At 35.9% G+C, this 50826-nt stretch carries 37 protein-coding genes and 1 pseudogene; 23 read left to right on the top strand and 15 right to left on the bottom strand.

From position 1 onward, the window contains the following. Positions 1-224, bottom strand: a pseudogene (locus H4J39_RS00690) (hypothetical protein); the annotation flags it as partial. A 436-nt stretch (positions 225-660) separates the two neighbouring features. Between H4J39_RS00690 and H4J39_RS00685 the strand changes: the two are divergent. From H4J39_RS00685 to H4J39_RS00675, 3 genes are all read left to right on the top strand, one after another. After that, entirely contained in the window at positions 661-2241 is a 1581-nt protein-coding gene (locus tag H4J39_RS00685; protein ID WP_182225539.1) for a diguanylate cyclase, read from the top strand. A 703-nt stretch (positions 2242-2944) separates the two neighbouring features. Continuing rightward, entirely contained in the window at positions 2945-3316 is a 372-nt protein-coding gene (locus H4J39_RS00680; protein WP_182225538.1) for a PA2779 family protein, read from the top strand. Positions 3317-3356: 40 nt separating this feature from the next. Then, the gene (locus tag H4J39_RS00675; protein ID WP_182225537.1) at positions 3357-4316 is read left to right on the top strand and encodes a PA2778 family cysteine peptidase; all 960 of its coding nucleotides are present in this window, start codon (positions 3357-3359) and stop codon (positions 4314-4316) included. Between the two features lie 272 nt (positions 4317-4588). Here H4J39_RS00675 and H4J39_RS00670 read toward each other — a convergent pair whose 3' ends face one another. From H4J39_RS00670 to H4J39_RS00660, 3 genes are all read right to left on the bottom strand, one after another. After that, complete coding sequence (locus H4J39_RS00670; protein ID WP_182225536.1) at positions 4589-7237, bottom strand: PAS domain-containing hybrid sensor histidine kinase/response regulator; 2649 nt, start codon at positions 7235-7237, stop codon at positions 4589-4591. A 534-nt stretch (positions 7238-7771) separates the two neighbouring features. Next, entirely contained in the window at positions 7772-8386 is a 615-nt protein-coding gene (locus H4J39_RS00665) for a DsbA family protein (protein WP_182225535.1), read from the bottom strand. A gap of 356 nt (positions 8387-8742) precedes the next feature. Next, positions 8743-9825: a S41 family peptidase gene (locus H4J39_RS00660; protein ID WP_182225534.1), complete on the bottom strand. Its 1083-nt coding sequence runs from the start codon at positions 9823-9825 to the stop codon at positions 8743-8745. A 191-nt stretch (positions 9826-10016) separates the two neighbouring features. On the opposite strand from H4J39_RS00660, the gene H4J39_RS00655 reads away from it, so the two are divergent. Continuing rightward, positions 10017-11771, top strand: a complete 1755-nt coding sequence (locus H4J39_RS00655) for an ATP-binding protein (protein ID WP_182225533.1) — start codon at positions 10017-10019, stop codon at positions 11769-11771. A 17-nt stretch (positions 11772-11788) separates the two neighbouring features. Here the strand turns inward: H4J39_RS00655 and H4J39_RS00650 are convergent, their stop codons facing one another. After that, positions 11789-12481 carry a response regulator transcription factor gene (locus H4J39_RS00650; protein WP_182225532.1) on the bottom strand — a complete coding sequence of 231 codons (693 nt, stop codon included), beginning with the start codon at positions 12479-12481 and terminating at the stop codon, positions 11789-11791. Positions 12482-12965: 484 nt separating this feature from the next. Between H4J39_RS00650 and H4J39_RS19245 the strand changes: the two genes are divergently transcribed. Then, entirely contained in the window at positions 12966-13907 is a 942-nt protein-coding gene (locus H4J39_RS19245; protein ID WP_182225531.1) for a kelch repeat-containing protein, read from the top strand. A 574-nt stretch (positions 13908-14481) separates the two neighbouring features. Here the strand turns inward: H4J39_RS19245 and pulA are convergent. Next, positions 14482-17346 (bottom strand): pullulanase-type alpha-1,6-glucosidase, encoded by a 2865-nt coding sequence (gene pulA / locus H4J39_RS00640; RefSeq protein ID WP_182225530.1) that lies wholly within the window; start codon positions 17344-17346, stop codon positions 14482-14484. A gap of 516 nt (positions 17347-17862) precedes the next feature. Between pulA and H4J39_RS00635 the strand changes: the two genes are divergently transcribed. The 8 genes from H4J39_RS00635 to H4J39_RS00600 all read left to right on the top strand — a co-directional run bounded on the left by H4J39_RS00635 (position 17863) and on the right by H4J39_RS00600 (position 32172). Continuing rightward, entirely contained in the window at positions 17863-20637 is a 2775-nt protein-coding gene (locus H4J39_RS00635) for a TonB-dependent receptor (RefSeq protein ID WP_182225529.1), read from the top strand. A 96-nt stretch (positions 20638-20733) separates the two neighbouring features. Continuing rightward, positions 20734-22224 (top strand): tryptophan halogenase family protein, encoded by a 1491-nt coding sequence (locus H4J39_RS00630; protein ID WP_182225528.1) that lies wholly within the window; start codon positions 20734-20736, stop codon positions 22222-22224. Between the two features lie 152 nt (positions 22225-22376). Continuing rightward, the gene (locus tag H4J39_RS00625; RefSeq protein WP_182225527.1) at positions 22377-23789 is read left to right on the top strand and encodes an MFS transporter; all 1413 of its coding nucleotides are present in this window, start codon (positions 22377-22379) and stop codon (positions 23787-23789) included. 1142 nt (positions 23790-24931) lie between these two features. Then, the gene (locus H4J39_RS00620; protein WP_182225526.1) at positions 24932-25903 is read left to right on the top strand and encodes a DUF4382 domain-containing protein; all 972 of its coding nucleotides are present in this window, start codon (positions 24932-24934) and stop codon (positions 25901-25903) included. 468 nt (positions 25904-26371) lie between these two features. Further along, positions 26372-27907: an amidase gene (locus tag H4J39_RS00615; RefSeq protein ID WP_259368706.1), complete on the top strand. Its 1536-nt coding sequence runs from the start codon at positions 26372-26374 to the stop codon at positions 27905-27907. A 105-nt stretch (positions 27908-28012) separates the two neighbouring features. Then, positions 28013-28600: a peroxiredoxin family protein gene (locus H4J39_RS00610; protein ID WP_259368705.1), complete on the top strand. Its 588-nt coding sequence runs from the start codon at positions 28013-28015 to the stop codon at positions 28598-28600. Between the two features lie 1014 nt (positions 28601-29614). Beyond that, the gene (locus H4J39_RS00605; protein WP_182225524.1) at positions 29615-30247 is read left to right on the top strand and encodes a fumarylacetoacetate hydrolase family protein; all 633 of its coding nucleotides are present in this window, start codon (positions 29615-29617) and stop codon (positions 30245-30247) included. A 149-nt stretch (positions 30248-30396) separates the two neighbouring features. After that, positions 30397-32172, top strand: a complete 1776-nt coding sequence (locus tag H4J39_RS00600) for a lysophospholipid acyltransferase family protein (RefSeq protein ID WP_220462084.1) — start codon at positions 30397-30399, stop codon at positions 32170-32172. A 42-nt stretch (positions 32173-32214) separates the two neighbouring features. Here H4J39_RS00600 and H4J39_RS00595 read toward each other — a convergent pair whose 3' ends face one another. Genes H4J39_RS00595 through H4J39_RS00580 form a run of 4 tightly spaced genes read right to left on the bottom strand, consistent with a single transcriptional unit; the run spans position 32215 to position 34528 of the window. Beyond that, positions 32215-32964 (bottom strand): NRDE family protein, encoded by a 750-nt coding sequence (locus H4J39_RS00595; RefSeq protein WP_182225523.1) that lies wholly within the window; start codon positions 32962-32964, stop codon positions 32215-32217. After that, positions 32965-33549, bottom strand: coding sequence for a hypothetical protein (locus tag H4J39_RS00590; protein WP_182225522.1), 585 nt, complete (start codon positions 33547-33549; stop codon positions 32965-32967). It lies immediately after the preceding gene. A gap of 27 nt (positions 33550-33576) precedes the next feature. Beyond that, positions 33577-33858: a zf-HC2 domain-containing protein gene (locus H4J39_RS00585; RefSeq protein ID WP_182225521.1), complete on the bottom strand. Its 282-nt coding sequence runs from the start codon at positions 33856-33858 to the stop codon at positions 33577-33579. 1 nt (position 33859) lies between these two features. After that, positions 33860-34528 carry a sigma-70 family RNA polymerase sigma factor gene (locus tag H4J39_RS00580; RefSeq protein ID WP_182225520.1) on the bottom strand — a complete coding sequence of 223 codons (669 nt, stop codon included), beginning with the start codon at positions 34526-34528 and terminating at the stop codon, positions 33860-33862. A gap of 116 nt (positions 34529-34644) precedes the next feature. On the opposite strand from H4J39_RS00580, the gene H4J39_RS00575 reads away from it, so the two are divergent. After that, entirely contained in the window at positions 34645-35277 is a 633-nt protein-coding gene (locus H4J39_RS00575) for a DoxX family protein (protein ID WP_182225519.1), read from the top strand. 124 nt (positions 35278-35401) lie between these two features. Here the strand turns inward: H4J39_RS00575 and H4J39_RS00570 are convergent, their stop codons facing one another. After that, positions 35402-36154: an ABC transporter substrate-binding protein gene (locus tag H4J39_RS00570; protein WP_182225518.1), complete on the bottom strand. Its 753-nt coding sequence runs from the start codon at positions 36152-36154 to the stop codon at positions 35402-35404. Between the two features lie 343 nt (positions 36155-36497). Between H4J39_RS00570 and hflX the strand changes: the two genes are divergently transcribed. Beyond that, positions 36498-37850, top strand: a complete 1353-nt coding sequence (gene hflX / locus H4J39_RS00565) for a GTPase HflX (protein ID WP_182225517.1) — start codon at positions 36498-36500, stop codon at positions 37848-37850. A 107-nt stretch (positions 37851-37957) separates the two neighbouring features. Here hflX and H4J39_RS00560 read toward each other — a convergent pair whose 3' ends face one another. Beyond that, on the bottom strand, positions 37958-39631 hold the full coding sequence (locus tag H4J39_RS00560) for a DUF342 domain-containing protein (protein ID WP_182225516.1): 1674 nt from the start codon (positions 39629-39631) through the stop codon (positions 37958-37960). A gap of 273 nt (positions 39632-39904) precedes the next feature. Here H4J39_RS00560 and H4J39_RS00555 point away from each other — a divergent pair, with 273 nt between their 5' ends. Continuing rightward, entirely contained in the window at positions 39905-41128 is a 1224-nt protein-coding gene (locus H4J39_RS00555) for an EAL and HDOD domain-containing protein (protein WP_182225515.1), read from the top strand. A 93-nt stretch (positions 41129-41221) separates the two neighbouring features. On the opposite strand, the gene H4J39_RS00550 is transcribed toward H4J39_RS00555, so the two are convergent. Further along, on the bottom strand, positions 41222-42478 hold the full coding sequence (locus H4J39_RS00550) for a Y-family DNA polymerase (RefSeq protein WP_182225514.1): 1257 nt from the start codon (positions 42476-42478) through the stop codon (positions 41222-41224). Beyond that, entirely contained in the window at positions 42466-42879 is a 414-nt protein-coding gene (locus tag H4J39_RS00545) for a LexA family transcriptional regulator (protein ID WP_182225541.1), read from the bottom strand. The genes H4J39_RS00550 and H4J39_RS00545 overlap by 13 nt, the downstream gene beginning before the upstream one ends. A gap of 149 nt (positions 42880-43028) precedes the next feature. Between H4J39_RS00545 and H4J39_RS00540 the strand changes: the two genes are divergently transcribed. Next, positions 43029-43643, top strand: a complete 615-nt coding sequence (locus tag H4J39_RS00540; RefSeq protein WP_182225513.1) for a PolC-type DNA polymerase III — start codon at positions 43029-43031, stop codon at positions 43641-43643. Positions 43644-43758: 115 nt separating this feature from the next. Then, a complete protein-coding gene (locus H4J39_RS00535; RefSeq protein WP_259368704.1) occupies positions 43759-44811 on the top strand; it encodes an endonuclease/exonuclease/phosphatase family protein in 1053 nt (350 codons plus the stop codon). Positions 44812-45059: 248 nt separating this feature from the next. Here the strand turns inward: H4J39_RS00535 and H4J39_RS00530 are convergent, their stop codons facing one another. Beyond that, the gene (locus H4J39_RS00530) at positions 45060-45812 is read right to left on the bottom strand and encodes an ABC transporter substrate-binding protein (protein WP_182225512.1); all 753 of its coding nucleotides are present in this window, start codon (positions 45810-45812) and stop codon (positions 45060-45062) included. A gap of 350 nt (positions 45813-46162) precedes the next feature. Between H4J39_RS00530 and H4J39_RS00525 the strand changes: the two genes are divergently transcribed. From H4J39_RS00525 to H4J39_RS00505, 5 genes are all read left to right on the top strand, one after another. Further along, positions 46163-46345: a diguanylate cyclase gene (locus H4J39_RS00525; RefSeq protein ID WP_182225511.1), complete on the top strand. Its 183-nt coding sequence runs from the start codon at positions 46163-46165 to the stop codon at positions 46343-46345. A 227-nt stretch (positions 46346-46572) separates the two neighbouring features. After that, positions 46573-47349 (top strand): ABC transporter substrate-binding protein, encoded by a 777-nt coding sequence (locus H4J39_RS00520; protein WP_182225510.1) that lies wholly within the window; start codon positions 46573-46575, stop codon positions 47347-47349. Positions 47350-47830: 481 nt separating this feature from the next. Beyond that, positions 47831-48289 (top strand): DUF2846 domain-containing protein, encoded by a 459-nt coding sequence (locus H4J39_RS00515; RefSeq protein ID WP_182225509.1) that lies wholly within the window; start codon positions 47831-47833, stop codon positions 48287-48289. Between the two features lie 104 nt (positions 48290-48393). Further along, positions 48394-49056, top strand: coding sequence for a YoaK family protein (locus H4J39_RS00510; protein ID WP_182225508.1), 663 nt, complete (start codon positions 48394-48396; stop codon positions 49054-49056). Between the two features lie 503 nt (positions 49057-49559). Then, a complete protein-coding gene (locus H4J39_RS00505; protein ID WP_182225507.1) occupies positions 49560-49760 on the top strand; it encodes a hypothetical protein in 201 nt (66 codons plus the stop codon). The last annotated feature ends 1066 nt before the right edge of the window (positions 49761-50826 follow it).

Below are 50826 nucleotides of genomic sequence, written 5' to 3'. Positions count from 1 at the left end.
CCAATCGCAGCGCCGCCGGTTGCAGCTTTCAAAATTCTACGATTCCTTTTACTTATATCATCCTCATTTTTATTGGCTAAATAAGCCGCCACAGCAGCAACACCTGCTCCGATACCCGCGCCTTTAGCGGTATTGGTGACTTTTTGCTCACCCGTATATGGGTCAAAAGTAGCACAAGCGCTTAAGGCTAGACAAGTGATTAGAGGGATAGTAATTTTTTTCATTTTTTTCCTTAGGGAAGTGATTTATTAGTTTGTGTATTAAGTGTATTAAACTAAAAAGGTTACTCTTCGTAACAATGCGGTGATTATAAGTGCCGAGGCTTGTATATGTCTAGGCGTATTCATCTGTGATTTATGAAGGATTAAAATTACTGAGCATATCTTAGCCCAACAAAGTGGCATAAGTGACGATTGAACCAAATTCCCTAATCGGTTATGTTTTTGGCACTAACTTTTATTCTTGCTCATGCTCTCTTGATACGCAAAGAAGAAGCTATAACATTGATAAACCTAAGGCCGCTCTAAGCTCAATGCTGCCTTTGACCTTTGGTATATATTAGTTGTATTACCATTTATATAGTTTGTTAAGTGTATTTCTATTTTTGTCTTAAATCATCTATTCTTTATATTATTCTTATTTTCTAAATTACTTAGAAGCATGAAGTCATTAACTTTTAATCAACTACAACTGCGTGTACTCGTATTATTATTTTTATTGTTTACAAGTGCTTTAGTCGGCTATCGATATTTTATAGAGTTGCCAAAACTCGAAGTTAGTACATCACTTCTTGCAAACAGAGAACTTGACGCCTTAACATTCAGTATCGAAAACATGTTGAAAAATATATCAAAAACAAGTTTTGATTATGCCGTTTGGACATCAACTTATGATTTTATGGTTGATCAAAATCAAGACTATATTGACGAAAATATTATTGACAATACTTTTAAAAGCCTAGAAATAAATGGTATTTTTTATATCAATAAAGATCTTGAACTTATTCTTGGTAAGGGACTTAATTACAAAACAGGAAAATCCTTGAATTTTTCTTTCTATGATTTCAAAAAACACCCCCACTATTTGACTATGTTACCTACACCGAAAAATGATTTTAGCTCCCCTAATACCAAAGGGTTTATGACTACACAGCATGGTCCTGCTATTTACAGTGTCAATCAAGTCAGAAAATCTGATCTCGGCGGTGAGCATCGAGGATTTCTTATTTTAATCAAACTGATTGAAAATGATTTTACAGAAGACTTGGGGAGGTACACGGTAACCAAAATCTCATTTAGCCCTATTCCTCAAGATAAAAACTTAAAGCGCTTTCATCTTTGGAATGAAAAATCGACTATGAGTACCGTAGAGCCTTTTACTCAAGTATTAATAGAAGATATGAACACTCGTCCTGTTGCTATTCTTAAAATGGTACATAGCTTAGGTAATATGCCTAATCTAGTAAATGAACAAAGCCTGATATTTATTACCTTACTTAGTTTTGTGTTTTATATGGTTCATCGACTCATTTCAATTACCATTATTATGCCAGTGAAAAAACTAGCCAATGACATTAAAATCAAGGATACAAAAGAAAAATATACCAAATTAAATGAAAACTATACCGTAAAAGAGCTTTCTACCGTATCAAGAAATGTCAACAAACTTATGTTTACTATTAAAAAACAAAACGAATTATTGACTAAGCAAGTTAATACAGACCAACTAACTCAAGTTATGAATCGCTATGGTTTAAAAACGGGTTTAGATAAGCATAAAGATCAATGTATCCGGCACAATGTTAGTTTTATTGTTGTAATTTGCGATATTGATCATTTCAAAAGTTATAACGATTCTTTTGGCCATATGAAAGGAGATGAAACACTATATGAAGTTGCACAATCATTAGAAAAACATTGTAAACGTTCTACCGATATTTGTGCGCGCTTTGGTGGAGAAGAGTTTGTTTTATTGTTTAGTGAAATGTCTGAAGACAATTTACAGAGAAAAATGCAAGATATTATAGACACAATAGGGAGCCTTAATATTCCCCATTCGAAATCACCAACAGCTCCATTCCTTACAGTAAGTTTAGGTGCTACGATTGTACAACCATCTGACGTTGTTGATTTTTCTTTACCGTTAGATGAAATTGTTAAAACTGCTGATAAAGCACTTTATCAAGCTAAAGCTAACGGCCGTAATCGTTTTGTTATTAATTATTTTTCATCGAATAATTAAAATAATAAAGAGCTGTGTTAATTGAATCAATAGCGACTAGGAGCAAAAAAGAAAGAAATAGTTATTCTAGAGTGGCTCTTTCCAAATTATTTACGATTTGTAATAGCGTTAGTAAATGTAGTTAACTGTTTAAACTGTAATTCATAAGAACAACGCTTTATAGGCAATTGGAAAAACTAACTAGTTGGCTCATTTTAATGATGAGTGACCGCTGTGATGGCTTTGTTGCCGTCGGTAGATGTACTAGGTTTATAAGTGAGTTCAGTCTCTCTTGCAAACTCTTAGCGGATAGTGGAGCTTTATTAGTCAATACAACGCTATACTTTTGCAAGAAAGTCGGCTTAATTTAGGCGTTAATTTATCACAATAAATAGTCCGATTAGCCTAATCTAGTTTCATATAAATTTAAAATGAAATCGACACATTTTTTGACTATACAGAACAATCGATGGAAAAGAAGATTGGATTAAAGCTATGAATTCGATTCATGTATGTTAATTAGCAACTAAAACGGATCCAGTATGTATGCTGCTCTAAATAATATTTGATACTTTGATTACAATTGAGTTACAGGAAAACACCTAGGGTCAATATTGCTTAATTTGGATATTATGTTAGTGTTAAAGCACTTCTTTATCATATAGCATATTGAATTTTATCTCTTAAAGTATATAAAGTTCACATTAAATAGGATTGTTAATTTATGAATAAATATATAAAAACTGCGTTAGGCTGTCTATTACTTATTTTAGGGTTGGGTCAAGCTTCAGCCGAAGTTTATGGTTCAGAACAAGTACTGGCGACTCAACAACATAGCTACAATAAACAACATATTTTGGCTTTTGTAGATTCAGATGCCGTGCAACAACAGTTAACAGTTTTAGGGGTAAATCAAGCTGATGCAAAAATGCGCATCGCTAACATGACACAAGACGAATTGGCATCTTTAAATACACAGATGAACGAAATGCCAGCAGGCGGAGTAGTAGGCACTATTGTGACTGTTTTAGTAGTAATTGCTGTACTAGATGTATTGGGAATTACAGACGTCTATCCTTTTATCAGACCAATTTAATCCCTAATATTTGAAAAGGAGTATAATCATCAAGGCTAGTATGCTTGTTAGTGTTTTTTTATTACTCACGGCCTGTCAAACTCCATTGCAAACCAGAGTGTTATTAGCAGATAATCACTTTGGTTTTAGCAAACACACCATTTCAAATGTACCATTTTATCCTCAGCAAGCATTTTTTTGTGGGCCAACGACTCTTTCCGAAGTCATTAACTTTTATGGGGGGACAGCTGCACCTGAGGATATAGCACCAGCAACTTTCATCCCAGAGCTAGAAGGCACATTACAAGTCGAAATGACTGCTAGTGCCCGCCAAAATAAGCTACTTGCCTACGCAGAGCGAGGTTCTTTAACCCAGCTACTGGGCTTGGTTAGAGATAATATCCCCGTTATTGTACTTCAGAACAATTCTATATCGATGTTTCCAATGTGGCACTATGCGGTTGTTATAGGGTATGACCTTGCAGAAGAAAATATTATTTTGCACACGGGTGAAACCAAAGCACACAAGCTAAACTTAGGCACATTTGAACGCACGTGGCAGCGTGGTAATTATTGGTTGCTAGCCGCTGTGCCGGGTAGCGTTAGCAGTCAGCACTTTAACAAGTTTATCTATACTAAAGCAGCTCAAGATCTGCTGAGTACGGGGCAAACTGACGCAGGTTTGATTGCTATGCAGCGTGCCAGTCATGAATGGGTAGGCTACTGGCTACCTTATTTTTTACTTGCCAATCATTATTTGCCTACTAGCCCCAGAGTCGCCGCCCAGTGGTACCAGAAAGGCTTCCAGCTGGCGCATGGCGAAGTCCAGACTCAAGTACCGTACCTAAATAATTATGCCTATGTGCTGGCTAAACTTGGTTGTAAAGACAAGGCAAATACCCTGATTGAGCAAGCCTTAGCTCTGTCACCAGAGGCAGAAAGTTTACTTGATACAAAGGAACAAATTAAACTGTCTGCCTCTTTAGATACAGTATACTGTCAAGCAACAAATATAAATTAGTTGATTGTGGAAAAGCGATTATCATTATTTCGCTCGTTGTCATCCGCTTATGGTGCTTACGTTTTTATTAGCTGTTAACTGACTCATGATGAACGACCGCAATGGTGGCTCAGTCGTCTGTCAGGATAAATACAAGTCTATGCCTCCTGAAAGCTCAATGCAGCCGTTGAATTTCCATCACTTGATGTTAATATAAGTACAAAACTTCTCCAATCTATTAGCAGATACAAGCTTATCTACTCAATAAACATTGGTTTCTATACTTTAGAATTTCACTGCGGTAGCCAGCGTTTTAATGCTTCTTGCACCTTATTAGGGTTTACTGGTTTAGAGATAAAATCATTCATTCCTACCGCGAGACACTTCTCTCGATCGCCTTCCATTGAATTTGCTGTCATGGCGATTATCGGTATATCTCGATTAAGTACCTTCGATTCTAAATGTCGAATTTGTTGAGTAGCTTCATAACCATCCATTACTGGCATTTGACAATCTATAAGAACTAAATCAAAAGGCAGATTCTCTAAAGAATTTAACGCTTCTTCTCCATTGGCAGCTAATTCAACTTGCACACCAAACTTTTTCAATAAGCCTTGGGCAACTTTCTGATTAACTGCATTGTCCTCTACTACCAGAACTCTTGCAGCAAACTGAGGAAGTTCACGAGAACTATAGGCCGTGACCAAAGGTTGTTCTGGTGAATTAACTCCTGCTACTGTCATTAAAGTATTGTAGAGAATAGTTTGATCGATAGGTTTATTAAGATATCCATTAAACCCAGCGGCCTTTAATTTTTCCACGCCTCCTCGTTGCCCTTGTGATGTTAGCATCACTAAACGAGTATTTTTAAAAAGGTGATTATCATTTTTGATCTTAGTACCAAGCTGAAAACCATCCATTTGAGGCATTTGCATATCTAGAATAGCGATATGGTAAGGTGTCCCTTTTGAACTTTCTTCAGTTAATTTTTCTAACGCTTTCTTACCGCTATCTACCAACGTATGTTCAACGTGCCATTTAGTAAGCAGTTGTCCTAACAAAACCCTATTTGTTAAATTATCATCAACGATAAGTATTTTTTGCTCCTGTAAGTTATCAAAAACCTTCTTTGGTCTAACAGTGTTTGTATTAGCAATGTTGAGTGTAAACCAAAACGTTGAACCTTTACCTTCAACACTTTTGATGCCTATCTCACCGTCCATCATCTCAACTAACTGCTTACTTATAGATAACCCTAGCCCTGTGCCTCTGTATTTACGAGTAGTAGAGCCATCGGCTTGACTGAAACGCTCAAAAAGCTTACTTTGTTGTTCATCACTAAGACCAATACCAGTATCAGTAATTTCAAAGAGGATTTTTGTACGCTGATCAGTCTGCTCTTGCACTTTACAATATACTGATATCTCTCCTACATCTGTGAATTTAATCGCATTACCAACCAAGTTATTGAGTATTTGTCGAATCCGGCCAGGATCAGCAATGAACGACTGATTCGGCATAATGTTAGCGGGACAAATCAGTTCTAGATCCTTTTTATGAGCTTGAAAAGCAATGCTGCTGCCAACGTCATGCAACAACAATTCTAAATCAAATTCAATTGCTTCAAGCTCTAACATGCCAGCTTCAACTTTGGAAAAATCAAGGATATCATTAATGACAGTCAACAGAGATTCGGCACTATATTTTACCGTTTTGGCAAAATTGTACTGCTCTTTATTTAACGATGTATCAAGTAAAAGGTTCGTCATACCTATCACGCCATTCATTGGAGTCCGAATTTCATGGCTCATAGTCGCTAAAAATTGCGTTTTTGCCTCTGTTGCTGTTTCAGCTTGTTCCTTGGCTATGGCAAGATGTTCTAAAATTTCTTTTTGTGCCGTAATATCTGTGCGTATGGAAGTAAAACCTTTGACTTCTTTGTTGCTATCGAAATTGGGTACTATCGTGGTATCAACCCAATAGAAGTCGCCGTTCTTTGCTCTATTACGGACTTCGTCGTGCCATACTTCCCCCCCTAAGACCATTTGATGCATGTTCTGCCAATAGGACTTAGGCTGATTATTCGAATTAAGTAGGTTGTGCTTTTTACCAATAAGTTCGCTTTCTTGATAACCACTGATTTCTACAAATTTATCGTTTACATAGAGGATGTTACCGTCGATATCTGCAATTGATACAAGTGAATGTTGGTCTAAGGCAAATTTGGCAGATTCAGCTTGTTCTTTGGCTTTGGATAGTTCTAATGTTCTTTCTTTAACACGGCTTTCCAATTGATTTTTTTCAGTGATTAGTAAATTCTCTAATTTTGACTGTAACTTCCTCGATTGTTCAAGTCTATACACGAAGAGTGAGATAATTAATAACCAAATTATTGATATCACGTAATATTGAAAATTTTGTTTCTCAATATCAATATTTAGGCTTTCATTTAGCTCATCGTTTATATTTCTTGCTGATGAAATTACGTTCACATAAATACCATCAAATTGTTGATCAAGTTGACTACCAACCCCGCCTGAAGCTTTATTATCCAATCTTTGTTGTGCAACTTCTTTAAACAAAATTAGACTTAAAAGTGCATTTTTGATTTCATCTATTGTTGAGTTTTTTAAAACGGCTACTATTGATGTCCCTTGGCCATTAGTACCTCCTTCTGATAATTGTTTGAGTAAAACTTCTGCTGCTGTTAACTTGTCCCAAAAATCAGTGTTGAGATCAATAGAGGTATCGCCGCTTATACTTTCTTCAAACCATAAATGGGCATTAGTAACATTGATTTGAACCCGTGAAATATTATCAATATGTAACTTATTATTATTGGTGAATCCTACCCATGAGTTATGGGTATAAAATAAAATAAGTAGTGAAAAAACCCCCAATCCTAAAAAAATGTAACTCTTTGAAAAATCGATCTTATTCATTTATATAGCCTAGGGATTCTTTATGTGAGTAATACTTTTAATGGTTGCTCAATATTTACGGGATAAAAGAGCCTTTAATATTTTGATATTAGACCAATAATATTAATATGCATATAAAACATATTATATAATGTGCACCGTAAGACCGACAAATGGTATATATATCTAAAGTAAGCCTAATTCATTGAAAGCTGTAAGGATCAATGCAGAATTTACCTAAGTAAAAAATTAGTACCAAGTGACCTTTATTCAAATGTTGATAACGTTCGCTTTAGCTTGTGAATGTTTTAACATCCCATCAAAAAAACACCTACTTTTAGCCAAATACTGTCGATGTAATTTAAGTTTCTGTGACTGCTTTGGTGGCAAATCGGACTATTTATAGTGATAAATAGGCGTCTAAATTAGGTCGGCTTTGTGGCAAACAGACCATTACCCCCTAGACTCATACACCAGTAGATTATGGGCGACGAATATATAGATACATAAAAGTCTATATGACAGAGTGTTTATCCGAGGATGCTTAACACAATGTTAGCTAATGATTTCGGTTATTACCTTTATAGCACCACGATAATCTTTATAATCAAGCGGTATAACATGTACTTGGCCCTGATGTTGTAACACCATTGACGGAAAACCGTTTATAGGTAAAGTACGAGCAAACTGTAACTCTTGCTTAAAAACTTTTGCTAATTTTTCTGAACTGAAATCAGCAGAAAATTTTTCAGCATCAAGCCCCAACTCAGTCGCTAACAGAAGATGTGTTTCAGTATCTGAAGGGTTTTTGGCTTTTAAATAATAAGCCTCTTGTATAGCCGCTATCATTTTATCTTCTGCATTCTGCCATCGCGCAGCAATGACAGATCGACAAGCGGGATAAGTTGATCTACGCGGTGTGTTTTGCTGCCAAAAGTCGTGATTAAATTGAGTGCCAAGCATTCCTTCAATTTTTTTCCAGTAACCACCTATCGCTTGCTGTTGATCTAGTGGCATAGCTTTGTCACTGTCTGGTGCAAGACCGCCTACCACATTCTTTACCGCCACTGATTCTGGTAAAGCTGCTTGTAAGTGCTCCCATTGAGGGCGATGTCCCCAGCACCAACTGCACATTGGGTCATGTACATAAAATAAAGTTGAATCAGACATTAGTTACTCCTAGGCAATAACAATACAAATGATCTAAATTAAGAACGCTAACTTTTATTCGTGCTAATACTCCCTTGGTGCGTAAAGCTAAATAAGCCCCATAAAATATCAAACGACAACTTTGTGATTATATAGCGGACATCAATTTATTAGTTATAATGGCGCCCATATACGCCATAGAAACCTCTAATCAATTTATCCCACTACAGACCTAAAACTACCCGAAAAGGGTTAATAAGGATATTAAGGTATGGATGTTATTATCCTTAAAAGTTAATCAATTTAAAAGTATCATTTATTCGTTAGCTATTAACCGGTATCACTTGCCAAATTTGCTTAGGTATTTTGCTAACCGTTTAAAGCTCAGCAATCCGAGCTTTCATTCGTTCAATTCGTCGTGGGTCTTGTTCACTCGCTATCAATTTAGTTAATATCACTACCTGCGCCTTTTTAAGCGCATCTTCACCTAGTACTTTAATATCAGGGGTTACGCCGGTACCTTCCCAGTTTGTTTGAGTTATTGGGCTGATGCCTCGAGCGGTAGGTAAAAATAGATTGAAATGCTCATTTAGTCTCACCGTGTCGCCAGAGTTTGCTGCTCCTGCGCTAATTTCACCGATCAAAGTGGCACGGTTGAGGTTTTTCATCGTGTAGCTGAAGTCCTCAGCAGCTGAAAAACTGTTTTTATCGATTAGAATATATACATCTTTTTCTTCGCCAAAACGTTGTCCTTCAACATAATCACTGCTCCAATGTTGATCTATGCGATTGCCTTCGCGTTTAACCATATCGAGTAAATGAGTACGTTGGTTTAATAGGTAACTGGCAAGCAATTGCACCGTTTGTTCGTTACCGCCGAAATTACCTCTAAGATCAATTATCAAGCTATCGGTGTTATTAAGTAGATTCATCGCAGAGGCAAGCAATGGCCCAACTTCTTTCACAGGGCCAAATGCAGTTAATTTCAAATAACCCATATTGAATTTTATTCGTTCAATTTTTTCGATGCCAAAGTTATGTGCACGCCACATTTCCATTTCAAATGCTGCTCTAGCCTCTTGTGCTTTTGGGTCACTGCTAACTGGAATTATTTCGTCACTGAACTCTACCTGCAGATGTTTATCACCGGCTGCCAGTTGTAAATGTTCAGTGAGTGTTTTAGCAAACTCATTAGCATCGTCAATGTCTTGATATTCATTTTTTTGTTGGCGGCTGCGCAATTTCTCCGCTACTTTTACTGCCTTTATTGGGAAAACATAGCCCTGTTCCAGTTCATTAATAATCGAGGTTATAACTTGCATCCTTGAGTTCTTATCTAAGGTATATGTCGGCTCGTTGGCCATTGTCGTAAACGCCAATAAAAGTGAACCACAAGCTATGGCTATTATTGAGCTAATACTTTTTGTCTGGCGAGTTTTGTTAATCATTGAGTTTTTCACAGTAGATCCTATTTGCGAGTAAAATTAAATCAAAGCTGGTCATGATTGATTCGTGAATACAAAGTTCATGGCAGTTAGAAGATGAAGAAAAGTATATAAATCCGAGTTCACCCTAATATTTTTTTATTGTCATTTTTTCTTCACTTAAAATTAGCGTATGCTTGCCTGCAATAAATTTTCTGGGCGATTGAATGAAATTAATAAAACTTCCGGACTTTAAAATACGTTATGTGCTCACTAGCATTTTTTACCTTGTTGCTATGGTCACTTTAGTTCAGTCGGTCAATTTTTTGGGTGTAATGTATTGGGGGTTAGACTTTCTTAGTTGGTGGCCACTAGGGCAGGCTAAGCTATTTGGTCTGGGTGGGGTACCTGATTCTATACTTACAGCTATAGTGTCTGGACTTGCAATTGAAATAATGATCCCCGGTTTAGACAGCTATAATGAAACCCATTGGTTAACACATTCAGGTATATCATTAATCACCTCTATGTTATTTCTCACCATTTTGGGCACTCTCCGGCGCATGCTTGTTACAGTAGACGTACAAAAACCCTTTGATTCCGCCAATATTCGCCGGGTTCAATTTATTGTTGTTCTGCTGTTGATTGACGTTTTTGCCCTTGATTATTGGCGTACAGAAAGTATGAAGCCACTTAAAGAATTAGTAAATCAAGTGAGCGGGCCTTTGGTGGGAACAGATAGTAGTTATCAAAACGCAGATGCCTATGCCTATATATTACTTTTGTTGTTATTAACGTTATTAACCATTTTTCGTCGTGGTGTTGTTTTACTCCAACAACAAAGTGATCTGGAAAAACAGTTGTATCAAAAACAAAAACTTGAAGCGGTAGGTACTTTAGCCAGCGGAATTGGTCATGACTTTAACAATATACTTACTTCAATTATCGGCTACGCTGAACTAGCAAAAACAGAACCCAAAAAAGAAGATATTCAATTTGCACTTGATCGAGTGTTAGACGCTTCATATCGGGCAAAACGATTAACACAGCAAATAAGGGCTATAGGCGGGCAACAGAAATTTTCTGATCAAGAAGAATTAATCGATCTAAAAGACGAAGTAAATGAATTGTTGTTATCTATCGCACCGACAATTAGAGATAATATTACGGTATTAAAACAATTCGATAATCTTAACCGTTATGGAATTGTTGCTGATCCAACGAAAATATATCAAGTATTATTGAATCTCTGTACTAATGCCCTACAAGCAATGGCTACAGAGCCTGGTCAACTGGTCATAGATATCTGCGAGCAGAGCTATCTTGAGAAAGCTGGCTATTGTCTGACAATAAAAGACAGCGGTTGTGGCATGAGTCAACAACAACAGCAACAAATTTTTGAACCCTATTTTACCACCAGAAAACAGCTTGGCGGTACTGGGCTGGGGTTATCTTTATGTTATAGCATTGTTGAAGGTTATTCTGGACATATTGATGTTACCAGTGAGTTGAATCAAGGTAGCTGTTTTAGTGTCTGGTGGCCTAAGGCTGATACTATTGAGCAACAAGCTAGAGAAGGTGCTAAAGCTACTCAACTAACGCAAAATAAGCGCATACTGCTACTTGATGATGATAAGTCGGTGTTGACTTTAGTCAAAAGGAGGTTAACGGGACTAGGTTATCAAGTTATAGCCTTTAGTGATTGTAATAAAGCATTAGAGATGTATCGCGGTGAGCCTGAAAAATTTGATTTGGTGGTATCTGATTTAAATATGCCACAAATGACAGGCATACAATTTGCCAACAAGGTACAAGCCATATCTACCGAACAACCCGTAATTATTATCACAGCAACACCTGAGCTAGTTAAGAGTGAACAAGGGCTAGCGATAATTAACGATGTCGTATCCAAACCCATTGCATTTAGCGAATTACATACCGCTATTCAAACGGTATTTGTTGGGAAAAGTTTGGTTAAGTAAGCGAAGAACTTACCTTACTAAGTAACCGAAGCAGAGAAGCGGTAACCGATCCCTGATACTGTCTCTAGGTGTTTCCCGGCCTCGCCGAGCTTTTTTCGCAACTTATAGATTTGGTTATCGATGGCGCGATCCGCTATGTAGTAATTTTCTCCTTTGCTGTGATAAATAATACTATCTCGCGAAAATACACGATTGGGAGATGACATTAATAAATACAGAATATCAAATTCCATTTTCTGAAGGGGAATATGTTCACTATGTAAAGTAACGTGCCGAGTGGGTACATCAATAGTAACGCCAAAGGATGAAAGCCGTTCAGTGGTTACCGGTTCAGGCAGTCCAGACAGACGCCTCAAATTCGCTTTTATCCTAGCGACAAGAAGGCGAGGATTAAAGGGTTTAGCAATATAGTCATCAGCAAAACTTGCCAGACCTTTTTCTATATCGCTGACATCTATTTGATCGGTTAACATAATAATCAATGGCATTTTATTAGCGTGATTTCGTTGTAAACATTCACAAAATTGATAGCCATTGATCCCAGGGAGTTCAATATCAAGGAGGATTAAATCAGGTTTTTCTTGCATACAATGAGATAATGCAGCTTCTGCACTCGCAACACCTATTACAGAATATTCCTCTTTTTCTAGGATATAAAGTAGCATTTCTCGGATATGTTCGTCATCTTCAACAATTAATATATTACTCATTAGTCCCATTCTGATTTAGTTCGCAGCTCTTGCATTGGTCACATATAGATATTCAACAAGGCGTATTAGCTCAATGTATCCATTAAATAGTGAAAGGAGCTAACATTTGACGTTAATTATTTTTATTTCGCGTATTGAAGTTTACAAAATTCGGTAGTAGAAAACCAAAAGTATTTTAATTAAGTTTGGGTTTTATACTATCCAGATAATATTGAAGTATCTCACATAAAATAAACTCAATTCCCTAATCAGCTATGTTTTTGGCACTAACTTTTATTCGTACTAACATTTCCGTGGTGCGTAGTGGTGACGTTAGCTATTAGCTGCTCCTTAGGTCAAATGAACGCTATAAGTGAGTATTTCTGGCTGGTTTACAAAGAGAACACTTTGCGAAATGGAAGGTTATCTTTAATTATTTGATTTTGTTGTATTTGTGTCGTAAATTGAATAATCTGCAGGCTTCATAATTTAACGGATTAAACTCGTGATAAATTCAAAAAATATTGCTCTATCTATTACAACTCTTTTATTAATTATTCTAGCGGGCTGTAGTTCAAAGCCTGATTTGAATTCAGAATCTTTATCTTTGTCTACTGCTCGATATGGTCATGCTGCTGTAAATGATGGTAGTAAGATATATGTGCTGGCGGGTGCGAACAAATCAGGTTTTCTTTCAGATATTGAGATAATTGAACCGTTATCAGGAAAAAAAGAGGTTCTAAAAAATAGGTTAATACCAAGGCGATATTTTTCAGCAGTTTGGGATGGAAAGCATTCAATTTATATATTAGGTGGAGTAAGTATTGAGGACAAAAAATTTAGATATGAAAAGAGAGTCGAAGTATTTAATACGATCACACATGAAGTTAGCTTTGCACAACCGCTTCCCGCACCAACACGTATCAATAGTGCAGTATTTTTAAATGGAAGTGTTTTTGTTTTTGGTGGCGGATATCCTAGTAAAAGGCAGATAAAAGCTAGTCCGATTGTGGCCGTCTTAAACATAGCTCAAAAAAAGTGGGTGCGAGCTGCTGATATGCCGACAGCGAAAACGACAAGAGCAGTGGTTAGAGACGGTTTAATATATGTTGTTGGAGGGTATGATCGAACTTCTTCGCTTGATGTCTTTGAACGATTTGATCCACAGTTGAATAAATGGGAATCGCTTCCTACTATGCCTGAAGGAATTAGCGCTCACTCCCTCACTATTGTCAAAGATAAATTATTTGTTTTTGGGAATTACAATAATTTGAATTCTACTTATTCTTATGATTTTCTAACGCATGAGTGGGAGTTGATTGATATTGGTTATAAGGCCAGTAGACATAATGCAACAACGACATTAGGTGATACTACCTATGTGATAGGGGGAAATACTGGTGGGAAAGGACCTTTTCTTGATTATATACAAGTATTTAACTTGTGATATGTAACTATAGTAGTAAATATAATTCAAACTACTGCTATATTTTGAGTTCGTAATTTTAGTCAATTATACAGGATAATATTTCCGTTAATTTTTTTGGATATCAAGCAGAGTAAAACGCCTGTCAGTGCCATTATAAAAACTCTTGTGACTAATTTTTTACTGGTTAATCTGATATGTAAGCTCTCGTTTTCTAAGTTATCGTTAGCAGAAATAATCTATATAACATAAAAGGACAGCTTTGTGGCATTAGTGATTGGATCCGCAGATGAGTTTCACCTATTGTTCAATTAAACATATAAGCAAGATGTTAAAATTTATAATTGCGTGTAGCCTTTCTTATTATTTATGACGTTCCACATTGGTAAATATAATAACTTTTATCAACGATACCATGACTTTACTAGGCGACATTTTAATTTATGCTAAAGCTGATTAAGTTTTAAGTTTATTGTATGGATAAGTCGAAAAGGTTGCTCTAGTCTGTATTTTTTCAAGGCAGAAGATAAGGCTATTCACATTTCACTCGATAATTAAGTAAACGAAATAGTCGTTATCCTCTAATAATAAAGCGCTATCGTTTTTTGATAAATATACTGGTGGTTAACGCTGGAACAGAAAAACTGTTTTCATTGCCGCTACTTTGTTTAACAACTGTATCAACGCCATTTCTTTGAATTGGGTGTAATTGATATTGCTCAGCTTCTTTAAAGTTGATTGTTTTCTCTGCTGTGCTGGTATTGAAAATAACGACAAGCGCTGAAATATCAGCGTCTAATTGCTGAGATTTATCTGAATCATCAATACTCATGACAATTAAGCCGATTTGTTGTTCCTTACCGGTATTGTGAAACTTCACCCGCTTTATTATCTGTTCACTGTTGGTGAGTCTAAACAGCGGTGTACTCATTCGCAGGCTAATAAATGTTTTAAAGACCTCGCTACTCAATTCAATATCGCTTGGGCTAACTATATCTCGGCCTTCATTATTTGCTCGTAATTTTTTGATCAATGGCCAGTTTGCTTGGTCTTTATCTGCAGGCGGTAAACCGACATTATAATTATTGGTTTGTTTGGTAAAATCAACTTTATTAAACCAATCACCGTAGTCGTAGCTGTCGCGTAAAAATGACTTTGAACGCAAAAATTCAGAACCCATGTGTAAGAATGGAATGCCTTGCGCAAAAATTGGAAAGGCCAGTGATTGTAAGTGAATGCGAACACGGTCTTTAGTTGAAGTACTGTAAGGTAAGCGGTATTGGTTATTGTCCCACAATGTTTGATTATCGTGTTTTGACACATAATTTATGGTATCGGCAGGGTCTAATGCATAACCTGTTGGTTGATCGCCATAAGGAATTTTTTTACCAGTAACGTTTTCATTTTGGGCATTTTCTAAAGGAAAATCAGCTAAATTACCCGCTAAGCCAATACGTAATTGGTCAGCTGAAAGCAGGTAATCACTTCTTGATTTTTCATGGTTAACTAACTCATTAGGTAATGTGCCTAAACCGCTGCCAATACCTTGGCTTTTGCGAATATCATCGCCGCTGGCGCTAAAAGCACCACCGCGAACAGCGTCGCGCAACCTGTCAGTAAAAGTACCAATTTGTGTGCCGCCCAGCTCTAACTGGCTTGCTTGCATAAAGCGCTGGTTATTTGCAACTTCACCAAAATTCCAACCTTCTCCATAAAAGTAAGTATCGCTATCAACGCCTTGAACTGCTTTTCTTGCTTTTAGCATGGATGACTTAGGCTGATGTGCCATAAGGTCAAAGCGGAAGCCGTCAATTTTGTAGTCTCTTGCCCAAACAATTAATGAGTCTGTCATTAACTTTTCCATCATAACGTTTTCTGTAGCGGTGTTATCACAGCAGGTCGACTGTGCTATTTCCCCCGTAATAGGGTCAAGGCGATGATAATAATTAGGTACAATTTTATCAAGTACTGCGGTTGGCTCTAAGCCTGCTTGATGCGTATGGTTATAGACCACGTCCATTATTACGCGAAAGCCTAAATTATGAATACTTTGTACCATTTGACGAAATTCAATAATACGTGCTGAGCCTTCAGGGTTCTGCGCGTAACTGCCTTCGGGAACCGTATAATGGAAAGGGTCGTAGCCCCAATTGTAATTGTCAATTTCTCTCATCGAACTGACTATCGCTTGGCGCTCTTGTGTTGCTAAAGGGAGTGTTTCTAAATATTCTCGTATCGTCATTTTTTGATCACCGAGAATACAAAGCTGATGCTGTGGCACGATTTGGCAAAGTTTGCTAATAGGATCATTTAGATCAATAACTTGTGATTCATCTTCGTTAACGGTGCCAATATCAAAGGTGGGTAGCAAGTGAATATTGTTAATACCCGCTTTTTGTAGTGCTTTAAAATGTTTGATACCCGCGCTATTTTTTTCGCTGAAAGCGGCATATTTACCACGTACTTTAGGGGATGAAAGTTTTGGGTCGTGAGCACTAAAATCACGAATGTGCGTTTCGTAGAAAATATTATCTTCAGGATTCTTAATTAAAACGTCTTGTTGTGAACTCCATCCGTTAGGTTTGTTTTTTGAATCGTCTAAGTCGATAACATGTGAATACTCACTATTCGTTGAAAGACTTAAAGAATATGGGTCTGTGGTTGTTAATGTTTCAACTTTATCGCTAGCAGGGTGGTATGTGTTGAGTTGATATTGGTAATAGACTTCTTGTTGAATATTTGATATTTCACCCGACCAAATACCAGTATTGGTGTTTTCGCTAAGAGATATTATATCAGTCGCTTGCTTGTCTTCATTAAATATTAGTAACGTCACCTGCTTTGCGGTTGGTGCCCAAAGTGCAAACTTAATGAGATTTTTATTGACCGTAGCACCTAAATTTTTAACTTCATCGGCGTCGTTACTTTGTGAGGTAAACAATACATCTAATAATTGTGCGGTTTGTACGTGTGCGATGTGTTTTGAACTTATGTTGTCGCTTGAAGAACTAACGTAAACTTTATTTTTAAGCCACTTTTTAATTTTATCATCAGTAAGTTTTACTTCAAATAGGTTGAAAGACCTTAAATGCTTGGGGATACGCAAATGATTTATTTCTCCTATGAAGGGCGTAAGTGCGACTTGTTCAATATGTTCACCGTCTTCAAAGGTAAGGTTGTGTTGTTGATGTAAATTATTTTGGGGCAATAATATCAGTTTTGGGCTTAGCCAATGTGCAGAAAAGTCTTGAGTGGTACTATTTACAAGAAGGGCAACAGGTTTTGTTTTTTTGTTGCTTTGAATCGTATCTGTATTATTACTATCATTATGCGTTAAGTTTTGCTGAGAATATATTGTCTTTTGACCACTATAAAAGCAGCCGCTTACTAATATGGCTATTAAGGTTATTAAAGTAAAATATAGATATTTTTTAAGGGGGAACAATAAATAATTGGGCATAATTATCAGTAATTAAATGAATGATTGGAGTAATCTACTCAGCTACAGAAACTTTAAACAGATAAACATGATGTTTACATACGTATTCAAAGCAAATAAGCTTTTGGGAAGTATAATTTTGTTTGCATGGCAATATTAACGATGGCTCGAAACGATGAGATATTTCCTTGGCTAAGGTAAAAGAATGAGATAAAGATTACCGTTATTTTAATTATTACCGCTTAAAGTCAATCAATGTCAGAATTACTATAATTAAAGGGCTTGTTTTTAGAGGAGTCTCCTTATAAATAACCATTCTTATCATTACTTGTGAACGAATAGCTTAGCTATTGAGCTTTGAATACGTATGCATCGATTTATTGCTGTGTGAATACGTATGCATAAGGTATTCATCCCATTGTAAGCCCTCTATATTGAGATGTCTGCAAATCAAGCAGAACAAAATAAAAGCAATTACATCAGTTATACAAACTGAGAAAAACATAAGTTCGGATGGAATTTGGGAGATACCATACAATGTTAAAGTTTAATCCAAGTAAAGTAACCATAGCAATAATTTCTAGTGGTTTGATGGCACTAAGCTCATCAGCCTATGCAGTTGAAGAAACAGATAAAGAAAAAGTAAGTGAACAAGAAATAGAAGTTATTACAGTAACGGGTATTCGAGGTAGTTTACAAAGAGCTCAAGCGATTAAAATGAGCACCAATTCAATTGTCGAAGTTATTTCTGCAGAAGATATTGGCAAGCTACCTGATACAAGTGTTGCTGAATCGCTTTCGCGATTACCAGGTGTTACAGGTGAGCGTCGAAATGGTCGAACAAGTGGCTTATCGGTGCGTGGCTTTAATGAAAACTATATTGGTACTTCACTCAATGGCCGCGAACTATTGGGTATGGGCGATAATCGAGGTGTAGAATTCGATTTATACCCCACAGAAATAGTTTCAAACATCGTCGTCTATAAAACGCCAGAAGCAGGGCTTATTTCACAAGGCATCGGCGGTACAATTGATTTACAGACAATCAGTCCACTGTACTCAGACCCAACAATGACTTTTAATGCCAACATTGAGCAAAATGAAAAAGATGCTGCTAACCCTGATTACGATAATGATGGGCACCGTTTGTCATTTAACTTTGTCGATAAGTTTGCTGATGATACTTTAGGTTTAGCGCTTGTTTTATCAACACAAGAAACGCCTCGTCAAGAAGAGAATTTTCGCGCCTGGGGTTATGCTGATACACCAGAAGGTGACAAAATTTTAGGGGGGCATGACTCTTTTGCTCGTTCAGCATTGATGGAACGTGACTCAATTGCAGCTGTTATTGAATATGCTCCAAATGACAAACTAAAAATTCAACTTGATGCATTATACATCGATTTTAAAGAACATGATGTAAGACGTGGTTTAGAAGAAGGCGGTCCTGTGTGGGGCGGTGTAAATTACACAGCAACAAATACTGAAGATGGTTTGGTAACCTCTGGTTACTGGGATGATTTTCATTCTGTTGTGCGTAATGATGCCAGAACACAAGAATCTACATTAACCACTTTTGGCTTAAATGTTGAGTATGCATTAAATGAAAATTGGACAGTTGAAACAGATTTATCTATTGGTGATGTTGAAAAGTCTATTATCGATTTAGAAAGTTATTCGGGTACAGGACGCGCAGGTGTTGATGGACGTCCATCTGCAGCTCGTTCATGGGAAATGACCTCTACAGGAGTAATGTTTAGTGACCATCCTACACTTTCAGGGGTTGATTACACAGATGAAAGCTTAATACGTCTTGCCGGCCCTCAGTCTTGGGGTGCACCTGTTATCGGTGGTGATGCACAAGATGGTTTTGTTAACCGTCCTGAATTTGAAGAATCCCTTGATAGTATTCGTTTTCAAGTAAAAGGTGTTGTTGATTATAGCCTTGTTCGTGGTGTTGAATTAGGTGTTGTTTATTCTGAACGAGAAAAAATTAAAATTAATGAAGGTGACTATTTAACATCTCCAGAATACCCTAGCGATGGACCTATTCCTAATGTGTTAGGCGTAACTGATTTAAGCTTTATTGGTATTAACGGTGTTCTCGCTTACGACAGTATAGATTTGTATAACAGTGGTTATTATAAGGCTACAGAAGCATCTTTAGTACAAACCGATCGTTTAGGTGATACGTACAAAGTTGAAGAAGAAACGCTAACACTTTATGCTAAATTAAATTTAGAAGCTGAACTTGGTGATGTCTATATGACAGGTAACTTTGGTTTACAGTACGTTGATGTTGACCAGGGCGCTTCAGGGTTTTCTACCGTAGAAAATACAGAAGCTTACGTTGTTGCAACGCCGGTAACTGATGGCGCATCTTATTCAGATATATTACCTACTTTAAATTTAAGCTTTGAGGTTGCTGAGAACCAATTTATTCGTACAGCAATGGCTAAGGTTATTAGTCGTCCTCGCATGGATGATATGCGCCCTAATGCACGTGCAACCTTTGCTTATAATGATAACCAAATTCAAAGTAGCGATCCTGAAAATGGTCCATGGTCAGGTAGTGCAGGTAATAGTCAATTAAAACCTTATGAAGCCAATCAGTTTGATCTTTCTTATGAAAACTACTTTTCAGACGATGGCTATTTCGCAGCTACTTTTTTCTACAAAGACTTAAAGAACTGGCATCGTGGCAATCGTGAATTAACTGATTTTTCTGATGTATATATTGCTGATTTACATAAAGACAGTAATGGTGATGCACCTAAAACACTTACTGGGTACGTTGATACCAATACTGATGGCTTTGAAGGATTTGTGCGCGGCTATGAATTGCAAGCAAGTATGCCATTTCGTTTAGTCCATGAATCACTCGACGGTTTTGGCTTAGTCGTTAGTGCTACTTTCTTAGATGGTAAATTAGATGCCACAGAAACGACAGACGAGGGAAGAATTCCGGGTCTATCAGAAGAGAGTTATTCATTAACAGCATATTACGAACGTAATGGTTTTGAAATTCGTATTGCGGGTACCAAGCGTGATAATTTCTTAACAGAAACACGTGGTGGTAGTTTGTCTTTAGTTGAAACGGATGATTTAGGTGCTGAAATTTGGGATGCACAAATTAGCTACGATTTTGCAGAATCGGGTATTGAATCGTTAAAAGGTTTACGTGTCACACTACAAGCACAAAATATTACTGATGAAGATACTATTCAAGCAGAAGCGCTTGATGCGAGACAGATTAAGTCTTATCAATCATTTGGTGCTAATTATTCGTTAGGTATAAACTATAAATTTTAGATGAATATTATTTAAAATTTACCGTTAATATAAAGCCTGCCCTTGTGGGCAGGCTTTTTTTATAGCGACATTAATCAATATTACGAGGAAGTTGACGTGAGTCATGCTATTAAAAAAGTTGTGATACTTGGTGGAGGCACCGCAGGTTGGGTCTCAGCTGCTCTACTTAAAAAGTTATTGGGTGGTGCCATTAGTATTGAATTAGTTGAATCCGAAAATATTGGCACTATTGGTGTTGGTGAAGCGACTATTCCCCCTATTCAACACTTAAATAACGTATTAGGTATTAACGAAGTAGAATTTATTAGAGAAACAAAAGCTACCATAAAATTAGCGATTAAGTTCGAACATTGGAAAACGCAAGGGCATAGTTACTACCATAGTTTTGGTGCAGTGGGGAAAAGCCCCGCATTCTGTCATTTTCATCATCTTTTAAAACGTGATAATCAGTTAGAAAACGGTGATCATCTTTGGCAATACGATCTTAATTATTTATGTGCTGAAGCGGGTAAATTTGCCAAGATTAATAGCAAGGATCCTATTCTAGATATGCCTTATGCTTATCATTTCGATGCGGGTTTATATGCAAAGTTTTTGCGTAAGATCAGTGAAAAAATGGGGGTAGTTAGAACAGAAGGGATAGTTGAACAGGTTAAGCAATGCAATGAATCTGGATTTATTCAAGCACTAAAACTAAAAAGTGGCCGAGAAATAACAGGTGACTTTTTTATTGATTGCTCAGGTATTGCGGCGCTTCTAATTCAAAAGAAACTGAATACCGGTTATGAAGATTGGAGCCATTGGTTACGATGTGACCGCGCTATTGCTGTACCTTCAGAGCGAGCTGATACAACGCTAAATTATACCCGATCTATTGCTCATGAAAGTGGCTGGCAATGGAGTATTCCTTTACAGCATCGTAATGGTAATGGTTTAGTTTATAGCAGTAATTATTGCTCTGAAGATAAAGCTATGGATTTATTAATGAGTAACCTTGATGGTAAAGCTATTGCTGACCCTAAAGTTATAAAATTTCAAACAGGTAGACGTTACAAACAATGGAACAAAAATGTTGTAGCTGTTGGACTATCGAGTGGTTTTCTTGAGCCTCTTGAGTCAACCAGCATTCATTTAATTCAATCAGCCGTTGTTCGTTTGGTGCATTTATTTCCACATCACGGTGTCGATGACACACTCGTGACGGAATATAATAAGCAATCAGCAGTAGAATATGATCAAATAAAAGACTTTCTTATTTTGCATTATCATGTAAATCAGCGTGAAAACAGTGATTTTTGGCGTGATATGCGCAACATGGATATTCCAGATAGTCTTCGTCATAAAATCGAAATTTTTAAAGAAAATGGTCGATTGTTCAGAGACCAAAATGATCTCTTTCTTGAAAACTCATGGCTACAAGTCATGATAGGACAAGGTATTGTGCCGCAAGATTATCACCCACTTGCAAATAATATGTCTTTAGCACAACTACAAGCGACCTTAAAAAAAATCAAAGAAATAAAGCAAGAACCAATTAGTAAATTACCAAGTCATGATGATTTTTTAAAACATATTATGAAAATGTAAAGTAGAGATAACTGTTGGCCTTACCCATAATGTGGCTTTGAATACGTATGCAGGTACTTGCTGGCAATCAGGCAAGGAAGTAACGTGGCTAGATAATGAGTAGCTATTTAATATATTTTACTCGTGTCTATTTGAAAAGAGTCAATTAAGTCATGTTAGCTATTCAAAAAAATCTCAGTAAATCTTTTTATATGCTTTTGAGCTTACCCGCTACTGCGATGGGTTTTGCTTTGTCAGTGCAAATATCTGCACTGAGTTGGATATTAATCACTCAATACGGGTTAGATATTCATCAGGTCGGTTTAGTGTGGGCGGCAGGGCCCATTGCGGGGATTTTAGGCCAAGTTATTGTCGGCATTATCAGTGACAATGTTTGGTTTTGGAATGGTCGTCGTCGTCCATTTATTCTCATTGGTGGTGTCTTGGCCGGTATGATGCTGCTGGCTTTACCCAATATTGATATTGTCTCTTCAACACTTGGCATCTCAGGATTGTTAGGTGTAGCGATTGCCGTAGCGTTAACCTTAGATTTGTCGATTAATATCAGTTTTAACCCAACACGTGCCATTATTGCTGATGTAACTCCTGAGGGAGATGCTCGCACTAAAGGTTATACCTGGATGCAAACGGTGTCAGGTTCTTTTGGTGTATTAGCTTATGCGGTTGGCGCTACTTGGGGTAACTTTGTACTGATTTACTTAGGCGCGGGGTTAGTGTTCTTTCTATCAATATTTACCCCATTCTTTATTAGTGAACCAAAAAAATTGCTTGTAAGCCAGCATGATATTGTCCAAGAAAAAGTATCGTTCAAGATGGTGTTGTTGAATATCAAACCACTATGGGGTTTTATTGCTTACGATATTTACGCAATGGGATTACAAATTTCAGGTATAAAAATCGACCATTATTGGGCAGAACTTATTGCGGCGATCATCACCTTTTATTTTGTGATTATTACTTTGTTTGCTAAAGAGAATAGTGCAGATAATAGCATTGGTTTTAGAAAGGTATTAGCGGCTCACTCCTTCAGTTGGATTGGTGTGCAGACGATGTTTGTCTTTATCATTGCTTTTCTTCAAGACAAAATGCCAAGTTTGTCAGACGATGATTTAGGTAAAGTTATCGCGATGAGTTTTTTAATTCTCAGTGCTGTTTCAGCTTTACTACCTGCCTTTGTGCTTGAACCCATTTCGAAAAAAATAGGTCGAGTAAAAACCCATACCTATTGCATAACCAGTATGGCTATTGGTTACGGGTTAGTGTCTCTGTTTGGTGACGTTAAAGAAGTACTTTACTTGCTTATGGCGCTTTTAGGGATTGGCTGGTCTGCGATTATCAGTTTACCGTTTGCGATTATGTCTGAAAAAGTCGAACAATCGCGTATGGGTCTATATATGGGATTATTTAACTTGTCGGTAGTATTACCTCAGTTATTAGTCAGCTTAGCGATTGGCTTATTCATCAGTAAAGTTGCAGATAAAAGTTTAGTCTTTCAAATAAGTGCTGTAGCGCTGGCTATTTCAGCGCTGGCGTGGACAAAAGTTAAAGAGCATTCAAAAAACTAATTATTATAAAAATAGTGAAGAAATAGGTTATAAAAGGGCGTATTTCTTTTCCTTTGTGTCGTTCTACACAAGTAATGAGAACTCCTGAACTCTAAAAATCAATAACGATAAGTTAGACATTTCCTCTAATAAGGTTACTCCATTACCATGTTCATCATTTAGAATTTAAAACAATCCCTACAAATTTTCTGGCACATTCTCACATAGAGCCCTATTTTTAACAATTCATTAACTACTAATTCCAATATCAATTTATTAAAAATAATGAGATTTAAAGATTGTTAAATAGAAAGCAGATAGACGCTACTAACGGGTATTTAACTTACGTTTAGATCTTTACTTAAATAGCCATATGTATATGAATAGTTATTAGATCCCTTCAGTCTTGTATACCTACAGATATCGAGTGTAATTTTTAAATTAGGATCCTTTATGGAATGAGTGATTATTTCATTGAAGTCATAAAAGTCAATTTTTTATGAGCACAGTTCAGGATATATGACTTATTTCCAACATCAGCTTTGTCGCTTTAGTTTAAATGGTGAAGACAACACTGAACAGTTGCTATTTTATAATTAAAAATTCACATCAACGCTATGACATCTATGCTCCATAGAGAGATAAACATCTCCTTTAATGTCCGCAAAAAACTCATTGTGACTGCTAGGTATATTGATTAGCCTCTTAATTTATGACCGATTACAGCCCAAAAATTTTCGGTATGGTACTAAAACCTTAGGTCTTAAAGTGGCATAAGTGACGACCAAACCAAATTCCCTCATCGGTTATGTTTTTAGCACTACCTTTTTTCATGCTAATGCTCCCTTGACGCACACAGAAGACATTATTATCGCTAAGCCTTGCAATAAAATACCTAATGTATTGGCTATTACACCTATTGAGAACACCCAAATAATACTTTAAAAAATCATTAAATTTTCATTTATGTTACTATACAGGCGAGTTTTATATAGCTCATTTGATAAATTGCCTAACGGCAATCGTGATTTGGTAATGATACTAAATCATTTTTTCTTAGAAAAAGTCTATCAATCGCAATGCCTTAAACTAGCCTGCTTTGCCTGATTTTACTAAAATAAAGACTTAATTATTGGTCGCTCTAATCTTATTTAGGATAAATTATGTTAAACAAAAAACACATTCTCGCACTATCTATTCCCTTACTATTACTTACAGCTTGTGGTGGTAGTGACAGTAGTTCAAATGATGAAACGCCATTACCTAGTTTTTCTCTTGCAGTTAGTGATGCCCCTGTTGATGATCTTTCTGAAGTTGTTGTTTGTTTCAACCAAATAGAACTTAAAGGTGAAACAAATGTTACCTTTACTGTGGGCAATGAAAGCGGCATGATTGCATCGAATGATTCATGTTTAAATAATAATGAAATAATCCCTGATACGGTAGGCATTGATTTACTTGCTTATACAGGAAGTGATTCGATTACTTTAGTTGATGGAATATCTATATCAGCAGGTGATTACACTCAAATGCGTTTAATCATGAGTGACGGATCTTATGGTATAGATGCGCTATCAGGCGAAAAAGTCAGTGTCAGTGTCCCCTCAAACGAACTTAAACTCGATGGTTTTACAGCAACTTTAGGTGGTACGGTTGATTTCACGTTAGAATTTGATTTAAACAAAGCCATGACTAATCCTGTAGGACAAGCGGGCTACTTCCTTAAACCACGGGGTGTTAGATTAGTTAATAATAACGAAGCAGGACATATAGAAGGTAGTGTTTCAGAAACCTTATTGATTAATAACCAATGTACTCCACTTTCAGACCCGTCTTTACGTATTGCTAGTGTTTATTTATATGAAGGTCTAGATTTAGCAATGGATACATTAGCTGATGTTGACGGTGATGAAACCAACCAACCACTTGCAAGTACTTCTGTTACCTTTGATAGTGAACAAACCGCGTATGATTTCGAAATTGGTTTTGTGAACGCGGGTGACTATACCATTGCCGTTAGCTGTGATACCGAAGACGCTCCTGAAGTTGATGATGAGGTAACTTTCATTAGCGCTCAAAATGTGAATGTCGTTGCAGGTAACACTGCCGCACAAGTTAGCTTTGAAGCTCAATAAATTCGATTGAGATGCTCTTATAATAATATAAAGGCATCTCTGATTTTAATTGCACTTGATGAAAATAATTAAATACCGATTAAACCATAAACAATCAGCTAACTATCCTCCTTAGCACAAAAAAGTAATCCTCAATTTGAACGTTAGGAATAAGAAAAATAATTCGAAACCTTATTTCAATGTTAATGCCTAATGACTCGAATGTGGCATTAGTGATCATAAGTACTTAATCACCGATTAGTTATTAGAGCTGTAGGTGAGTATCACATTTTGTTCAGTTACAATCTGTAAACAAGACGTTAAGCTTTCTCATTGCGTGAAGCATTTCTCATTCTTTGTGACGATCTACACTTGTATAGATTTGATAACACTCATTACACTTTATTTTTGTTTAAATATTAGTCGCCTATAGACAAGTCCCCCCTGTTTCAATTATAAAACATGCAACGTTATACTTTAGGAATACACATGAAGGTTTTTCAACACTTAGCTTTACTCATTTTATTAGTCACAACCACTTTTAATGTCAGTGCAGAAATTAATGAAAGCACTACCATTCATGATATTCACCAGCAAATGCAAAGTAAGCAGTTAACCAGTGAACAATTAGTACAATTTTATTTAAAACGTATTGAAGCCTTTGATGATAAAGGTATGAAATTAAATTCAGTTGTACAACTAAATGAAAATGCACTGCAGCAAGCAAAAGCACTTGACCGTTATTTTATTGAAAATGGTTTTAAAGGCAGTTTGCACGGTATTCCCATTCTCCTTAAAGACAATGTTGACACCACAGACGGTATGGCAAATACCGCAGGTTCAGTTGCCTTAGCCAAAAATTTTCCAGAAGATGATGCTTTTTTGGTTAAACAACTTAAAGAGGCTGGCGCTATTATTTTAGGAAAAACCAATTTAAGTGAATGGGCAAATTTCCGTTCAACAGCTTCGTCAAGTGGATGGAGCGGCTTATATGGGCAAAGTAGAAACCCTTACGATATAACGACCAGCCCCTGTGGGTCTAGCTCTGGCTCTGGCATTGCTGCTGCTGCAAATTTTGCAACGGTGACTATTGGTACTGAAACTGATGGCTCGGTTACTTGTCCAGCTGCCATTAACGGTATTGTGGGGATCAAACCAACATTAGGGACAGTAAGCCGTGACGGTATTATCCCTATCGCTCATAGTCAAGATACTGCGGGCCCTATGGCTAAAAACGTTACAGATGCGGTTATTCTTTTATCTGCAATGGTAAAAGCAGACAAAGATGATCAAGACGTTGTGTCTTCAAATATAGATTATTTATCGCACTTAAAGCTTGATGGTGTAAAAGGTAAACGTATCGGTATTGCACGCAATTTAATGGGCTATCACAAAGGGCTAGACAAGGTGTTTAGTCAGGCAGTTCTAGACCTTAAAAAGCAAGGTGCGGTGATCGTTGACAACGTTAACTTTGAAAATAAAGCTCAATGGGGTGATGCGGAATTTGAAGTGCTTCTTTACGAGTTTAAAGACGAACTTAATAAGTATCTCGCTAAAACTGCACTCGGGATACCCAAATCGCTGAGTGAACTGATTGAGTTCAATATAAAAAATGCTAATGTTGAAATGAAATATTTTGGACAAGAAATATTTTTAATGGCACAAGCTAAAGGGAGTATTACGGAAAAAAATTATCTGGAAGCACTCGAAAAAGCGAAGCGACTAACACAAGAAGAAGGTATTGATGCTTTGCTTGAAAAGCACAACCTCGACATGATAATTGCTCCAACTACGGGGCCCGCATGGAAAACTGACTGGATAAATGGAGACCATTACTTAGGTGCTGCATCTTCTGCAGCCGCAATTTCAGGCTATCCCCATATAACGATACCTATGGGGTATGTTCATGGTTTACCTGTGGGTTTATCAATGTTTTCTGGCAAATTAAAAGAGGGAACATTGATTGAGGCTGCTTTTGGTTATGAACAAGCAACTAAACATCGTGTTGCACCAAAACTGCAGTAATTTATATATTATAAAATTAATGACACTTGTTGAATTAAATTTTGGCAAAGTGCGGTCTATAGAGTTTATAACAAAAAATTATTCATAAAAGAGTTTATAAAAGCCATGATTCATAATACAAAATCTATATTTTTCATGTCGGTAGTTGCCATATTGCTATTGCCGATTATTTTTATTAAAGCGGCATTTGCACAGCAGATCTCGATAAATGTAGGGCCAACTGTCGGTGACAAAGCTCCCGCGTTAACGGTAATAGATGAGAAAAAAGCAGCGGTTAACATTAAAGATATTGTGGCTGAAAAAGGGCTGATTATTTTATTTTTTCGTTCAGCTGACTGGTGTCCATTTTGTAAACGTCACTTAATAGAATTCAATGAATATGCGGATAAATTTAAAGCTTTAGGTTATGGCGTTGCGGCTATATCTTATGATAATACTGATATTTTGAATAGTTTCTCTCAAGCAAACAATCTTAACTATTCTTTATTATCAGACCAAGGCGCAGCAACGGTAAAAGCTTATGGTATTCTTAATAAAGATTATCAAGTAGGTGATGATAATTATGGCATCCCTTATCCTGGTGTTGTCATTATAAATCCTGCTGGAAACATTGATCATAAATATTTTTTTAAAGGTTATCGCAAGCGTGTGAAGTTCTCTGATTTATTTGAACAGTTAAGCACACGCAATTAAACAGCTAGATTTCCATTTTAAAAAACAGCTATTTTTTATAAAGCACTAAAGCGTAGCTGTTTTTGGAAAATCTTGATAAAAATAAGACGGGTACAGAGGTTGTCATTTTTTTTATTGATAAAAAAACAAAAAAGGTTAAAAAATTAGTTTACTTTATCTTTTAACCTGTTTATAGTTGCCGAGTTATTTATTCGCCTCTCGTTTATTTAACCAATTATGACACGTAGTTGTTATTTGTTATGATTAATGTTTTGTCTTTCCCTTTCACAGTCAGCCATCACTCAAATTATCAAGCCTAAATTGTTGTCTGAGGTTATCAAGATTTATTATTCTCTTGATCAGATATTTATAAATATCTAAACGTTTTCACACAGTAATATGGCTTTTATTATTAATGCGCAGATGCGCAAATTAAAGAGTTTTATTATGTCTTATACATATAAAGGAATGATTTATTCAATTAAATCACCTATTAATTCCATTTCAGTTAACAAACATAATGTTGTTGTTAACGATCAAAATGGTACAAAGTTAATCAAGTTTGGCAATATTACCGATTCTAAATGTTTTTTAGAATGGGTATACCAAGCTTAGTAAGCAAGATAAACCCTCAACTAATCACTATTAGCTGAGGGTATGATTTTAATAACAATGCAGTTCCCCCCTTAAGCTTTATCTAAATATATGCCATTGAGTTTGGTTTAATTTAAAACAACTTCTCCCCGTGCATTAAAATTTTTTGTAACTAGTGCAACACCATAGTGACAATACTTTCTTCCCTATCAATTGTTTACTCACATTTCATAACCTGATTTTATAGTCAGTTAATATTTCAATATTACTGCTGCGTATATCGTGGTGCCTAGCGCGAGAACCACTCTGAGTAAACGTTAAATTATTGCTCTTCTCCTCCTATATAAATTTAGGGTTTTACGGTAGATTATAGTGATCAAATAAGATCTATTATTTTGTTTGCAGAACAGCCAAAAGCATCCGAAGACAGGAAAAGTATAAATGAACAATGTTAAGTATGAAGGTATAAACTTTCAGCCAACTAAGATTGTCTGCATCGGCAGAAATTATGTAGAACATATCGAAGAGCTAAACAATGAGACACCCTCTGAGCCTGTAATTTTTATTAAGCCTAATTCTGCTATCTCTGATCATATTGAAAGTAATCAAGATGAAGAAATACATTATGAAGGTGAAATTAGTTTTATCATTGAAAACAATAAAATCTCTGGCATTGGCTTTGGCCTAGATCTAACTAAAAGATCAGTACAAAAAGTACTTAAGTCTAAAGGGTTACCTTGGGAGCGAGCTAAAGCTTTTAATAAATCGGCGGTATTTAGCGAGTTTGTAAGGTGTGGTGATGATTATAAAAGTTATAAAATGGAACTATTTATAGACAACCAGCTTAAGCAATTAGCCAATTATGAGCTTATGATCAACAAACCTGAAATATTAGTTGCTGAAATACAAACATTTTTAACACTTGAAGATGGCGATATCATTATGACAGGTACGCCAAAAGGTGTTGGAGTCATAAACTCAGGTGAATTATTCACCGCTAAAATATATAAAAACGAACAAATTATTATTGAAAAATCATGGTGTGTTGATTCATTGTACAGCGAAGAAAAGTGACATTTAAGTAAAATTTGTAACTTGTTAGTAGCTTCTAACATCAAAGCGTAGAGTCGGGGTGTTTAGCTAGCTGATTAGCTCAGTAATAACCTAACGAAGTTACATAACCTTTTTAGATTTATCCTTTTTCCTTATTACTTGAAGATATTATGAACATTGAACCATTAGATAAACCTTATTCTGATTTGAGACTTGCTGCCATGGCGCCTAATACGTTTATGGGGAAAATTCTTAAAATTTTTGGCCCTTTGTTAGATAAGTTATTAGGCATAAATAAACTGCGTAATGTTTATGAGTCTTGTCAATTGTCGGGGTTAGACAAGCAACAGTTTTCACAGAAATTACTTGATGGCTTAGGTGTTCAGGTGTCAGGTGTTAACGGTGTTTTAGAAAAAGTACCACAAAGTGGTCGATGTGTTGTCGTTTGTAATCACCCCTATGGCATGATTGAAGGCGTTATTATCGCTCATTTGCTTACCGCATTTCGTTCAGACACCCAAGTAATGGCGAATGTTGGTTTACAAATATTTAAGGAAATTAAAGGTTATTTCATTTTTGCCAACCCTTTAAAACCAAAAGCCAAGATAAATACTCTGGCAATAAAGCAATGTTTTAGCCACCTTGAAAATGATGGTTTGTTGGTTGTATTTCCTGCGGGAAGGGTTTCGTTTTTTCAGTCAGACAAACAAAGAATAACCGATGGTGACTGGAATCGCTTAGTGATTAAACTTGCCCAAAAAACACGGGCACCTATTTTACCTGTTTTTATTTCTGGTACTAATAGTCAGTTGTTCCATCGTATGGGCAGAATTTACTACCGCTTTCGACTGCTGATGTTGGCCCATGAAATGTTTAAATTACAAGCGCATAATATTAATTTAAAAACCAATAATTTACTCTCAATTAAGCAACTTAATGAATTTAAGGGTATTAAAAGAATGAATGATTTTGTGCGGTTACAATGTTACTTGAATGATGAAAATTATTTTACGCCTTGGCTTGAAGATGACGCCTCTATGCCATTTAAAAATATTATCCCAACCGCAGATAAAATCACAATTAAAAGCGAACTTGCTCAGTTGCCTGATGAACAGCATTTATTAGATTTTAAATCATTCTCTGTTTATTATGGCTATCAAAATCAAATGCCACTATGTGTACAAGAAATCACTCGGTTGCGTGAAATAACCTTTCGAACGTTAGACGAAGGGAGCGGTGAAATATGTGATACCGACAAGTTTGACGCAACGTATATGCACTTATTTATTTTCGATCATAAAAATGAAGAGATTATTGGTGCGTATCGAATAGGGCAGACTGACCTTTTGCAGAATAAGGGAGGCGTATCACAACTTTATCTTTCGCAGATGTTTAATTTTAGTGCTGGTTTTATTAATCAGCAGCAACCTTGTTTAGAAATGGGGCGATCATTTATTATTGCAGCACACCAAAACAGTTTTCATGGCTTATTATTATTATGGAAGGGTATTGGTGCGTTTGTTTGTCAAAACCCACACTATAGAACATTGTACGGCACGGTATCATTAAGTAAATTATATGACCCTCGTTCAGTTGCCTTAATAGATGAAGTTATGGTGACTAACAAAGATGGAGTTAACGCTAAAGAAGCATTTAAAGGGAAACTTCATCCAGAAGTAAAAGATTTTATTAGCGCTGCCCCTGTCGAGCTAAATCAGTTGTCGGCATTAGTGATGGGAATAGAAGAAGACAGCAAAGATATTCCTGTATTATTGAAGCAGTACCATAAATTAGGGGCTATATTTCATTGCACCGGCATCGATGTTAACTTTAATCATACGCCGGGTTTATTGCTCAGTGTTAATTTACCCGAGGCGCCAGAGAAGCTATTAAAACTTTATCTAGGTTCATCTAAAGCGGCTTATTTAAACTATGATAAAAGCTAAAAGTAAGTGGTTCAACAAGTGCGGTTAAAGTGATTATAAGTGTTAAGTCAATTCAGGTCTTTGTTCTTTGAAACAGGCAACGGTATGAGATTTCTGCACAACATTGTCAAAATACTCGAAACAAATTTCATTTTTCTTAGATAAGTCACTGTTAACAGATATATGTGAAATACTAACGGTTCTCGCATCTTCTCTTTGCATATTTACAGAATACTGACCATTTTTTTCTGTTGAAAAATGAAAGTCTCTATGTTGATTTGAATGGGGGTTATTTATATCTACTGTACCGATAAAACGAGATCTTCTTTTTTTACTGACATCAATAAAGTCAATACTTGATGAGGTGATAGGTAAGTCAGCCTTAACATCAACACTTACATCAACAAGTTCACTTCCATCCCATTTTACACAATGAATCGTTGGGTCGTCTTTTGATAAAGTATCAGGAAAAACACACAGCTGAAAAGGTTGAAACACCTCTAAATCCATAACTTTTAATTGCTTAATAACACTTTCTTGGTTTTGCAATAAAGAAAGAATAAGCTGTCCACGACTCATTACATTATCTTTATTTATATTAACAACTGCTTGGTAATTGTTGAGCAGCGCGAGCGACATTCCTTGTTTAGTCACAGCAATCCAAGTTCCACCGCCCTGTGGGTCTATAGGGTAAATAGCATTATCAATTTGATGTGGTTGAGGGGGCATAGCCAACAAACGCGTGCGCTGTTCGTCACGATTAAAAAACAATTCATAGCCATTTTGATTAAGTAAATAGGTTAAAGTACACATTTAATTCATCACTGGCATAGTCGTTTGGTGATTGTTCGTCTCTTTATTTTTGGCATCAACAGGCCGTTCACTGTTTTCTCTTAAAAAAGTTGCTGTTGCGGGAGCTAAGCCAAAGTTATGTGGTAGCTCTGTTGTTTGTAGCGAATTTTTTTGAGTAAGAGATATTTGAGCAATCATGGCAAAATGGTGAACTGCATGGCTGCCGGCAAAAACTAATTCTCTAACAATGGTGGTTTGTACTTTTTGAACATTTTCATTGGCTATTGAAACTTCTGTTGATAACGTAACTATCTTACTTAGGTCATGCTGAGAAAGGTTTTTGATCCAAACCGCTATTTCAGTTAACTTCCCTGCAGCAAGCTCAGGAGATGATTCTATTTTACTCCCTCGAACTCTAGCATCATAGTTAATCAATTTGCTTTCTACACCTGATATTATCGCTAAATAATGATCAATAATATGCCGCATATGAGCACCTGCGGAACTCATAAAGTTAGGCGATGGGATTTCTGCATAATTTTTTTTAGATACCGTATTAAGGTACTGCTGAGCTTGTTCAATAATGCCTAATTGACTCATGATCATGCTGTTAGTTTTCCAATTGTGAATGAATTACTTAGACGTACGACTTTTTAAGATAGCTTGCATAAGATCTTCTGGTACCTTGGTGGCTTGATTTGTTTTAATAAATCCTGTTTGAGAAATTCGAATGGCATTTACATAGCCCTCTACATAATTTCTACATTCGCGGCACATGCTTAAGTGCAGTTTAAATGTAAACTTTTCAACGTAAGACAAGTTTCCTTCATGATAATCATACAAAAAACCATCAACCTCTTCACAGGTCAACATACCAGGCATATGTTGGGTCATTAATCGTTTAATCATTAACATGTCAGTTTACCTTCCAATTATTTTCTACGCTTACTCTGTCTTCCTGTTCTAAAATAGCTCTTAAAAGTAATCTGGCCCGGTGTAATTGTGTTTTAACCAAAGCTTCAGACACGGCTAATATTTCGGCAGTTTCTTTGGTGTTCATTTCTTGGATGTCTCTAAGCAGTAAAACGTTACAATATTTCTCAGGAAGCTGGTAAATAATCTCACTAAGCGACAACTTTGCCTCACTTTTCTCAAAGAGCACTTCAATGTTGTTGCTTAAGGTATCGTCTAGATTATTACCTAGCTCATCAGCAAACACGGTTCGTTCACCGTATTCATTGTACTGCTGAGAAAACGCTTCTAATGATGTGGTATTTTGTCTCTTTCTTTGTCTAAGCATCATTAATGCTTCATTAACGGTAATACGGTGTAACCAAGTAGAGAGCTGTGAATTTTTTTTAAATGAGGAAATGTTCTTAAAAACTTGAATAAATGCTTTTTGCAAACACTCTTGTGCATCGTCATCAGTATAAAAAAAACGACGTGCAACGGCATACATTCGATCACTGTATTGACGAACGAGTGTTTCATAAGCCAAATCTTTATTGTCTATAAGCCCTTCAATCAGTTCATTCTCTTTGTTTATGTCCTGGCCTAAAATTGCAGAAGGTTTTTTTTTCAACAACGTTGTAACCTTTTTAAGTGGGCAGCATCAAAGTGGTAACTTAACGAATAATTAATCTAAAATCACTCTTTAATTTATCACCACTCTTGAATGTGATTTTTTGATAAGGAACAAACATGAAAACACAATTGATAAAAATGCACGCTGTGTTAAATAAAACACGAGAAGTCGATTTTTTAGCACCACTGTTATTAAGAATGTATTTAGTGCCGGTATTTTGGATGGCCGGTACTAAAAAAATAGAAGGCTTTGAAGGGATTGTTGAATGGTTCGGTAACTCTGAATGGGGCTTAGGACTACCGTTTCCCTTTCTAATGGCTTTTTTAGCCACAGCTACTGAGTTTTTTGGCGCAATAGCCCTTTTTTTTGGCCTTGCAGTAAGATGGTTTTCACTACCTTTGATGTTCACTATGGTTGTCGCGGCAGGTACCGTGCATTGGGACAATGGTTGGCAAGCGATAACCGATCCAAGTGCACCTTTTGCTAATGAGAGAGTTATTGAAGCATCTAATAAATTGGGCATCGTAAAAGAGGTACTGCAAGAACATACTAACTACGACTATATAACGTCAAGCGGTAGTGTTGTGATGCTAAATAATGGTATTGAGTTTTCTGTTACCTATTTCATTATGTTGCTCGCATTACTGTTTTTAGGAGCAGGGCGTTATGTAAGTGCTGATTATTGGCTTGAACGCGCTTTATATAAAGAGCAAAGAGCACTATCTTTATCATCATCAAATAAAGAATAATTGTGGTCAAATAGTGAATGAAATTCTAAGATTAAATTCACTTTTAAATCTTATCTTTGACGATTCTAACGATGCTTAGTTTTTTGATAACATGCGGGTTAGGTAGGGAAGTTAATGCAAAAGGTTACTTTTGCATTTCATGTTTTGAATAAATGTTCTCTATCGTGCCATTGGCTTTCAACTTTTTTATAACGTCATCAACTGCGTTTTTGAGCGATTGATCTTTAAAAGCCATATGTGAGTAGGTAAAAGGCCATAAATAATGCACACTGAAGTTTTTACGGGCTACGTTTATATCGTTATTGTAATACTTGTTGCTTAAATCGTACCAAAATATATTGATATCGCCGACTCTAATATCCTTTTTCCCTGAAAGCATGAGCTGAGTCGTGTTTTTAGGGTGTGCATGCTCAGAATATTTTGAATTTTCAGCGACCATTTGCTTAAAGTCCTCACCGAGTAACTCTGTTGCTCCTTGGTATGCTGCAATCGACTTCCCTTGTAAATCAGATATTTTATCAACTTTTAATTGTTTTGACTTTTTCGATATAGCAACGTCTCTAAAGCGAAATACAGGTTCAGATAAATAGGCATTTACCTTTGAGTTAGGAAAAACGTTCGAAGCAACATCAATTGACTTTCCGTAGTTAATTTCATGCAATATCCGGTTATTACTCATGGATATGTATTTTACTTTGTATTGAGGAAGCTGTTTGAATATTTCATCGATGATCTCAACAAATAAACCTTTCGTTCCTTTCTCAATAAAAAATGGAGGAAAATTACCCACTCCGACTTTTATTACTTGTTGCGCTATTGACGTTGTAGAGAATACAAGGAAATAGATGAACACGAGGCGACATAATGTTTTTGGCATTTATATACTACAACTTACGAATAATTAAATATAAGTGTAGTCAAATAATTGTAAAGAAGAAAACTAAAAATACTTAATAAAATTAATTTTTTTATTAAAATTCAGTAAGTTTTAGGTATTTTAGCCTATTGTAAATATGAAGATATTTTTACGGTACTAAGCCGAGTTATTTGTCTTTAATTTGTTGTTTAATACCGCTAAATTTCAGTTATTTTTTGTTAACAAAAATAAACTCTCTATTTAGTCTGTGATTGCTCTATAAAGCTTACCTATAACAGCGTAGGATATTACAACTTTAGATATGAAATTAGGTTTGCACTTAGGTGCACTAACATAAAAAATTATGCAATCAACAGCAAAAGCATCACTTACCAACGCTCTACTTATTTCTATTTGTACACCTGATTTTAAGGGTGATGAAGCAACAGAGTCACTTGCAGAACTTGCACGTTTAGTGACTACCTTAGGATTTAAAGTAGTTGGCACCCAGTCGCAAAAGCAGAGTTCGACTAAAAAAGTTAATGTATTAGGTTTAGGGAAGCTGGCAGAAATAGCCCATCTTACCGGTAATCAAGGGGTCGTTGAAGGCGTAGAAGACGATGAAAATTTAGCAGGTAAAGCCGAACTTACCCTTAATCCGGCAGATATCCCTTCAGAAAACCTCCCGTTTGGCTGTGCCGACGTCGTGGTATTTGATTGTGACTTAAGCCCATCTCAGCTACGTAATGTTGAGAATCAATTAGGCGTAGAAGTATTTGATCGCACTGGCATTATCATTGAAATATTTAGTCGTCATGCCCGTACCAAAACAGCGAAATTACAAGTTGAAATCGCTCGCTTAAATTACGTGGCGCCACGACTTCGTGAAACATCATGTGGTGATAAAGAACGTCAAATGGGTAAAGGCGCTGGCGAAACGACGCTAGAACTAAATCGCCGTGCAGTGCGCGATCAATTAGCTGAGCTTAAACGTGAATTGGTTAGTGTTCAACATGAAATGAAAGGACGACGCACCCAACGTTCAGAGCTTTTTTGTGTCGCTTTAGTCGGGTATACGAATGCGGGTAAGTCCTCAATGATGCGAGCGATAACGGGTAGTGATGTTGCGGGTGAGAACAAGCTTTTTGCAACACTTGATACCACGGTTCGTGCCTTGTATCCTGCCACTCAGCCACGAATATTAGTGTCAGATACGGTTGGCTTTATTAAAAAGTTACCACATGACTTAGTTGCTTCATTCCATTCAACCTTAGCAGAAGCGCATGACGCTTCACTATTGTTATATGTAGTAGATGCATCAGATCCTTCTTTTCGTTCGCAACTCGATGTCGTGCACGAAGTACTGGAAGAGGTGGGTGTAGAAGACAGTAAAAAGTTATTGGTACTGAACAAATCAGACCAACTTAGTGCTGAGCAACAACAAGCACTGATTGAAGAATTTCCTGATGCTATGATGACCTCAGCTCGTAATCCGCTTGATATCGCCAAACTGCATAAATATATTGTTGGCGTTGCTGAAAACGAAATGATTGAAGAGGAAATTGTTATTCCTTATACCGCGAAAGGCATTATAGGTGAAATTCGATCCAGCATGAGCGTTACAAAAGAAGATTACGACTACAGTGAGATTAAGCTAACAGTAAGATCTAATGCAATTGATTTAGCAAGACTAAAAAAGCGCATGCTGAATTTATAAAATAATGCCTGTGTTATTTTACTCGTTGGAATTGGAAATTTATAAAGAAGTCTTCACATACACTTAGATAAAGCATTTCGATGATTTGTTCGTGTAGAGTTAGAAAGTTAATTAACTATCGGCTCTACACTTATTTTATTTTCAAGCCATTTTACCTGAGCTGCCTCATGGTCTCGCTTAAAAGCACACGTTTTATTTGACACTTCAATATTCACCCCAGAAAGTATCGACTTGTATACCGACAGCTCAAAAGTCTCCAAATGTTTATTTATAGTACTCTCTTTATCTAACCAGTTTTTATTGAGTTTACCTAACAAATTTAAATGTTGTTGTAGCGCTTGATTAATGCGATCTATTTGTTGGGTATTTTCGTCTTTAAGATTATTAGCTTTGCGTAATAACTTATATATTCTCGGTAGACGTCTCATTATTTTGTCAGCTTTCTCACTGGCACTTATTTTTAATTCTTCAGCGGTATTGACCCAATAATTTAAATTCAAGTTTGTCATTGCCCCACAACGAGACCCTAAAGTGCCCACACGAACTGAGCCACCGGCAAGCACTGAAGTTCCAAAAACTTTACCATCTGCTTTTTCATTGGCAATATTGCCGACCCATAAATCACCTTCCACAATAATTTGGCTATGAGAAATATATTGGGTCACTTTAATATCATTTTTTGCAAAAATATCAGCGTACTGTACAAACTGCGCACTAACATCACCTTCTGCTTGAAGTACTGTGTTGTTCTCTAAATGGTTATCTTCATAGACTTGGCGCCCAATAATTCCTAGAGCAATCGATATATTACCACCTGCAGCGATCGATGCTGATTCAACTATTCCGCCTATAACTATGTCTTCACTCGCAGATAATTCCATGCCTTCGCAAACATTTCCTTTAACATAAATCGAACCATCAAAACGGATGTTACCTGTGCCAACATCAATGTTTTCAACTTCGAGTAATGTGTTAACCGTGACACTATTATCTAAATGTTTTGGCATACCATCAATTGTTGCAATGAGAATGTTATTGTTTTCATCTGAAAAAGATGAACCGTCAGACTCTTCCAAAACTGACATTTCACCTGATACAGCATCAGTAATAGTTCCGAGGACATCAAAACCGTTAACACCAGCGGTTGGCGGTATTAACTTAGCTAACTTTCTACCTGTTTTTACGTGAATTAAATCACCTAATTCACGCATGTCTACATTGCCATTATCGAGTTTCTTTGGACACATAATGCGATCTGCGGGGTCATCTACTAAATATTTTATATATCCATCTTTTCCACTTGTGCTGGCTTTCCCCCTTGCTATTTCAGTTGTTATACTTTTGCCAGATTGAAGGTGTATGCCATCTTTAACAATATTAATGAGGTTTTCTTTAATGATGCCTTTGGTTATATTGTTTTCTTTTAATATTTCTATAACATTTGCATTTTTTATCTGTTTGCCGCCATACCCTGCAGTGAGTTCTAAGGTCACAGACATGTTTTCAGGGCCTATAGTGACAGTTAAACTAGCATCAACAGCATGAGCAATAATTAAAGAGGTGCCAGAGTTCTCTTTTTTCTCATCATTTTCATTGGCTTTTGCCACTTCTTCCAGTAGTAACGCCATTGCGCCGTCGATAAGTAAAAAAGCAGAGTACTCTGATAATTTAAATGCTGTTTGTAGTTTTTTGATGTTAGCTTTAGGCTGGCCTTCAACAGGAGTGATGGTCATTAATAAATCTTTACCTTCACTTTCAAGGGTTAACTTTATATCGCACATATATTTGTCATCGACTTTTATCGCATTAATAAATTAGGTGAGTTATGTTTATTTTCTTATCGTTACTTAATAAATATATACAGTAAAAGAAAGGTGTTATTAAGTTTTTTGATGCTTTTTTAGTTTTTCAATACGTTATTTATTCGTTCGATATTACTGTACACCCAACCTACCATAGGTTGATATTATATTATTTTATTTAATAAGTATTTAGAGTAGATTTTCTGGTAATAGTAACTATCCTTTAATAATAATAATTCATGGGTTTTATTAATGGAAAGAGCGTTCAACACATTTATTGCAAGACAAGCTATTTTAGATATAAACCTTAAAACGATAGGTTATGAACTTCTTTTTAGAGATAGCTTAGAGAATGTATTTAAAGAGTCATCTCCTGAAAAAGCAACTTCAAAAGTCATACTTCAAAATCATATTCTGGGTAATTTAACTGATGTTTGTTTTGGCAAGTTAGCTTTTATTAATTTTGATGAGTTCACATTGCTACAAAACTCGCCCTTGTTGTTTAACCCAAAAGATATCGTTGTTGAAATTTTAGAGACCATTAATATTTCAGACGAGCTTATTTTTAATGTTTCTCAGCTCCATAAAAAAGGCTATAGGGTTGCGTTGGATGATTATGACTTTTCAAGTAAATGGGATAGCCTTTTCCCTTATATTTCGATTATTAAAATTGATATTGAAGAGGTTTCTTATGATCAAATTAAGGAACTTAAAAAACGATTACATTCTACAGAGAGTCAAATAAAAATAATTGCTGAACGTATTGAAACTAATGAGCAATTTCAGCAGCTGAAAAAAATCGATATTGACTACTACCAAGGATACTTTTTTCACAAACCAGAGATAAAGTCAGGTACCTGCGTATCTCCTTTGAAAATAAATTTAATTCAACTATTTTTAGAAGCTTATAAACCAAATTTAGATTTTGATCAATTAACTCAAATTATTAGCCGTGATGTTACTTTGGTGAGCGGAATATTAAAGTTGGTTAATAGTGCAGCAGAGTGCGGTAATATTGAAATTACTTCTATTAAACAAGCTATTACCTATTTAGGTACAAATAAAATAAAGCAGTATGTCGCGATAATATCCATGTCGACATTATCATCTGAAAGTTCACCAGAGCTTTTTATCGAGTCATTAGTTCGTGCTAAAATGATGGAGCTAATCGCTGAAGAAAAACCACTTAGCCATCTCAAAGATAAAGCCTTCTTAACCGGTATACTAAGTAACTTAGACGCCATACTAAACATACCAATGAAAGATATAGTGAAAGACTTTATTTTTTCACAAGAAATTAAATTTGCCCTCACTAATGAGCAAGGAGAGCTATCTGAATTGTTAGCGTTGGCGAAGTATTATGAAGCGCCTAATAGCCAAAAGGGGCGGAGTTTTATTGCAACGGATAAGATCTCTGAAGCTACTCTTTTAAATTGTTATTATGAAGCATTAAAGTGGGGAGTGAGCATTGTCTAAGACTTCGCTCCTTTAATGATTAAGAGTGACAAAGTCGTGAAAGAAATAGCATCTTTTGCCATAGACAATCATCATAATAACGTATTAATAAATTTAACAATTAATTTTAGGAATATCTCGCCAGTTACTGGTGTACTGAGGACTTAAAAATTGGCGTTTCATTTGCCATGAGTTTGACTTTCCTTCAGCGCCTAACGTCAATGTACCTTGTCCGTAACGATGATTAATCGCATCAAGGCAATTCATTAATATTGGGTTTGAACTATCAGATAAAAATAAATCAGCTTGTCGGTATTGCTTGCTTTCAAGCACTATAGCACCGACACCACAGCGATAAAATTGTACACCTGAAATAAAAATTTCTGCAAGCATTAAGCTTACCGCTGTTGCAATATCGCAGCTATTATCTGTCGCTATGGGAAACGTATAAACCATTGTTTGTTTGTAGTAGTTTTCATCATGAGGTGAGCTTGATGCGAATATTAGCAGTTTTTTAATGAGCGAAGATTGTTGCCTCACTTTCTTAGCAACAATCGTACTATGGGTTGTTAAAGCTGCTTGTAAAGAATGAATATCGATAATACGCCGACCAAAGCTACGAGTAGAGAATATTTCTTGCTTAGGGGCTTTAATATCATCCCACGTTAAGCAACTTACACCATTAAGTTCATTGACGGTACGCTCAGTTATCACGCTAAATTGTTTACCCATAAACTTAGGGCATTGCATTGATAATTGGTGAGCGGTTTTAATGTTTTGCTGTATTAGCCGTTGAGATATTTTTTTGCCAACTCCCCAAACGTCATTCACGTGCATTTTTTCTAATATGTTTTTAGCACTTTGCGTATCATTAATAACCGCAACCCCCTTGTAGCCAGCCAGCTTTTTTGCTGCGTGATTAGCCGCTTTGGCTAAGGTAGAGGTTGTACCAAAGCCTACACCAACCGGCAAGCGAGTTTCTTTCCAAATAGCACGCCTAATTTCATGTCCGTATTGATGCCAATCTTTAATAACATTGCTGTAATTCTTAAAATGTAAAAATGATTCGTCAATACTATACACATATTGGTTATCACAATATCTCGCAATAACGTTCATCATTCTTTCACTTAAGTCGGCGTACAACTCATAGTTAGAAGAACGAACCACAACGCCATGTTTCTGTAATAATGCTTTTATTTGAAAGTAGGGCGTAAACTTTGGAATACCCAATCTTCGAGCTATTGGACAAACAGCACAAATACAGCCATCGTTATTGGTTAAAACAACGACAGGTTTATTTCTTATGCTTGGGTCGAATACTTTCTCGGCACTGGCATAAAAAGACACGGCATCAACTAGTGCATACATGCGGTTAATTCAGGTGCTGGGTGATGAAGTCGAATAGAACGTGTGACTATGCCTTCTAACTGAAAATCATCTTCGGGCTGAATACTAACCGGTGCAAAATCTTTAGATGCAGATAATAGCCGTGCTTGTTTTTTATCAATTAACTTACAGACAAAACAACCATTGTAATTTGCCACAATGACATCACCATTTCTAGCTGTGAGCGATCTGTCTACAATAAGTAAGTCGCCATCATAAATGCCCACGCCCTGCATAGATTCACCAGATGCTTGGCCAATAAATGTAGCGTTAGGATGTCTAATAAGGAGTTTATCTAGTGATAACCCCAGTTCTTTATATTCGGCTGCGGGTGATTCAAACCCTGAAATACCTGCTTCAATGTAAATAGGAATAACGTTCATCACTTAAATCTCACTGTGTTTTTATACAGTATAGTTTTTAAGTTGATTTTTGAAAAGAATAATTTAAATATCTTACAAGTAATGATTGCTTTCCTTTTGAAATAGAGACGTTAAAATCAGCCCAGCATTAATTTACAGGGTTAATATACATGCATGAAAATGCGAATTCGTTAGTGGTTCTTGATTTTGAAACTACAGGACTATCACCAAACCAAGGTGATAGAGCCATAGAAATAGGGGCAGTTAGAATTGTAAACGGTAAGGTTACCGACAAATTTCAATCGTTAATGAATCCTGGTTTTCGGGTTAGCAGTTTTATTGAACAATACACCGGAATATCTAATCAGATGCTCGCTAAGGTCGGTTCTTGTGATGAAGTGATGGCAGAATTTGCCGATTTTCTTGGCGATGATAATTTACTTGCTCACAATGCTTCTTTTGATCAAAAATTCTTGGACGCCGAGCTTAATAACATTTCTAGAAGATACTCGGGGCAATTTATTTGTTCATTACTTGTTTCGCGTAGAATTAACATAGACGCGCCTAATCATAAACTAGGGACACTTATTCGTTATAAAAACATTCCATCAAATGGGGCCTTTCACCGGGCTTTATTTGATGCTGAGATGACCGCAAAATTATGGTTATCGATGCTTGATGATATCGAAGAAAAAATTAACGGCGAGTTTGTGCCTTTTGCATTAATACAAAAGTTATCAAAGACAGCAAAAAGTGACGTAAATAAGCTGTTAGCTAAATGGTAACTTATCTTGTTGGTTTTTAATTTTTTATCTCAGGTATAATCACAGTTCAACGTTTAGTAGGGTTAACATCATCGACTACCCAGATAAAAAAGATCCAACAGAAATAAATGAGACATTGTCTTCTATAGCCGTATCAAATTTACAGCTTAAAATTGCGACCTTTAATTTGTTCAATTATCTTGAACCACCCAATGCTTTCTATGATTTTGAACGTATTTATAGTGCTGAGCAGTGGCGTAAAAAACAACATTGGATTGCTGAATATTTACGTGAGTATCAACCTGATATTATTGGCTTTCAAGAAGTATTTAGTCCTGAATCGTTAAAACAATTAGTTGCGGAGCAGGGCTATCATTATTTTGCAGTGGTTGATGAACCCCAAGTAATAGATGATTTTATTTACAAACGCCCGGTTGTTGCCATCGCTTCTCGCTATCCTATTATTGAGGTTGCTGCAGTAAAGCCAAATATTGAACTGGCGCAAACACTAGGTTTAACTCAGGACTTTTCTTTTAGCCGAAAAGTATTAAGGGCAACGGTTAACGTTCCTCACCTGGGGAGCTGTGATTGTTATGTTGTGCATTTTAAATCTAAACGTTCAATGATCGAACTTGATGAGCAAAACAAAAGTCGCTCGCCAGAGCAAACCATCATTGAAAGCCTAAAAGCACAAGTTGCTGGTGGTTGGGGCTCAACGATACAACGTGGCAGTGAAGCAACGCTATTAATGGTTGATATGATTGAGCGCCGTGAGACTACAAGTAATCCTATGGTATTAATGGGCGATTTTAATAACACCTTAACTGATGGTGTGTTAAGTCACTTACTGACAAATACCTTACGTTTTGTGTCGTCTATTGACCGTGACGCCTATCTTGCTCAATATTGTTTAAAAGATGGTTGGAATTTATTTCAAGCATCAATAATAAATGAAACGAGTAAAGAAGAAAAAATACCACGTACACCAACACATTATTTTGGTGCGAGTAGCTCTGTTCTCGACTATATATTATTGTCATGTGAGTTTGATGCCAGCTATCACGACAGCCTTTATCAGGTTAGCGGATATGATACTTACGATCGACATTTAATTAATCCCATTTTTGAGCGTGATGGCGAAAGTACCGATCATGGTATTGCGTTAGTAACATTGACGTTAAGGTCTTAAACGGTATAGGTCAGTTAAAAAGGGCATAACATTATGGCCTTTCTTCACGTAACTAAGTTAACCGCTTGAGGTCAAGTTTACTGCTCATTTTTAAATAAAGGGGTGTGTTTATTATTAATGGAGCCATAACAAATTATTGGCAATTATTTTTAGTTCAATGGTCAAGGGTACGTTATTTTTAGTAGAGGCGAGCGTGGGTGTTTGAATTTAATATAAATAGTGGATTGCATTTATAAGATTAATTTAACTTATATCCCCCATTTATCCATGATTTTTTTATAGGTTCCATCGGCTTTAATTTGTTGCAATGCGTCAGATAAATTAGCAACTATTGAGTTTGAGGTCTTGAGTCCAGTAGCAATAAATAGATCACCTGGGAAGTCATGTAGTTCAACGAAGGTTTTAATATCTTTCTTATCGAATCCAATACTTTTCATTTCACTGTCTATGGCAACAAAGTTAGTTAAAATAAAATCAATTCTTTTTTCAAATAACATCCCCCACATATATTTATAATTAACTGATAAATGCAGGTTGTCTTGAACCGAGAAACCAGCGTTCTTCAGATATTTTTCTGAATGATAGCCACGAATTGTACCAACAACAAACGATTTTGCTTCCTCAATATCACTAATGTTAATATCTGAACGGCTACGAAGCCCAACTAAGAAAGCTTTACTTTTAAATATTTGGCCAACCCATTGAAAGCTATTTTTGCGGTCAGCACTTTTCATTAAAGAAATCATGAAGGTATTTTCTTCCTTTAATGTCTGATCATAACTGCGAGCAAATGGCATTAATTCAATACTGCCAGAAAGTTTGGCTCGAACCATTAATGCTTCAATAATCTCAACTAAGACTCCAGTAGGCTTGTTATCGACACCCAAAAAGTGAAAGGGCGGTAATTCTTCAGCAACAAAAGTGAGTTGATTTGCATGGCTTACTAATGAAAAAGAAACAAATAAAAAGGCAAAAAAAGTTTGCTTAAATATATTTTGCATACCAGTTTTATTACTCATTGTGATTGAAGAAAGGCTCTATTGACTCTAGTGAGTGGTGTTAGTGCGTAAGTAGTGTATTAATAAAATCACAGCAATTGCAAGGTAAGAATATGGTTTTTCGATATATGGAAAATCTGTTGTCTACTCAATATTATATTTTTTGCTGTAATTAATAGCGGTTACTTTACTATTGCCGCAGTTGTTCATGAAGTTGGAGAGTCATTGAACCTCATTTCTTATTAACGAAGCTAGGGTTCTTTTCTTACCGGGGAATAGTAATGGCGTTGTACAGAAATTTGATTAGTGTGAAGCAAGGGCGTTGCAAAATGATGCTTTAGGGCTAACGTTAGTTGCTATTGAAACCTGTTTTCTTTCACTCGATTTTAGTTTTTTTCTATTACGAGTATGAGTCAAAGGTTGTTGATATAGATCACTTTAAAAATGTGAATGATAACTATGGGCATCTCATTAGTGATAAGTACTTGGGAAAAATAGCCGATATATTACAGACGACACTATTGATACCTTCATAAGTAGAGCTGACAAAGCGCTATATAATGCTAAGGGGCTTGGAAAAAATAGAGTGGAGACTATTGAGTAGCCATATTATTATCTTAATTATTTTTTGTTTATCAGTTAGGTATAGTTTATTAACTCAGCACATTTTTGTCGCTTGATTGGCCCAAACTATATGAAAAAAATTATATTTTAAGCTAATATTTATAAAAATGTGATTATGTGTCAGATTATGGAGAATAGAATGATTTATTTTAAATATTTAATATTCTCCGTTTTATTAATTTTTAGCCAAATGACTACGGCAAATAAAAATTTAAAAGAAATTATTTTGGTTGGTGACCCTTGGTGTCCATATAATTGTAAATCCGACACGTTAAATTCTGGTTATTTGATTGAACTCGCTAAAATTGCATTTAAGGAAAATGGTTATAGCGTTAAATATGAAGTAATGCCTTGGTCACGAGCTATAAATGAAGTGCTTAATGGCAGAGCTGATGGTTTAGTGGGGGTTGGTAAAAATGAAGTGCCAGCATTAATTTTTCCTTCCATACCCCAAGGTGTCGCAAAACATACTTTTTTCACGTTACCTGAATATAAATGGCGTTACTCAACCCTAAAATCACTATCCTTGGTTACTTTAGGTGTGATTCAAGATTATTCTTATGGAAATCTATATGAAGACTATATAGAGTTTAATGAAAACAATAAATTATTAGTACATAGAATTGCTGGCCTAAATTCAATTAATAGGCTAGTAAATACACTCGTAAAAAAACGTGTAGATGTCATTATTGAAGATGCTAATGTGCTTAACTATCATATAAAAAATAATAATCTAAATATTACTCTAGCAGAATCAGGCATTGCTTATGAAGAAGACATATTTATTGGTTTTTCGCCAAAAAATAAAGAGGCTAAAATTCTTGCAAAAATCCTTGTTAGTGAGCAACTAAAGCTGAGAGAGTCTAAACGACTTAATGAAATTCTAGCTTCTTATGGCATCAAAGATTGGAAGTAATTGGTGTTTTTATTCAAACCTATTATCGTGTTCAATACTCTTTTAACGATTACTAAGGCAGTTAAATAGGGGACTACGAACTGATACTTTTATATGTAAACGGTGCACGGTGTTAAATTGATATTTAGTTATGCGCAAAACTATTTTAAAACCACTTGTACTGTCCTAAAATCTTTCTTTAAGAATACCCTTATGTATACAGTTATGTTTGCTTTTGACCATTACATTAGCTTTACCACTAATATACTATTGTTTGCTCGCTTTCACTGAGAAATCGAGATAAAAATACTAGACCATAAAACTTGCATGAAATAATATTAATAAGTACTTGATATACCAAAAATATAAAAGCATTTATATTATAAATAAATTAAGCAATTAATGATTCTACAGAAAAAAGGTTTTTACTCGTAGAGTGAGCTTTTATGTAATTTCAAAAGAAACGAGCAGTTGAAGCTCATAATTATAAAAAGGAAGAAAAATGAATAACGTTTTAGCAACGGTTGTGATTACTGTATCTCTAATTTCAGGCTGTACAAGTGTTCCTATGGAATCACAAGCAAAGAGTGATTTAGCAAAACAGTACAATTCCCCATCAGAAGGAAAAGCTGGTTTATATGTTTATAGATCTGGAAGTTTGGGCGGAGCATTAAAAAAAGATGTTTGGTTAAACGGGGATTGTCTAGGTGAAACTGCTCCTAATATGTTTTTTTATGAAGAAGTCAATGGGGATAGTGAACTGAAAGTTTCTACAGAATCAGAATTTTCACCTAATGATCTCATTGTGAAAGCAGAAAATGGTAAAAACTACTTTGTGAGTCAATATATAAAAATGGGTGTTTTTGTTGGTGGTGCAGGTGTCGAATTAGTTGATGAAGAAAAAGGAAAAAGAGAAATATCAAAATTAGAAATGGCTATAAAAGGGAAATGTAGCTCATAACATAATAAATTAATCAAGAGGAATGAAACAGTTTCCTGTTTTGTTCCTCATCATTTAAGTAAACTGTTTTTCTATTGTCATGGGAAACTGCTTAAAGGATTATCGTGATTTCAAAATTACCTCGATGGGTAGAATATGGTGCGTTTGTTCTCGCATTCGTTGCGGGGTTTATTAACTCTATCGGACTTTTGGGCTTTAATCACCAATCTATTTCACACTTATCTGGTACAGCAACACTTCTTGGATCAGGTTCTATAAACTCAAGCTTTGCTGATACACTTCATTTGGCTCTCATTTTACTTAGCTTCTTATTTGGCTCTGCCATATCTGGCTATTTCCTCAAAAGTGGCTCGTTGAAATTAGGCCGCAACTACAGTCGTCTTCTTACCTTGGAAGCCATTTTTATTTTCGCTTCAATTTATTTCTTATCAAAGGGCTCGTTATTAGGCCATTATTTAGCTTCCGCTGCATGTGGACTTCAAAATGCACTTGTAACCACCTACAGCGGTGCTGTTATCAGAACAACACACGTAACAGGGATATTTACGGATCTTGGTCTTATGTTAGGCTCAAGACTCAGAGGTGAGGCCTTTGATAAAAGAAAAGCAGTATTGTTTCTACTCATCATTATGGGATTTATTCTGGGTGGGGTATTTGGTGCGTATCTTTTTAGTGTTTTGACGTTTAATGCTTTATTAATTCCAGCGGCTATTTGTTTGCTCTTAGCATTGTCTTATTCCATTTACAGTGCAAGGGCTAAAAGTTAAAAACTGTCTAGTGAAATCAGGGAAGTCCATTTTTCTATATTGTAATTGTATTGTTGTTTATCAAAAGGGTCTCGAATGTTTGCATAGAGGAGATTAGTTGGTACTTATGGCAAACGTCTTTTCTAAGCGCAGAGTCGCCGTTGACCGTCGGTCAGTGACTTTTCACACTTTAACTGACTCTAACGTTAGCCTCTTGTGGTTTTTACATTAATTGGCCTATTAGCCATCATTATTACCTAAATAAAGACAATGTAGGGCGTTCTCCAATTATCATTATTACCAAATAGCTAAGGTACTCATTACCATTGAAGCTGTAATTAGACGTTTTAATAGATAATAAATGACATTTATCAGGGAGCTTAATATTCCTAAATGATAACCTTAATACAAATAGAAGCGGTGTAGACATCTTTGATGAGTGGTAGTTAACGAATTATAAAGCTACTGTTCATGAGATCGATTCTACCCTATAGAAGATATTTGAAAAATAGGAGGAAACTGTTATGTACACAATGACTACGGCAACATATACAGATAAAATTGCGCTTAAAAATGTTGATGATGAACTTAAGAATAAGGGAGTTCCAACGGAAAATTTTTTCATCAATGAAAAAAAATTACAGATTAAGGTGAAGATGCCAGAGAGTGAAGAACAGGAAATAAGAGATATTCTCAATCGCCATGGACCTACTAATGTTGAATAAGCCGTGCTGTATTCGGTTTAGCTACTGACCGCAGAAATAGTGATAAATAGCTGAAATAAGAATCTGTGTTGAATGCTGAGTGATAGACTTTAACAATAGGGAAATAGCTGTGATTTTATATATTCGCATTGTTCTGACGTGTTCAACGTAGGCCAATAACCGAATAAAATGTCGTTTTATTGATACAAAGTCTAATCAAAACTCTGTTCCTATCGTTCATGACCAAGGTCCGACGTGTGGCATTTACTGTCTTAATGAGGAAATTACAATTTGAACTTAAGTCACCTATAGGTGACTTTTTTCATACCCCCGTTTCGTAATACGGGGGTAAAGTATTACGAATGGTAGATATTACCAAAAGTACTTTCTTGTCTCGATCATCTTGTATTTAATCTATGAATGGGCATTAACTATATGATGTTAGGGTTTAACTGAATACTTGTGTAGATTTAATGCCTATTTTAATAATATTGTTAAGATACCTATAAAAATAGGTGAAATACTATTCATAGTAAATATAGGTATAAAAAAACCGCAATTAAGCGGTTTTTTATCATAAACGGTGTTCTGTTTATCGCCAAATCTAAAAGTTACTAGGTATAACTAATGGATTAAAAAGGTCTTTATTTGGTGGAGCGGGGGGGAATCGACCCTGTTAATGACCCAGTAAAAACAATAACTTAAAGCAATATCAATTAGTTACTGTTATGTGGTATTAGTATTTGCCTGTGTTTGTTAAAGGTGTGTGGTACTAATGTGGTACTTATTTATGATTCATAGTCAGTTCGATTGCTAAGTGAGGAACTGAACCCGCGTCCATATTTCTATTAATATATATCAATTTCATTAAAATAACTTTTAATTTGCACAATGTTTTTTGTATTTCAATTGTATTGTTGTTTATTAAAAGAGTCTCTAATGTGCGCAAACAGGAAGTTAGCTTAAAAAATTTTCCCATATATTTTCTAATGAATTAGTCGTGTCATATTAGTGAGAAGTATTCGTAATATCCAAGTAGTGATAAAAACTAAATATTTATCGTTTCTAAATTGTTGAAATCATGTAA

Origin of the sequence: Colwellia sp. Bg11-12, assembly GCF_014076955.1 — a bacterium.
Lineage (GTDB): Bacteria > Pseudomonadota > Gammaproteobacteria > Enterobacterales > Alteromonadaceae > Colwellia_A.
The sequence above is the reverse complement of the archived record's forward strand: the minus strand, read 5'-3'. Positions and strand labels throughout refer to the sequence as shown.

Excerpts from the sequence above, each read along its gene's own strand:
- H4J39_RS00625 (WP_182225527.1), top strand. The coding sequence starts at position 22,377 with ATGTTAGCTATTCAAAAAAATCTCAGTAAATCTTTTTATATGCTTTTG.
- H4J39_RS00610 (WP_259368705.1), top strand. The coding sequence starts at position 28,013 with ATGATTCATAATACAAAATCTATATTTTTCATGTCGGTAGTTGCCATA.
- H4J39_RS00505 (WP_182225507.1), top strand. The coding sequence starts at position 49,560 with ATGTACACAATGACTACGGCAACATATACAGATAAAATTGCGCTTAAA.
- H4J39_RS00650 (WP_182225532.1), bottom strand. The coding sequence starts at position 12,481 with ATGAGTAATATATTAATTGTTGAAGATGACGAACATATCCGAGAAATG.
- H4J39_RS00680 (WP_182225538.1), top strand. The coding sequence starts at position 2,945 with ATGAATAAATATATAAAAACTGCGTTAGGCTGTCTATTACTTATTTTA.
- H4J39_RS00600 (WP_220462084.1), top strand. The coding sequence starts at position 30,397 with ATGAACATTGAACCATTAGATAAACCTTATTCTGATTTGAGACTTGCT.
- H4J39_RS00665 (WP_182225535.1), bottom strand. The coding sequence starts at position 8,386 with ATGTCTGATTCAACTTTATTTTATGTACATGACCCAATGTGCAGTTGG.
- H4J39_RS00615 (WP_259368706.1), top strand. The coding sequence starts at position 26,372 with ATGAAGGTTTTTCAACACTTAGCTTTACTCATTTTATTAGTCACAACC.
- H4J39_RS00685 (WP_182225539.1), top strand. The coding sequence starts at position 661 with ATGAAGTCATTAACTTTTAATCAACTACAACTGCGTGTACTCGTATTA.
- H4J39_RS00655 (WP_182225533.1), top strand. The coding sequence starts at position 10,017 with ATGAAATTAATAAAACTTCCGGACTTTAAAATACGTTATGTGCTCACT.
- H4J39_RS00575 (WP_182225519.1), top strand. The coding sequence starts at position 34,645 with ATGAAAACACAATTGATAAAAATGCACGCTGTGTTAAATAAAACACGA.
- H4J39_RS00605 (WP_182225524.1), top strand. The coding sequence starts at position 29,615 with ATGAACAATGTTAAGTATGAAGGTATAAACTTTCAGCCAACTAAGATT.
- H4J39_RS00555 (WP_182225515.1), top strand. The coding sequence starts at position 39,905 with ATGGAAAGAGCGTTCAACACATTTATTGCAAGACAAGCTATTTTAGAT.
- H4J39_RS00550 (WP_182225514.1), bottom strand. The coding sequence starts at position 42,478 with ATGTATGCACTAGTTGATGCCGTGTCTTTTTATGCCAGTGCCGAGAAA.
- H4J39_RS00540 (WP_182225513.1), top strand. The coding sequence starts at position 43,029 with ATGCATGAAAATGCGAATTCGTTAGTGGTTCTTGATTTTGAAACTACA.
- H4J39_RS00520 (WP_182225510.1), top strand. The coding sequence starts at position 46,573 with ATGATTTATTTTAAATATTTAATATTCTCCGTTTTATTAATTTTTAGC.
- pulA (WP_182225530.1), bottom strand. The coding sequence starts at position 17,346 with ATGCCCAATTATTTATTGTTCCCCCTTAAAAAATATCTATATTTTACT.
- H4J39_RS00595 (WP_182225523.1), bottom strand. The coding sequence starts at position 32,964 with ATGTGTACTTTAACCTATTTACTTAATCAAAATGGCTATGAATTGTTT.
- H4J39_RS00560 (WP_182225516.1), bottom strand. The coding sequence starts at position 39,631 with ATGTGCGATATAAAGTTAACCCTTGAAAGTGAAGGTAAAGATTTATTA.
- H4J39_RS00585 (WP_182225521.1), bottom strand. The coding sequence starts at position 33,858 with ATGTTAATGATTAAACGATTAATGACCCAACATATGCCTGGTATGTTG.
- H4J39_RS00545 (WP_182225541.1), bottom strand. The coding sequence starts at position 42,879 with ATGAACGTTATTCCTATTTACATTGAAGCAGGTATTTCAGGGTTTGAA.
- H4J39_RS00675 (WP_182225537.1), top strand. The coding sequence starts at position 3,357 with ATGCTTGTTAGTGTTTTTTTATTACTCACGGCCTGTCAAACTCCATTG.
- H4J39_RS00620 (WP_182225526.1), top strand. The coding sequence starts at position 24,932 with ATGTTAAACAAAAAACACATTCTCGCACTATCTATTCCCTTACTATTA.
- H4J39_RS00530 (WP_182225512.1), bottom strand. The coding sequence starts at position 45,812 with ATGCAAAATATATTTAAGCAAACTTTTTTTGCCTTTTTATTTGTTTCT.
- hflX (WP_182225517.1), top strand. The coding sequence starts at position 36,498 with ATGCAATCAACAGCAAAAGCATCACTTACCAACGCTCTACTTATTTCT.
- H4J39_RS00515 (WP_182225509.1), top strand. The coding sequence starts at position 47,831 with ATGAATAACGTTTTAGCAACGGTTGTGATTACTGTATCTCTAATTTCA.
- H4J39_RS00635 (WP_182225529.1), top strand. The coding sequence starts at position 17,863 with ATGTTAAAGTTTAATCCAAGTAAAGTAACCATAGCAATAATTTCTAGT.
- H4J39_RS00570 (WP_182225518.1), bottom strand. The coding sequence starts at position 36,154 with ATGCCAAAAACATTATGTCGCCTCGTGTTCATCTATTTCCTTGTATTC.
- H4J39_RS00590 (WP_182225522.1), bottom strand. The coding sequence starts at position 33,549 with ATGATCATGAGTCAATTAGGCATTATTGAACAAGCTCAGCAGTACCTT.
- H4J39_RS00670 (WP_182225536.1), bottom strand. The coding sequence starts at position 7,237 with ATGAATAAGATCGATTTTTCAAAGAGTTACATTTTTTTAGGATTGGGG.